Here is a 52,202-nt window from a genome sequence, read left to right as displayed (position 1 = left end):
TCCGCATCAGCCGCAGGCGCGGGAGCCGCCGTCTCGGGCGCGGGCCCGGCAGGCGTTTCCGCCAGCGCGGCATCCAGATCCGCCAGCAGGGCGTCTGCATCAGCCGCAGGTGCGGGAGCTGCCGCCGCTGCTGCCGTCTCGGGCGCGGGCTCGGCAGGCGTTTCGCCCAGCGCGGCGTCCAGATCCGCCAGCATGGCATCCGCATCGGCCGCAGACGCGGGAGCTGCCGCCGTCTTGCTCTTCTTCTCCAGAGCCTCCAGCTCTTCCGTAAACATAGCATCCAGATCCGGCATGCCTTCCGCTTCCGTGGCCGGAGCGCCGGGGACGGCATCAAGCATCGCCGCCGTCTCGTCCACGGTCGGCGGCACGGAAGCCTGTGCCGGAGCGGGAGAGGTCGCCAGCAGGGCGTCAAGATCGACGTCCTCCGCCTGGGGACTCTGCGGAGCGGGAGCGGCCTTTCCGACCGGAGCCGCCGCAGCGTTTTTGGGCGCGGGAGCAGCCGGAGCCGGCTGTGCCGCCGGCTTCGCGACCGAACCGGATGCGGTCGCCTTGGCGACGGGCTTCGAAGCGGGCTTCTGCGCCGGTCTGGGCGCAGCCGTACCGGACGCGGTCTTGGGCATGGCGGGTCTGGCCGGGGCAGCCGGGGCCGGCCTGGCCGCCGCAGGCGGAATATCCGTATCGGTCGCCAGCAGGTCGTCCAGCTCTTCCTCCGCCGTTTTCCGCGGCGAGGACACCGCGGCGTCAGACGGAGGCGACGGCGGCTCGGGGTCGCCCATATCGGCCATCAGCGACGTCAGATCCGCATCCAGCGCCGCCTCGATGTCATCGTCAGGGGAGGGACGCTTCGGCGCGGGACTGGCCGCAGCGCCGCCGCTCACATCGCGCAGCAGGTCGTCCATCTCGTCCCCGGCGGATGCCGACGGGGCCGCGGCCGGTTTGGCCGGAGCAGCCGGAGGGATATTGACGCCGGCGGAAGAGAGGAGATCCTCCACCGCGCTGTCCAGCGCCGCGCCGTCCGCCACAGGTTCCACTCTGGACGTATGCGGCTGGCTGGGGATGTCCAGATGATCCAGCAGGGCATCCACATCGTCTATGCCGGGCATGACGATCTTTTCATTGGGATTTTCGTCCGGCCCCTGCGAGGGGGCATCCGGCCCGGAAAGACTGGGGGAGTTCAGCTCCTGTACGGCATTCGGAGCGGCAGCGCCCTGCCCCATTTCCTGCAACAGGCTGTCGATGGCGTCATCCGACGCGTGCGGGACATCGTTGAGACTCTGCAACTGCTCCTCCAGACTGTCCTTTTCCGCGGACGGACGGGAAGTCGTGGCGGAGGGTTCCCCCTCCTCGATGAGGTCAGTCAGATCAATGATTTCTTCAGTATCAGCCGTCATGGCAGCCTCGCGGGTTGGACCCTGGTAAGAGATGGAATCACTCTCCATTGTAAAACGACAAAAAAGAATAACAGTTTAGAGAGAAAAAGGCAAACAAGGCCTCATTCGGCCCGCCAGAGGCCGGCGAAAAAAAAGCCGCGACGGAGTCGCGGCCGGAAAAAACAGGGAGCACTCCCAGGCCTACGGGTGACACTTGGACTTGGCGCAGCCGGTGAGTTCCTTCTTGAGGTCGGGCTTTTCGGCCACTATCTTGTCATGGCACTGCAAACAGGACTGGAACTTGACGTCCTTCTTGCTGTGCACGACATAGTACAGACTCTTGGTCCCCTTCTTGCCCGCCAGATCGTCATGACAGCCGGCGGTGGCGCACTTGGCGAAGTTTTCCTTGCCGTCCACCGGATGGTGACACACCGAGCACTCGATGGCCTTGTGGCTGCTGTGGTTGAACGTCACGGCCTTCTTGGGGTTGGAGCCCACCATCTTCAGCCCGTCGGCGGGAACGGCAGGGGCGGCGAATGCGGGCGCGGCCAGGGCCAGCGACAGCAGAGCAGCCGGAATCAGGACGAACTTCATACGACATCTCCTCGTTCAGATTGCATCACCAACGGACGCCCGCACGAGGGCGCCCCACCAGGAAACTGGTTCGGACTTACCCTACGCTTCCCGTGGTATCGTGTCAATGCGCGAGAGCGCACGGACACTGAACTTGCCGCCGCGAAAAAAGCGCTCCGCCCTTGCCATAAGGCGGATCCGTGTGCATATTTCCCGCATATCCCCGGGAGGAACACCTCATGCATGTCGCCCTGTTCGCCGCCTCGCGCCCCCATTACCGCATGGCAGCGGCCGTCGCCCGGCTGGCCGAAGCCCACGGCGCGTGGCGCAGCCTGCTCCTTGACGCCCTGCCCCTGACCGTCAGCCGCACCCTCCCCGCGCTGGGATCGTTGCGCACCCTGCGGACTGAGGCGACAGAGGCGGAAATCCGGGAGCTGCTGCGGACGGAGCGTCCCGACGCCCTGCTGGTCTTCGGCGGCGGCGAAGCGGCGCTTGCCGCGGGCAGGGCCGCCCTGCGCGAAGACATCGCCCTGCTCCACCTGGAAGCCGGACAGCGGCCCGATGACGCGGCCCTGCGGGACAGCCACGCCTTTCTGGACAGGGAAGCCCTGCTGCGCTGCTGCCTTGCCGCTCCCCAGGCCCGCACGCTGGAAGCCGAGGGCATGACCGAGGGCGTCTGCGTGACGGGAGACGCCCTGTACGACCTGTTCCAGGAGGCCTGTTCCGGCCTTGACCCCGCCGCTGCCGTGGCCCGCCGGCAGCTGACGGCCTCCGCCTTTGCGCTGGCTTCGCTGGACGGCCTGTGGCGGCACGCCTCCCCCGAGGACAGGGAGACCGGTCTCCGCCAGCTTGCCCAATGGGGCGGCCTGACCGGCATGGACATCCTGCTGCTGTCGGATCTGCCCGCCCCGCCCGCGACCGTTCCCGGCGTGCGCCTGCTGCCCGCGCTGCCGCCGCAGGAGACGCTTTCCCTGCTGTGCGCCTGCCGCTGCCTGCTGACCGACTCGGACAGTCTGCAACGCGAGGCCTTCTACGCGGGCAAACGCGCCCTCGTGCCCGCGCCGTCCCGGCCGGGACAGCTCGCCCTGCCGCTGGAATGCGGCTGGCACAAGCCGGCGTCCCTGCATGATCCGGCGGCGCTGGCCGGCCTGACGGCCGCGCTGGACGAGCCCTGCCCGCATCCCGGCCTTCCCGAGGGCAGCGGCCGCGCCGTGCGGCGCATGGTGGCCGCCGTCATGGCCACCCTGGCCGACAGGGCCGACGGCCTGCTGTGACCCTGACGGCCCCGGCAGGAAAATTTTGCTTTCCGTGGCGGAACAAGTCTGCTACCCATAGCCCAGAAACGCGTTTCCGCCCGGCAGGCCGCGCCGGAAGCTCCCGCCCCCGGCCACCGCGGACCGGCGGATCCCGCCTCATGTCCGGCACGCCGTCAGACGACGCCGGGCGTCAGCCCATTTCCCGGGGAGAGTCGCGACCATGCAGCAGCCTTGTGTTTCCGTCATCATACCGGCGTACAACTACGCCCGCTTTTTGCCCCTTGCCGTCCAGAGCGCCCGGCAGCAGCAGGGGCCGGATGTGGCCGTGGAGATCATCGTGGTGGACGACGGCTCCACCGACGATACCGCTGAAGTGGCCGCGAACCTGCCGGGCATCCGCTACATCCATCAGGAGAACCAGGGGCTCTCCGCCGCGCGCAATACGGGCATGCAGGCGGCGCACGGGGATTTCCTGCTGTTCCTGGATGCCGACGATCTGCTGGCGCCGCAGGTCATCGCCAGCCATCTGGCCGCCTTTGCCCGCCATCCCGACTGGTCGGTGAGCATCAGCCTCTGTCTCCAGCTTTTCGAGGACAGATCCCGGCCCAATGCCGTCTGGCCGCTCTATGCCGACCATATCGACGTGCACATGTGCAACGCCAATGTTTCGCCGGTGCATACCTACATGATCCGCAGCGAGGCGGCCCGGGCCGTGGGGCTCTTCGACACGAGCCTGAAGGCCTGCGAGGATCAGGACTTCTGGCTGCGCTGCCTCTTTGCCGGCCGGCGCTTCGGCGTCAATCCCGACGGACTGGTCATCTACCGGCGGCACGGCGAAAGCATGACCGCCAATGTGGTACGCCAGTACATCCATGACGCGGCCATGCATTTTCGCATTGGCAACGGGCTGGATACGCTGGAACATTTCCCCCCGTCGGGCAAATTTGCCGGCTGGCTGGCCCATGCCATGGGCAGTCTGGCCTGTGCCGCCGTCATCGGACACCTCACGCCGCCCCTGAGCCGCAAACTCTTCCGGGAGTACCTGCGCTCCGTGGAAAAGGTCGTCAGCCTCGAGGCCTCCCGCGGCTGTCAGGCCGACCTGGCCGCCATCCAGCTGTTCTATGCCTCATGGCTCCTCTACAAGCGGCGCGAGGCGCTCGCCGTCGTGCCGTCCGATCTGCGCGAGGACGTCATCCGGGCGGCCGACGAGGTGCACGCCCTCTTCCCCGGCATACAGGACGACGACTCCCTGCTGGCAAGCATTGAAAGCCTGAACAGGCGGCTCATCGTCGATCCCGACGTCATGCTGCGGACGGCGCATCGCTATTTGCGCCGCCGCTGAGCCCGTCCCGCGAACATCCCCACCGCCCCCGGGAGGTCCTATGCGCATCCTCTGCCTGGCCGTTCTCCTGAACACCCTGCCCCAGCTGCTCAAGAAATTCGATGCCGAAGTCCGCCACCTGCGCGAGCTCGAGCCGGACACGCACGGCGTCGTGCTCGGCCCGGGCACGCCGCAGGAGATGCGCGGATACAGTTTCCGCTGCCTGTGCCGGCCCTTTGACCGCGCCACTTACATGAGCGCCGCCCAGGCCCTGGCCGAGAGCCTGCGCCCGGACATCATCTTTTTCCGCTATCCCTGCGCCACGCGCCAGCTGCTGCGCTTCATGCGCGCCGCGCCGCCGGTCATCTTCGAGCACAACACCATCGAGGAAACGGAGCTGCGCCACCAGGAGCTGGTCAATGAACGGCTGTGGGGCAAAGCCTCCCTGGCCCATGCGGCAGGTTTCAGCGGCGTGACGGACGAGATCAACCGCTACGAACTCTCGCGCATCGATCATCCCGTCCCCACCTTCATGCTGGGCAACGGCATCGAACCGGAGTCCGTCCCTCCTCTGGACTTCCATCCGCCGCAGGATGCCGTCCATCTGCTGAGCGCCGCGCACTTTTCCCACTGGCACGGGCTGGAACGTCTGCTGCTCGGCATGGCGCGCTACCGGGGCGGGGAGCGCTTCGTGCTGCATCTTGCCGGTGAGGGGCCGGATCTGGAGAAATACCGGCATCTTGTCCGGCAATGGGAGCTGGGAGATGCCGTGCGCGTCCACGGCCAGCTCGATCAGGACACGCTCTGGCAGCTTGCCGCAACCTGCCATGTGGGCGTGGGCGCCCTGGGCCGCCACCGCACCAACATGTTCCAGTACGCCGCCCTCAAGCATCGTGAATACTGCCTGCAGGGGCTGCCCTTCTTTTTCAGCGGCAGCGATGTGGACTTCATGCCGCTGCCGCCCTTTGCCGCCGCCGTGCCCGCCGATGAAAGCCCCATCGATATGGACATGGTGCTGCGCCTGGCCCGCCTGCCCGAAGAACAGCCGGACATCCGCCGCCAGATGCGGCGGTATGCCGAGGAGCACTGCTCCTGGAAGGGCAAGATGCGGCGTCTGCATGCCTTCATGGGCGAGGTGCTCACCGCCCGCAACGGCTCCCTGCCACCGCCGCGGCCCGTGCTGGAGGTGGAAGGCCCCACCCCCGCCACGGTACGCCCCCTGCTGGCCCCGCCCGTCTCCGCCGCCACGCCGTCCGCCGATACGCTGGCAGCCGGACTGCACAGCCTGTTACGGCAGCAGTACCGCGGCGGCCTTGCCCTCTGCCCGGAGGTGGCCGCGGCCGGGCCGGCGGACTGGCTCGATCTTGTCCGGCGCACCTGGGAGGAAGCCCGTGCCGCCTATGCGGACGCCCCCGCCCTGCTGACCCTGTCGCTGGCGGACGATGCCGGGACCTGCGCCGCCTGGAACGCGGCGGCCGAGGCCCCCGGCGCTGACGGCCGCGCCCCTCAGTGGCTGCTCCCCCTGCTGGCCGGAGACGTGCTGCGCGAGGACATGCTGGAAGCGCCGCGGCAGGCCGTCCGCCATCAGCCCGAGATCAGCTGCATCAGCGCGCGCGCCCAGGGACCGGACGGCCAGCCCTGGAAGCCCCGCGGCTTCCGCACGCTGAAGCTGGGCCGGGAAGAGGCGGAAGCCTGTCTGCTCATCCGCCGCTTTCTCTGGCAGGCCGTGGGCGGCATGCGGGACTGTCAGCCGCTGGGCCTGACGGACTGGCTGTTCTGGCTGGGCTGTCTGGAAGAAGGCGCCATCCGCCGCAGCCTGCCGCGCACGGGGCTCGTGCGCGCCGTCCCGGCGCCGTCGCCGCTGGCCGAGGACGAAGAGATGGAGGCCCTTTCCCAGATGGTCATCCGGCGTACGGGCATCTTTCCGGCGAGTTCTGTGGTCAAGGCGCATGAGATCCTTGCCGGCACGGCCTCTTTCCGCTCGCCCGAGGCTGCCGGTCTGGCGGCCCTTGAGGCCCGCTGGCCGGAGGAGGCGGGCTGGTTCGCCCTTTATCGTGGCCTGCTGCATGAGGGCGCGGGACGCCTGCCCGAAGCCCTGCTGCACTACCGGCTCGCCGCGCAGCATGATGAACTGGACTGGCAGCCCTGGCTACGCATGGCGCATCTGCACGCCCGGCTCGGCCAGCGGGCCCGTGTGGCGGACGATGCCCGCCGGGCGCTGGAACGGCGTGCCGGACTGGAAGAATTCCTGCCGGCGGAGGCTTGCGGCATCCGTTAGGCTCAGGACGTATTACGTTTTGCGAAGGGGGGGATCCCCCCTTCGCTTCGCCGTCGATGCCTGTCAGCTCCCTGTATCGCCCGGGGCATGTCAGCACAAGGTTGAACACTTCCAATAAACACGACGCACACGCCACAAGCACCCCGCTTGCCGTTGGGAGCGGGGTCGCCTCCTGTCCCTGACGCTCCTCCGGCAAAGGCGCGCCGGGGAAGGGGACGTCCTCCTCAACCTCCCCATCTTCTCCACCATCCGCTCCTTGCGGACGGGGAGTGGCGGACGAGACCTCCTTTCAGGGAACAGCGTGCGTTATTTTCCCAAAAGTTATGGAAAACAAACGGTCGGAGCAGATCGTCCGGTAATGGGTCCAGCCCCGGGGAGGACTCCCCGCATTGACTGGGGGACGGTCCCCGCCCCGGGGCGTCGTCGCACAGGACGCGGCGGCATCCCCCGGCCTCCCGGCAGACGACGTAGGCTTTGCGACAAAAACGAAGCGCGGCACGAAGCTCTTTCCCCGTACCGCGCCCTGCCGTCATGTGCGGGAGCCGTCTACTCCCGTCGTTCCCCCACCCGTTCCCAGTTGATGGGCTTGGGCTCGTCATCGTCGGGCAGTTCGCTTTTGGCGGCCTCCAGCCGTGCCTGCCGCTGCTGCAGGGCCGCGGCGGCTTCGGCGGGCAGCTGATCCAGCAGCGCGCCCGTGCGTTCAAAAAGATTGCGCAGGATGGAATTGGACACCAGCATGCCGCTGCGCGTCAGGCGCAGATAGCCGTCGCGCAGGCGCACCAGCCGGTTCTCGTGCAGCGCCTGGATGAGCCGCTGGTGATCGCGCATGAAGTCCCGCCCGGTAAGCTCCTTGTAATCCTTGAGGCGCAGGCCCCGTGCCGTGCGCAGGCGCAGCATGAGCAGCTCGAGGATGCGGATCTTCGGCGTGAGGATCTCCGCCTGAGCGTCCAGCGTGCCGGCGTGGATGCCCGCGTCCCATGCGCGCTGTCCGGCGGGGTTGGTCCAGCGGCGACCGTCGATGGTGGAGGTGGCCGAAGGCCCCAGCCCCAGATAGTCCGCCCCTTCCCAGTAACCGAGGTTGTGGCGGCACTGGAAGCCCATGCGCGCGAAATTGGAGATCTCGTAATGCAGATAGCCGTGGCTTTCCAGAAAGGCCGCTCCCTCGGAGAACATGAGGTTCTGATCCCGCTCCGGCGGCAGGGTCAGCTTGCCCGAGGCGCAGTCCTGTTCCAGGGGCGAGCCCGGCTCCAGCGTCAGCCCGTAGGAGGAGATATGGTCAGGCGCCATGCGGCAGACGTCCTTGAGCGTCTGCAGCCACTGGCGCACGCCCTGTCCCGGCAGCCCCCACATGAGATCGACGCTGATATTGGCGCAGCCCGCCTCACGGGCCATGAACACGGCATGCAGGCTGTCCTGTGCCTTGTGGGGCCGTCCCAGCATGCGCAGCAGGGTGTCGTCCAGCGTCTGCAGGCCGATGGAGAGCCGGTTGATGCCGGCCTGGAGGTACTGGGTGGTGATGTGCCCGCCCCGCAGGGATTCGGGATTGGCCTCCAGCGTCACCTCGGCCTTGGGGGCCCAGGCAAAGGCCTTGTGCAGACGGTCGAGGATGCTTTCGATGATGCGCGGCGGCAGGAGGCTCGGCGTGCCGCCGCCGAAAAAGACCGAATGCACCTCCTTGCCCTTGAGCCGGTCCCCCCAGAGGGCCAGCTCCAGAAAGAGGCTGTCCACATAGTCGCGCACGGCCGGCGACTGGCCGGCCGAGACGCCCCGTCCCAGGGGCATGGAATAAAAGGCGCAGTAGTTGCAGCGAGTCCGGCAAAAAGGAACGTGAATATACACAAGCATGGGGAATGTCCGTGAACAGCGTCGAAAAAATGACGTCCAAAGGTCGATAACGGATCTTGCAAAATACGAGCCGTTCCATGTCCCTTGCGGGGCAAGCTTGGCAAACGGCGTTGTCCAGCGTATATTCCCCTTTCTCAAAAGGCAATCCGCAGCTTACGGAGATGGACTATGGAACTGCGCTTTCAATGCCTCGGGCCGGATCACTGGAAAACCGAGGTTCTGCTCGCCCCCGTCTTCCAGGGGGAAAACCTGCACGAGACCAGCCCCCTGCTGGACAAGGCCGCCCCGTGGCTGGCCATTGCGCCCGCCGCGCGCGACTTTCGCGGCAAAAAGGATGAACTGGCCCTGCTGCACGGCCATCCGCAGCAGAACGTCCCGCGCGTGCTCGCCGTCGGGCTCGGCAAGGCCGAAGACTTCACGCCCGCCGTCCTGCGCGAGGCCCTGGCCGCGGCCGTGCGCCGCTGCCGCGCGCTGGAGGCGGAAAGCCTGCTGCTGCCGGAAGCCCTGCTCTCCCGTCTGCCCGGCGGCCGGGATCGCCTCGTGGAAGAGAGCGCCTATGCCGCGCTGCTGGCGCTCTATGCCTTCCGGGATCTGAAAAAGGAAGATCCCGACGCGCCCCGCGAGCCCCGCTGGCTCACCTTCGCCTTTGACGGCGACTATGTGCCGGACGCCTCCCGCGAGGCGGCGCGCCGCGGCGAGCGGGCGGCCCAGGCCGTCATGCTGGCGCGGGACCTGGCCAACACCCCGCCCAACATGCTGGCCCCGGCCGATCTGGCCGAACGCGCCGAGCGCATCGCCCGCGGCGTGGGCCTTGCCTGCACGGTGCTGGACGAGGAGGCCATGCGCGCCGAAAACATGGGCGCGCTGCTGGCCGTGGGGCAGGGCTCCGCGCGGCCGCCGCGTCTCGTGGTGCTGGAGCACGCGCCTGAAGGACACGAGCGGGACAAGCCGCTGGTGCTGGTGGGCAAGGGCATCACCTTCGATACCGGCGGCATCTGCATCAAGCCCGGGGCCAGGATGCACACCATGAAATGCGACATGACCGGCGCGGCCGACGTACTGGCCGTGCTGGTGGCCCTGGCCGAAGAGGGGACCCCCCGCCGGGTCGTCGGCCTCATGGCCTGCGCCGAGAACATGCCCGACGGCAACGCCTGTCGCCCCGGCGATGTGGTGCGCGCCGCGTCCGGCGACACGGTGGAGATCCAGAATACCGACGCCGAAGGGCGGCTCGTGCTCTGCGACGCCCTGCATTACGCCCAGAAGATGTGGACGCCCGCCGCCGTGGTGGACATCGCCACCCTCACCGGCGCCTGCGCCGTGGCCCTTGGCGGCGAGGTGGCCGGCCTGTTCACCGATGACGACGCCCTTGCCGAGCGCCTGACGGCCGGCGCGGAACTGGGCGGGGAACATCTCTGGCGGCTGCCGCTCTGGAAGGGGTATGAAAAGAATCTCAAAAGCCAGGTGGCCGACATCTGCCACATGGGCCCCCGCGAAGGCGGCGCCATCCATGCCGCGCTCTTCCTCAAGCATTTCCTGCGGGAAGGCGTGCGCTGGGCCCATCTCGACATCGCCGGGGTGGACTGGGCCGACAGCGAACAGCCCCTGGGCGCTGCGGGGGCCACGGGCTTCGGCACGCGTACCCTGCTGGAACTGGCCAGAGGAGGCATCTAGATGAAAGTGTATCTTATCGGTGCGGGGCCGGGCGATCCGGGATTGTTCACCCTGCGGGGACGCGACTGCCTGGCGGCGGCGGATGTGGTGATCTATGACGCGCTGGCCAATGACGCCCTGCTGGCCCATGCCCGCAAGGACGCCGAACTGATCTATGTGGGCAAGGTGGCGGGCGACCATGCCCTGCCCCAGGACGGCATCAACCGGCTGCTGGTGGAAAAGGCCCGCGAGGGCAAGGTGGTGGCCCGCCTCAAGGGCGGCGATCCCTACATTTTCGGCCGTGGCGGCGAAGAGGCCGAGGCCCTGCTGGAAGCGGGCGTCCCCTTCGAGGAAGTGCCCGGCATCAGCAGCACCATCGCGGCCCCGGCCTATGCGGGCATACCGCTGACGCACCGCAATTTCGCCAGCTCCGTCACCATCATCACCGGACACGAGAACCCCGACAAGCCCGGCTCCGTCCACAACTGGCAGGCGCTCGCGCACAGCGCCTCCACCCTGGTCTTCGTCATGGGCATGAAGAACCTGCCGGACATCGCCCGCAACCTGCTTGCCGCCGGTATGGACCCGGCCACCCCGGCCGCGCTGGTCTACCGGGGGACGACACCCCGACAGCGCAGCCTGGTGGTCACGCTCGCGGCGCTGCCCCAGGCCGCCGTGGATCAGGGCTTCAGCAATCCCTCGGTCATCGTGGTAGGCAAGGTCTGCTCCCTGCATGACCAGCTGGGCTGGTTCGAACAGCGCCCCCTCTTCGGGCGCAGCGTGGTGGTGACCCGCGCCCGGGAACAGGCCAGCGGCCTGGCACAGGAACTTGCCCGGCTCGGCGCGGACGTCATCCAGTGCCCCACCATCGAGATCCGCCCCCTGCCCGACTACGCCGAACTGGATGCCGCCATCGAGCGTCTGTCGGAATATGCCTGGCTGATCTTCACCTCGGTCAACGGCGTTCGCTGGTTCTGGTCGCGGCTGGAGGCCGCCGGCAAGGACAGCCGGGCCCTGGGGCTCTGCCGCGTGGCCGCCATCGGGCCGGCCACGGCCGAAGCGCTGGAGGCGCGCGGCATCCGGCCCGACTTCATCCCCGAGCGCTATGTGGCCGAGGGCGTGGTGGAAGGGCTGCTGGCCCGTGGCGGGGTGGACGGCGTCCGCATGCTGCTCCCGCGCGCGGCCAGGGCCCGCGAGGTCCTGCCGGAAGAACTGCGCAAGGCCGGGGCGCAGGTGGACGTCATCTCCGCTTACGAGACCGTGCCCGCCGCCGCCCGCAAGGACGAGGTGCTGGAGCGCATGCGGACCGGCCGTCTGGACTGCGTCACCTTCGGCTCTTCTTCCACGGTGGAGAACTTCCTCTCGCTCATCCCGGCGGAGACGCTGCGTGCCCATCCTGAGGTCCGTCTGGCGGCCATCGGTCCGGTGACGGCAAAAACGCTGGAAGCCCACGGCCTGCCCTGCCACATCATGCCGGAAGAATACACCATCCCCGCCCTTGTCCGGGCGCTGGTCAGCCATTACACGAGGTGAGCATGCCCCTGAAGATCGCCATTCTGGCCTCCGGCAACGGGACCAATGCCCAGGCCTTCATCGACAAGATGCGGGCCGGCCTGCTGGATGTGGACGTCCGCCTCGTGGCGGGCAACCGCCCCGGCGCGGGCGTCTTTGCCCGGGCGCAGGCCGCGGGCATCGCCTGTTGCGCGCTGGATCACACCGCCTTCCCCGACAGGGTGAGCTTCGACCGCGAGCTGGTCGACCGCATCCGGGAGAGCGGCGCGGAGCTGGTGGTGCTTGCCGGGTATATGCGTCTGCTCTCGCAGGAATTCCTTGCGGCCTTTGCCGGGCGGGTCATCAATATCCATCCCGCGTTGCTGCCCAGCTTCCCCGGGGTGCACGGCGGAGCGGACGCGCTGGCCTACGGGGTCAAGCTCAGCGGCTGCACCGTCCATTTCGTGGAGGAAAAGGTGGACAGCGGGCCGGTCATCATCCAGGCCGCCGTTCCCGTCAATGCCGGCGAAGATGAGGAGAGCCTCATGCAGCGCATCCATGTCATGGAGCACCGCATCTATCCGCAGGCCCTGCAATGGCTGGCCGAGGAACGTATCAGCGTGCGCGGGCGGCAGGTACACCTTGCCCCCTCGCAAAAGGCGAAAGTGCGGGCGGACGGCCAGTGGCTCGTCTGGCCGCCGCTGGAAGAAGGATTCTGAGCAGGAGGCTGCCTGCTCTCCTGCTGGGGGGAAGGGGAAGCCCATCCCTTCCCCTGCGCGCTTTTATCAGGGAAAAAGCGGGGACGCGGGGCAAGCCCGCCCCAAAAGGCACGCGGCGCGTGTACAGCTTGCCTGGCCTGTCTCGTGAAATGATGTGTAAAGCTCGTGTGAGCAGGCCCTGGAGCGTTCCGCCACCGAAAAGGTAAACGCGAAAACGCAGGCCGCATGATTTGAAAAAGTGCTCTGAAAAACACGTCGCAAAAGCGTCTTGCAACGAAAAAGCCTGTGCGGCCATCGAGCCGCACAGGCTTTGTTGTTGTGACCGTACCTGTCAGGGCAAGAACGCTCTCCCTTCCCCCAAACAGAAGCGAATAGAGCGGCGTTTTAGCTTTGAAAAAGGTAAAACGCGAGGCGGCGGCACAGCGCCGCCCGGCCCAAAGTGAGCGGAAAAACCGCGTTTTTTCCGCGAAACGACAGGCCGTATGGTTTGAAACGCAACACGTTTCAAACTGAAAATGCTCTCATACTGAGACGGCCTCTAACGCCGCAGCAGGGACGGCAGAGCGAAATAGAGCTTTGCCGCCAGATCGAAGCAGCCGCCCGGCAAAAAGCTCGCCGCATAGAACAGACGGTGCTTGAAAGACGTGAGCCCGAAGGGAGCCAGCAGCTCGCGCGCCTGTTTGCCCTTGCCCTCACGCCAGAGGGCCACGGCATGCTGGAAGGCGGCGCGACGGCTCAGCAGGTCCACCAGATCGGCATGCTCCTCCTCATAGCCGGGATAGATGCGGCAATGCTTTTCCAGGATGCACAGGGTCTCGTCGGCGAACTGCGAGAACTTGCGAAAGGTCGTGTTCATGCCGTGGACGCGCCAGAGCGTGAGCGGAGCATCCACATGAGCCAGCTCCCAGTCATGGGCGATACGGTAGAAGAGGTCCGCCTCCTCGCAGACGTTGAGGCTTTCGTCGAACCAGGGCGGGGCGCTGCCGTCCGACGGCATGGGAGCGAGCGATTCCAGCGCGCCGCGGCGCAGCATGGCCGAGGACATGGAGATCCACTGCCGCCGCATGAGCTCGGCAAAAGCCATGCCGTCCACGGGCCGCGTATGCGCGAAGATGCGCCGGAGCACCCGCCTGCCGTCGAAGATCTCCGTATCCGTGCAGACAAGGCCCACCTGCGGGAAGGCATCAAAAATTTCCACCTGGGCCGCCAGCTTTTCCGGCCGCCACAGGTCGTCACAGTCGAGGAAGGCGATATATTCGCCACGCGCCTCACGCAGGGCCAGATTGCGCGCCGCGCCGAGCGGCACGGTCTCTTCGCCGCGAAAGTAGCGCAGACGCCCGCGCAGGGGGGCAAAGGCCTGGGCGATGAACGGGCTCTGATCGGTGGAGCCGTTGTCCCAGAAAATGACCTCGAAGTCGGTGAAGGTCTGGGCGGCCAGACAGCGCAGGCTCTCTTCCAGCTTGTCGGCACTGTTCAGACAGTTCATAATCACCGATACGCGGGGCGGATCGCCGGGGGGCGTATCGGCAAGGTGCTGCCCGGCATCGGCCGGCGGCAGGAAGCGCGGGTCCGTTGCGGCGACGGCCGGGGCCCCGCAGGAACGAAAGACCCAGAAACGGCACAGCAGATAGAGCGTGACCGGCACAAGGATGCTGACGATCGGCATGGCCAGCCCGTAGGAAAGGCCCAGCAGCCAGGTCAGCAGGCAGATCAGCACCGAGTTCAGCAGCAGCCCCCCCACCTGCACGCCGAGGAAGCGCAAGGCCATCGCCCGGTGCAGACGTCCCACAGGCTGGAACGTCCAGCGACACTGGCCGCAGTAGGACACCAGCAGGCTGAGCACATAGGCCGCCGCATTGCCCAGCAGAAGCGGCCAGCCCCAGGCCTGCACCAGCAGCGCGCCCAGCAGGATGTAGATCAGGGCGGTCAGGCCGGTCACAAGGCAGAAGCGGACCCAGCGCCGGGCCAGCAGGGAGCGGATAAGGCGGCGGTATTCATCCGAAGTCATATCGTCTCCTTGGGCGGCGTCAGATCAGGGCCTCGCGCGCGGCGCGGCAGACGGCATCCACGTCCTCGTGGCTCAGACCGGGATGCAGCGGCAAGGTCACCAGTTCGGCATAGAGCCGCTCGCACACGGGCAGTGATGGCGCGGCAAAAAAGCTGTGCAGATGGTTGGGCTTGTAATGCACGCCGGTGGGGATGCCGCGTGCCGCCAGCGCCTCCTTGAAGGCGTCCTTGCGGCCGTCCAGCACGCGGACGGGCAGGATGTGCGGGACGATGAAGTCGGCGGGGTCGGTCTCGAGGAGGGCCAGATGCGGCACGTCGCCGAGCTGCGCGGCGTAGCGGGCCGCAAGCTCCCTGCGGGCAGGGATGAACTCCGGCTCCAGGCGGGCAAGCTGCACGCGTCCGATGGCGGCCATGATGTTGCTGAGGTGGAAGCGCCAGCCAAGGCGCTTGATGTCCGGCGTCCAGGTGCGCGTGCCGGCGTAGCGGGAGCGGGTGTCTCCCTCCACGGCCAGCAGACGGGCGTCGGCGGCCCGCTGCGCGCTCTCCCGGTCGAAGGCCACAAGGCAGCCGCCCTCGCCGCTGGTGATGTTCTTGATGCCGTCGAAGCTGAAGCAGACGAGGTCGCCGAAACTGCCGATCTTCCGGCCGTGATGGCGGCAGCCCAAGGCATGGGCCGCGTCCTCGATGACGCGCAGACCCTTGTGACGGGCAAAATCGTGGACGTCGTCAAGATGCCAGGGGTTGCTGGCATAGTGTACCGGCATGATGGCCACCACGTCGCCGTCCAGGCGTCTCTCGGCGTCGCGCAGATCCAGCGTGCCGGTCTGCGGCAGCACGTCGCAGGCGACAGGCTGGCAGCCGGCCGCCACGATGGCCTGGAAGGAGGCCACGAAGGTCAGCGAAGGCACGAGTATCTTGGGCAGCGCTCCGCCGCGCTCCGGCAGGCGGCTGTCGGCAAAGAGACTGTCCACGGCCAGCGTCAGGGCCGCCGTCCCCGTATTGGTGGTGATGACCTGCCACGGTTCCACGCCGAGCCAGGCGGCCAGCTCTTCCTCAAAGCGACGGGTCTCGGCCCCCATGCCCAGATAGCCGTCCTCCTCGATGACGCGGCGCACGGCTTCGGCTTCGGAGACGCCCACGATGGAGCGCGATAGACGCAGTTGCATACTGTCCTCCAGACGGATGGAATGGATACCTGCATATCCTCTAAAAGCCCCGGGAGCAAGCCTTGTCTGTTCCCCGTACGACCGCGCGAACGGATATGCGCCCATAAAAAAGGGCGGCCTGCGCCGCCCTGTTCGTTCCGGCAGGCTTGTCCTAGCCGGCCTTCATATCGTTGATGAGCTGCTCCAGCCGCCTGGCCTGCTCGCTCAGATTGTTCACGGCCTGGGCGGCCTGGGCCATAGCCTGCGCCGTTTCCGTGGACATATCGTTGACCTGCACGATGGACTGATTGATCTCTTCGCTGGCGGCGGACTGTTCCTCGCTGGCCGTGGCGATGGCGCGCACTTCGTCGGCGGTGGTCTCCGCATCGGAGACGATATCGGTAAGCGCCTTGCCGGACTTGTTGGCCAGCTCCGTGGCCTGATCGATCTGCTCCACGGCCTTGTCCACGCCGTCCATGCTCTTTGCCGTGCTCTGCTGGATGGCGTTGATGGCATTGCCCACTTCGGAGGTGGAGGCCATGGTCTTTTCGGCCAGCTTGCGCACCTCGTCGGCCACCACGGCAAAGCCGCGGCCGGCCTCGCCCGCGCGTGCCGCCTCGATGGCGGCATTGAGCGCCAGCAGGTTGGTCTGATCCGCGATGTCCGAGATGACGCCCATGATGGCGCTGATGGAACGGGCGTGCTCGTTGAGCTGGTGCATGTCGTCCTTGAGGCGAAGGGTCTGCTGCTGCGTTTCCTGGATGCTCACCAGCGCCTGTTGCACCACGGCGGCACCGTCTTCGGCCTTGTGCCGGGTCTCGGCGGACATTTCCGACGCGGCGGAAGCGTTGCGGGCCACCTCCTGTACGGTGGAGTTCATCTCATTCATGGCGGTGGCCGCTTCGGAAAGGCGCTGCGCCGACTCCGAGGCCGTCACGTCCGAGCGGCTGATGTGGGCCGAGAGCTGGGTGGCCGCCGCGGAGATGACGTCCACCATTTCCGTGAGCTGGTTGGCCGCGCTCTGCATGCCGTCGCGCCGGGCGAGCTCGGCATGCCTGGCCGCCTCTTCGGCGCGTTCCGTGGCGGCCCTGGCCTCTTCGGTCGCCTTGAGAGCCTCCCGGGTCTTGGCCTCGCTCTCGCCGAGCAGACGCCGGATGCCGTCCATCATGTGCCGCACGCCGCGGGCCACGACGCTGATCTCATCGCCGCGCCGCGTCGCCTGATCCAGGGCCGCGCTGGTCTCGGCGGAAAGATCCAGATCGCCGCGCGCCGCCTGCTCCACCACACGGGAGCAGACGCCCAGCGGCCGCGTGATGCCGCGCGCCATGACGAAGATGATGGCCGACACCAGCAGGGCCAGGCCCACGGCCAGCACGATGATGATCGCACGCAGCGTGTGTATCCTGGCCAGTGTTTCCGTTTCGTCGAGCTCGATGCAGCAGTACCAGTTTTCGCTGGGCATGAGGCGGAAATAAAGGATCTTGGCGTCGCCGTCGGCCGTGGTGAATTCGATGCGCCCGGCTTCCTTGCCCTGCATGGCCTTGAACTGTTCGGCAGCGGCATCGTTGCGGCCGAGCTGCGACGTGTCGCTGTGCAGGATGACTTCGCCGGAGGCGCTGTACACATAGGCCCGGCCCTTGTTGCCGGCCTTGATGCGTCCCAGCAGCAGCTGTGACAACTGGGCGTTGTCCAGGCCAGCGAAGAACACGCCCACATAGTCGTTGCCGTCCTTCACGGGAACGCCCACGATGGTGCTCAGCCTGCCCGACTCCTTGCTGCTGTAGGTCCCGATGCTGGCCTTGCCCGCCAGTCCGGCCTTGACGTACTCACGGTCCGCCACATTGCTGTCCCTGAGCTTGTCGGGGGCATCGTCGGCATCATTGCGGCAGCCCAGCATGATCCCGTCGGGCGCCACGAGGCCGCAAATGGCGATGCCCGTCGTCGTCTTGATGTAATGGGCCAGCAGGGAATCCACATCGGCGATGTCCTGCTCGTCCTTGATGCCGTTGGCATAGAAGCGCAGCGTTTCCAGGATGCGGATGTTCTGGGCGGGCATCTCCATGCCCTGCCGCAGCGTCCTGAACAGCATCTCCGTGCCGATCTCCTGCGCCACGAGCAGGGTGGGGATATCGTTCTCGATCTGCTCCATCAGCGCTGAGGAGGCGTTGCGGTAGCTCACGCCGCCCAGGATGATCAGACCGATCAGCGCCGGACAGAGGATGGTAAGCGTCATTTTCGTAAAAAGTTTCATGGAGACATCCTTTTGCGAAAGGGGGGAAAGATGACGACACTCCTCAGCGCGAGTGTCCTCCTCGCAATCAGAGACTGTCGATATCCAGATGCGACATCAGGCGGTCAAGGTCAAGCAGGATGAGCAGGCGCTCGTCCAGTTTGCCGACGCCGCGGATGTACTCGGAGCCGATGCCGGCCACCACCGGTGGCGGATCCTCCACCGTGGACGAGGGGATGCGCAGCACCTCGGAAACGGCATCGACGAGGAAGCCCACGATCTTCTGGTCGAATTCCATGACCACGATACGCGTTTGCGGCGTCGGTTCCTGCACCGGCAGACTGAAGCGCGAACGCATGTTGACAACGGGGATGACCTTGCCGCGCAGATTGATGACGCCGTCGATGTAGACGGGAGCGCGCGGCACCGGGGTTATCTGCATCATGCGGATGATCTCTTGCACGGCCAGAATGTCCACCCCGAACTCTTCCTCGCCGATATGGAAGGTCACCAGTTGCAGGAGACCGTCTTCACGGGAAATTTCCTGGCTCATATATCCTCCAAGCAAGCCGTTATGATCACAGGCATCTGTTGCTTTATCGGCGCGAAAGGGACGAATATTAGGTGTCGCGCCGTCGCTTGCGCCAGTTTCGCCGCCGCGCCGCGCCTGTGCCGCGCGTGCAGGAGCGCCGCGCGACGGCCGCTGCGGGCTGGCACGGGCAATGACGGCGTCACCGCACTCTTGCCTCATTTCGCCTGTGAGCGCAAGCCGGCCCGGGGGATGCCCCGCGCCTCTCCCGGGACAAAAAAAGCCCTCCGCCACCGCACATCCCCGGGATGACCTCCGGCAGGGAGCATGCGGCAGCGGGCGGCCAGGGCCGTGTCAGGTTCCCTCCACGACCGCAAAAAGCAAAAGGCCTCCCGCATGCCCGGCATGCGGGAGGCCTTCGGCTTACTGCCGCTTCATGTCCTCGATGAGCGTCTCCAGATGTTGCGCCTGCGCCGCCAGGGATGATACCGCCTGCGCCGCCTCGCGCATGGCCTGCGCCGTCTTGTCGGACAGGTCGTTGACCTGCACGATGGACTGATTGATTTCCTCGCTGGCGGCGGACTGCTGCTCGCTGGCCGCCGCTATGGCCCGCACCGCGTCGGCTGTGGTCTCGGCATCGGTGACGATCTCGTGCAGGGCCACGCCGGACTGGCTGGAAAGCTCCGTGGCCTGGCCGATCTGGGCCACGGCCTTGTCCACCCCTTCCATGCTCTTGGTGGTGCTGTGCTGGATGGCGCTGATGGCGCTGCCCACCTCGGAAGTGGAGGCCATGGTCTTTTCGGCCAGCTTGCGCACCTCGTCGGCCACCACGGCAAAGCCTCTTCCGGCTTCGCCCGCGCGCGCCGCCTCGATGGCGGCATTGAGCGCCAGCAGGTTGGTCTGATCCGCGATGTCCGAGATGACGCTCATGATGGCGTTGATGGAACGGGCGTGCTCGTTGAGCTGCTGCATGTCCGTCCGCAGCACCTCGGCCACCTCCTGCACCTTTTCGATGCTGTCCACAGCCTGCTGCACCACGACGGCGCCCTGCTCGGCCTTGCTGCGCGTTTCGGCGGACATCTTGGAGGCGTCGGAGGCGTTGCGCGCCACTTCCTGAACGGTCGCGTTCATTTCATTCATGGCCGTGGCCGCTTCGGAAAGGCGCTGCGCCGAATCGGAAGCCGTGCGGTCGGACTGTTCGATCTGGACGGAAAGCTGCGTGGAGGCCGAGGTGATGATGCTCACCACTTCCTCGAGCTCGGTGGCGGCGGCGTACATGCCCTCACGCCTGGCATTTTCGGCGCGCTTGGCGGCCTCTTCGGCGCGGGCCGTGGCGGCCCTGGCTTCTTCCGTCGCCTTGAGGGCTTCGGAAGCCTTGCCCTCGCTTTCCTGGAGCAGGCGCTTGATGTTTTGCACCATTTCGCGGATGCCACGCGCCAGGATGCTGATCTCATCCCCGCGCCGTTCAGCCTTGCCGAGCTCCAGATCTTCCGCCGGCGTGGTCTCCAGGTCGCCCTTGGAGGCATGCTCCACCAGTTCGGAGCAGACGCGCAGCGGACGGGCGATACCCCGCGCGGTGACCAGGATGATGGCGCCGACCACCAGCGCCAGCGCGACCATCAGCGCCAGCACATTGATCAGCAGGTCGTGGGCGGGCTGCATGACTTCGTTCTTGTCCAGCTCCACGCAGATGAGCCAGCCCTCGGTGGGCATGGTCTCATAATAGACGATCTTGGTGAAGCCTTCCTTGTTGACGTACTCCAGCGAACCTTCCTTCTTCGTCAGCATTTCCCGCACATGCGGCAGCGCGCTTTCGTCAGTGCCGATGCGCGCGGGATCGCTGTGCATGATGGCCTCGCCCTGCGGATTATAGACATAGGCCGCGCCGAATTCGCCCATCCTGACAGCGCCGAGGATGTTCCGGCTGAGCCGGATGTTGTTCATACCCGCGTAAAAAACGCCGATGACCGTCTTGTCCAGGCGGATGGGCAGGCTGACGATGGTTGTCGTCTCGCCGGTGGCGCGGCTCTTGTAGGTGCCGAGACTTTCCTTGTTTTGCAGGCCGGACTGGATGTAGGGACGGTCGCCCATGTTCTTGCCGAGCAGATTGCCCGGCTCGTCCCGGCCGGAAACGCGGTGCAGCACCACCGTACCGTCCTTGACCACCACCCCGCAGGTATTGATGGCGCTGGTCACGCCGATGTAATGGCGCAGAGACTCATTGGCGCTGTCAAAATAGGTTTTGAGCTCGCTGCCCTTCACGCCGGCTTCATGCGCTTCCAGAAAATAGGTGATGCGCTGGTTTTCCACCGGCATGTACATGCCCTGGCGCAACGTGGTGAAGAAGTTGTCGATACCGATCTTGAGGGTATCGAGCACCACCGGCGCGTCCTTGCTGATCTGATTGTAGATGGCCCGGGCGGAACTGGAATAGCACATACCGGCAAGGACGCACAGCCCCAGCAGGGCGGGCACCAGAATAAAAAGAATCATCCTGCCTTGCAGTTTCAGTTTCATGGACAGCCTCTCAGGGGATCGTTAAAACATCAAGCGAACCAGTTTCCGCATCGCGCACGAGGGCTGCTGAGAAGCAGGGGGGGCCAGTCAAGCGTACGGAAGAAAAAAATAGGGACTCTGTCCGCCTTATCGACGGCTTTTTGGCAAAGTTGAGCCTTTCGGACAATATTTACCGTATTTTATCGTCCACAAACGGCCCGCCTGCCCGCGGACGCAAAATGGGGAGCAAGCTCCCCATTGCATCGTGCCGATCAAAGCCGGCGCGGGTCACACCGGTTTGTACATGGCGCCGCTGTCGGCGGAACTGACCATGTTGGCATAGCGCCGCAGCACGGGGTACGGGCATTCCTTGCGCGGCGGCGTCAGCTCGCCGCGCCGGCGCGCCAGTTCGGCCTCGTCCACCAGCAGATCCAGACGGCGGTTGGGGATGTCCACAAGGATGCGGTCGCCGTCGCGCACCAGCGCGATGGGTCCGCCGTTGGCGGCTTCCGGCGAGATATGGCCGATGGCCGCGCCATTGGTGCCGCCGGAGAAGCGCCCGTCGGTGAAGAGCGCCACATCCTTGCCGAGCCCCATGCCGGTGATGGCCGCCGTGGGCGACAGCATCTCGCGCATGCCCGGTCCGCCGCGCGGTCCCTCATAGCGCACCACGACCCCGTCGCCGGGCTTGATCTTGCCGTCCAGAATGGCCCGCATGGCGTCCTCCTCGCTGTCGAAGACGCGGGCCGTCACCTCGCGGCACATCATTTCCGGGGCCACGGCGGACTGTTTGACCACCGCGCCGTCAGGGGCCAGCGAACCCCGCAGGATGGCGATGCCGCCTTCCTTCGAGTAGGCCTTTTCCAGCGGACGGATGACCTCGGGATCGAGAATGCGGGCATGACGCTCCGCCAGGTTCTCACCCACGGTTTTCCCGGTCACGGTCAGGCAGTCCTTGTGGATGAGCCCCAGCTTGTCCAGCTCGCTCATCACGGCCGGGATGCCGCCGGCGTTGTCCAGGTCCACCATGTAGTGGCTCCCGGCGGGCGAGAGCTTGCAGAGGTTGGGCGATTTGCGGCTCACCTCGTCAAAGACGGAAAGGTCGATATCCAGCCCCGCCTCATGGAAGACGGCGGGCAGATGCAGGGTCGTATTGGTGGAGCAGCCCAGGGCCATGTCCACGGCGATGGCGTTCTCCACCGCGCCGCGGGTGACGATGTCGCGGGGCAGGATGTGACGCTCCAGCATCTCCATGACCCGCATGCCCGCCTGTTTGGCCAGCCGGATACGGGCGGCGTGCACGGCCGGGATGGTCCCGTTGCCGGGCAGGGCCACGCCGATGGTCTCGGCCAGGCAGTTCATGGAATTGGCCGTGAACATGCCCGCGCAGGAACCGCAGCCGGGGCAGGCGCGCTCTTCCCAGCGGGCGAGCTCCTCTTCGGTCATCCGACCGTTGCGCACGCGCCCCACGCCTTCGAAAACGGTGATGAGGTCGCCCTTGCGCGTCGTGTCCAGCGTGCCGGGCAGCATGGGCCCCCCGGAAACCAGGACGGACGGGATGTTCAGGCGCATCATGGCCATGAGCATGCCGGGCACGCACTTGTCGCAATTGGGGATGAAGACCAGCGCGTCAAAAGCGTGCGCGCGGGCCATGATCTCGATGGAATCGGCAATGAATTCCCGGGACGGCAGAGAGAAACGCATGCCCTCATGGTTCATGGCGATGCCGTCGCAAACGGCGATGGCGGGGAATTCCAGCGGCGTGCCGCCCGCCATGCGGACGCCCGCCTTGACCGCCTCGGCCAGCTTGCCGAGGTGAAGATGCCCGGGAACGACCTCGCTGGCCGCGTTGACCACTCCCACCAGCGGGCGCTCCATTTCCTCGCGGGTCAGACCCAGCGCGTACAGGAGGGAACGATGCGGGGCCTTTTCCAGCCCGGCTTTCATTTTTTTGCTGCGGCTTTCGTCCATGATGCCATCCTTGTGCTGTAAAACGAATTCGTCCGGCGCGTATCCCCGGACAGACTTTTTGTACGGCAAAAGCCCGACCTTGGGAAGAGCCGGCCCGACCTGTCCGCGCCATCCGGCGCCGGACATCCGCAAGCGGCAAATCCGCTTGAAATGGCCGGCAGGAATCGGCTAGTCTGGCGGGCATGCAACGCTCCACCCCCACCCTGGCCCGGCGCTACCTCTACAAACTGCTGGCCAATGTGGCCTCCGTACCGGTCTATCTGGTCATGGAAGCCATCCTGCCACGCGCGCTTGGCCCGCAGATGTACGGCAACTACAGCTTTGCCACCAATCTTTTCCAGCAGCTCTCCGGCTTTCTGGACATGGGCACATCCACCTGTTTTTACAACGCCCTGTCCCGCCGCCAGCATGAGACCGGCCTCATCGCCTTTTATCTGCGCGTCAGCCTGCTCGTGGCCTGCATCAGTCTGGGACTGGCCTGGCTCATGCAGATCCCCGCGGCGGGGAGCCTGCTCATGCCCGACGTGCCGGCCTGGCTGGCGCCGCTGGCCGCCGTCTGGGCCTTCCTCACCTGGTGGGGGCGGGTGCTGCGCTCCATGAACGATGCCGTGGGCGCCACCGTGCCCTCGGAGATGTCCCGCACCGTCATCGCCCTGCTGGCCGTCCTTGCACTGGCAAGCCTCTACTGGCTGGACATCCTCAATGTCTACAGCCTGTTCGGCCAGCAATACGCCATGCTGGCGGCCACGGCGCTGGGCTACTGGGCAGTGAGCAAAAAAACCTGGGAGGAGCGCTTCGGCCGGGAGGGACGCTTCAGCCTGCGGCTGACTGGCGGACAGACCCGTGCCTATGCCCGGGAGTTCTTCCATTACAGCCACCCGCTGTTCGTGCAGGCCCTGCTGACCTTCGCCATGCTCAGCGTGGAACGCTGGCTGCTCCAGTGGTTCGACGGCAGTACCCAGCAGGCCTACTACGCCCTTGCCCAGAAAGTCTGCATCGCCTGCTTCCTGTTCGTCTCCGCCATGACCCCGCTCATCATGCGCGAATTCTCCATTGCCTGGGGCAACAAGGACATGGAAGGCATGGGACGTCTCATGCAGCGCTTCGCCCCCCTGCTCTATGCCGTTGCCGCCTACTTTTCCTGTTTCAGCGCCGTGGAGGCCGGGGCCCTGGTCAACCTCTTCGGCGGCGCGGAATTCGCCCCCGCCGTCCTGCCGGTGCAGATCATGGCCTTTTACCCCCTCCATCAGGCCTATATGCAGCTTGCCAGCTCCGTTTTCCATGCCGCCGGCCGCACCCGCACCACCCGCAACATCACCATGCTGGACGCCGTCTACGGCTTTGCCGCCGTCTGGCTGCTGCTTGCGCCGGAGGAATATCTCGGCCTGCATCTGGGCGCTGTGGGGCTGGCCTGCAAGACCGTGGGCGTGCAGTTCATCACGGTCAACATCCAGCTCTACATGGCCTCGCGGCTCATCCCCTTTTCCTGGCTGCGCAACCTGGCCCATCAGTTCTGGTGTCTTGCCGTGCTGCTGGGGCTGGCCCTGGTCTGCCATGAACTGACGCTGCTGTGCGGCATTGGCGACGCCGTCTCCCTGCCGCGCTTTCTCTGCGCCGGCGTGCTCTACACGCTGTCCGCCCTGCTCGTCCTCTTTCTGCTGCCCGCGCTGGCCGGGCTGCGGCGTGACGAACTGACCGCCTTCCTGCGTCGTGTCCTGCCGCGGCGGACGCCCTCCTGACGCCGTCCCTCCGACGATCTGCCAGACATCCCGCCGACGCCCCGACACGCCAGCAAAGCGCCGCCCTCTTGCGGCACAGGCAAAAAAGCGGTCTTCTCCGCCCAGACGGAGAAGACCGCAACGATCGCGTCCCCATGACGGCAGGCAGCCCCTGCCCTTCCCCGCGGCGACGAACTCGCCGCGACATGCCGCGCCTAGAGCTCGCCCGTCCCCCAGGCGGTCACCACAAGGTCGTACAGCTTTTCCGAAAGCGCCTTGAGGTCGGGCTTGGTGTACTGGGCGTCGGCCCCCACCACGCCGCACTTGCGGGCCAGGCTCTCATTGATCATGGACGAGAAGATGGCCACGGGCAGCGCCTTGAGGATGGAATCCTCCTTGATGCGCTTGCAGAGGGCCAGACCGTCCATGGTCGGCATTTCGATATCCGTGATGATCCCCTGCAGGTAATGGGAGATGGGCACATTGTTCTCTTCACACAGACGGCGCAGGCGGCAGAGCTCGTTCCAGGCTTCCTGCCCGTTGACGCATTGCTGAACCTCGAAGCGTCCTTCCTTGGTCAGCAGGTCGAGCACCAGCACCCTGATGGAGGAGGAGTCGTCCACATGCAGAATCTTGTAGACGCGCCCGTCCACGGGGCGTTTGGCCGTATCCAGATCGAAACGGATGGCCATTGCCGGATGGAGCTCGGCCACGATGGCTTCCAGGTCGAGCAGGAAGATGACCCGCTCTTCCAGGCGCACAACGCCGATGACCGAACTCTGGCTGATGTTCTGCAGGAATTTGCCCGGCGCCTCCACATCCGTCCAGCTCAGGCGGTAGATGCGGTTGACGCCGGAAACCAGAAAGCCCGTGCAGACCGTATTGAACTCCGTCACGATGATCTTGGCGTCTTCGTTGGCAATGGGCGTGCTGCCCAGATATTTCGCCATGTCGATGAGCGGGACGATGCGCCCGTTGCGGTGGGAAAAGGCCCCCAGCACGGCGGGGTGGCGCATCTCCGGCATGGCCGTGACGTTCTGCCGCCGGATGATCTCGACCACCTTGGCCACATTCAGCCCGTAATGACCTTCGTACCCGTCCTGATTGACGTAAAACTCCACGATTTCCAGTTCATTGGTGCCGGTTTCAAGAAGAATGTTTGTCTGCGACATAGGTACTCCGGATGGGGCAATGCAAACGTCATCACACGTTTCCATCAAACCTTTACGGCAGCCCGCCAAAAAAGATTAGCGCCCCCGTCGAAAAGAGAGCGGGGGCGTCGGACGTAACGGTAACGGCGTGCCTACTTTGCAAAGAGTTCCGTGGACATGTAGCGTTCGCCCGTATCGCAGGCAAGGGTCACGATATTTTTGCCGCGCATGGCCGGCCGGGCCGCCACACGCAGCGCAGCCGCCACATTGGCTCCCGTGGAAATGCCCGCACAGACGCCGCAGGTACGCATGAGCAGGCGCGATGTGCGCAGGGCTTCTTCCGTGGAGACGGTCAACACGCCGTCCAGCAGCTCGCGGTCCAGGATGGCGGGCACGAAGTTCGCGCCGATGCCCTGGATGCCGTGCGGGCCGGCCTTGCCGCCGGAAAGCAGCGGGGATTCGGCCGGCTCCACCGCATACACGCTGACGTCCGTCCCGTTCTCCTTGAGGTAGCGCCCTATGCCCGTGATGGAAGACCCGGAGCCGACGGCGGCCACCAGCACCTGCATGGTTCCCACGCTGTCCTGGAAGATCTCCGGCCCGGTGGTGCTGTAGTGCGCTTCCACGGCCCAGGGATTGGTGAACTGCCCGAGGATGATGCCCCCGCGCTCCACCGCCAGCTGTTCCGCTTTCCTGACGGCGCCGCCCATGCCCTCCGCGGCCGGCGTCAGCACCAGCTCGGCCCCGAGGGCTTCCAGCAGCCGCCGGCGTTCGATGCTCATGGTCTCGGGCATGGTCAGAACGCATTTCAGGCCGCGCACGGCCGCCACCAGCGCCAGTCCGATGCCGAGATTGCCGCTGGTCGCCTCCACCAGTGTGCCGCCGGGGAGCACGTCGCCCCTGTCAAGGGCGCGGTCCACCATATGAAAAGCCACACGATCCTTGATGGAGCCGCCGGGATTGCAATTTTCCAGCTTGAGCCAGACCGTACCGGGCAGATCGCCGCACAGGGGGGAAAGTTGTAACAGGGGGGTATTGCCGATACTTTGCAGGACCGTCGTCAGCATGAAGACCTCTCTCCGGTGGATATTTTTCAAATAATAGGCCAAACAGTACCGGTTGGCAACGATGGTCCTTCTTGACAGTGCCGCGGGACAGGACGTAGTCTTTTCAAGAAAAACAGGCAGTGCCCCTGTCTGCGTATGTGCATCATCTGCCATCAAGGAGTTGCCCATGAAGAGCCTTCGAACCTGTCTGCTGATCCTTGCCGCATGCGCCCTCACCCTGCATCTCGGCGTCCGCGCGGCGGCGGCCAGGGCCGATGTGGTCGAAGTTTACGCCAATGCCGTCATCAGCGCCGACACGGAGATGCTGGAAAAGATCCTTGCCCCCAACTACTGGCATATCGCCGCCAACGGCCATATCCAGGACAAGGAACATTTCATTGCGAGCATCAGGAACAAAAAGCTCGTCATCGATCATCTGACCCTGTCCAACCTGCGCCGCAGCATGATCGGCGGCTGTACCCTCCTGACGGGCAACGGCATCCTGCGTGGTACGGCCACGCCCGCCCTGCCCGAAGGCTTGATGCGTTATTCCGTCGTCATCGCCAGGAATGGCGATACGGAACAGGTCGTCCTGTTCCAGGCTACCCCTGTCGTCCCGTCTGCCGACTGCAAGGACGGCAATTGCGCCATCCGCTGATCCGGGAGAGTCCCATGTACAAACCCCGTCTTTGCCTTGCGCCCTTTCGACCCTGACCCTGACGCCTCTTGCTGATGCCCGGGCCGGTTTTCTTGGCCCCAGCAGCAATGCCGCCTCACCCACGACCCGCTTGCGGAATGCGCCCGCGGCGAGGAGATGACCACCTGTTCCCTGACCGGACACCTGACCAGCCACGAGCACCGCAACCGCTATGTGTTCGAGGCCGGGGGCGGTCAGATGATCGTGGACATTCCGCCCCATGTCTTCGGGCAGACCGATGTCCGTCCGGAGCAGACCATCCGCATCACCGGCGAGATCGGCGGCAAGCGCCACCCGGATCGGCAGGACCCGCACCTGCGTGTCCGCTATATTGAAGTTCTGCCCTGAAAACAGTGAAAGCTGCCCCATTGCGGGAGAACTGAACCAGATGCCGCCGGCGACCCTGAAAATGGACAAGCCGGCGGCATAGCTGTATCCTGAGAGATACCATCACCCAGGACATATCCATGACCAGGCTCTGCTTCTTGCTGTTGCTGCTGGCCGCTTTGGGCGGTTTGCCCATGATCTTCAGCCCGTTATCCAACGAGGCCATCCTCGGACATAGCGCGCTGCTCTGTATCCCCCCCATCGTCATGGCCTTGCAGGCGGCCGCCCCCCGCAAAAATCCGGCGCTTTTCCTGATGGCCTTTGGCCTCAACTTCTGGGGGCTCACCAACGGGAACCTCGTCGGCGCGCTTCTGGTTCCGGCCTTTGCCGGTTGCCTGGCGCTGCCGTGCGGCCTGTTGCTCCACGCGGTCGTTCGCGCGTTCAGGCCCGGAGACCGGCGTCTCCTTCTGCTGCTGACCCTTTTTGCCGGCATCTTCGGGATGCATCGCTTCTATGCCGGGCGCCCCTTGTCCGGCCTCTGCATGCTGATGCTGACCCCGCTCGGTCTGATCCTCCTTGTGGCCTTCATTGGCGTGTTCCCGCTCAGCGCGGTGACGATCTGGATGCTGGTGGATCTTGTTTTCGTCGCAAGTGGGCGCTTCAGGGATGGACAGGGCCGCCGCATCACCGGGTGGCAGGATGAAGGAAGGGACGAGAGCAACTCGCGGAGCCGCCGCAGGCTTACGCTGCTGACCATTTTTCTGGGAGTCGTCGGGGCACACCGCTTCCTTGTCCGGCGTCCGTATACCGGGCTCTGCATGCTATGCCTGTTCCTGGTGAACGTGTACTCCCTGCAGTGTATCCCGCTCATGAGGGAGGCCACCGACTTCATGTGGATCCTCCTTACCTTCCCGTTGCAATTGAGCTGGCTGCTCAGCGACATCGCTGCCGTGAGCTGCGGCTGCTTCAGAGACGGCAGAGGACGCCCCGCCACCGCCTGAGAAGCGAAATAACTCAGTCGGCGGGAGAAAGACATCCTCCCCTCCTCTGGGGCGACAGCATGAACGCCGGGAAAGACCTGCTTCACGAGGCAGTGAGGCGAGGAGACGCGAGACGGCGGGGCAAGTCCGCGTCTTCGCGCATTAGGGCATTTTCAGTGTGAAACGCTCCGCGTTTCACACCATACAGCCTGGCGTTTCACGGAAAAACGCGGTCATTCCGCCTGATTTCGACGGGCGGCGCTGTGCCGCCGACCGCGTTCCGCCTTTTTCACAGGCAAAACGCCCTATGCGGGACGGCGCTCGGCCTGCGCGGCCTTGAGCTGACCGCAGGCGGCCTTGATGTCCTGCCCCTTGGACTTGCGGATGATGGCCGTGATGTGACGATCCCAGAGCATCTTCTCAAAGGCCAGCACCCGCTCCGGCGTGGGGGCTTCGTAGGGGGCGTTCTCGGCGGGATTGTAGACGATGAGGTTGAGCTTGCCCTTGATGTCGCTGACGATGCGCGCCAGTTCCCGCGCGTGTTCCGGCCCGTCGTTGACGCCGCCCAGCAGCAGGTATTCAAAGGTGATGCGTTCCCGTGTCTTCAGCGGATAGGACTTAAGGGCGGCCAGCAGCTCCTCCAGCGGCCAGCGTGCCGCCCTGGGCATGATGCGCGCCCGCAGCTCCTGCGTTGGCGCATGCAGCGAAACGGCCAGAAAGGCCAGGCCGCTTTCGCCCAGCTCGCGCAGGCCCTTTTCGATGCCGCAGGTGGAGACGGTGATGCGCCGCGGCGAGAAGTTGAGGCCCCTGTCGTCATTGAGGCTCTGGAGCGCCCGCATGACCTCGCGCAGATTCAGCAGCGGCTCGCCCATGCCCATGAAGACGAGATTACGCAGGATGGGCCAGTCCGGCCGGTTGTCACCCAGATGGGCGCGGGCCACGAGGATCTGACCCAGTATCTCGCCCATACGCATGTTGCGTTCAAAGCCCATCGTCCCCGTGCTGCAGAAGGTGCAGCCCATGGCGCAGCCCACCTGAGAGGACACGCACTGCGTCCAGCGGCGGCTGCCGTCCCGGGACTCCGAGGGGATGAGCACGGTCTCCACTTCCGCCCCGTCGGCAAGGCGCAGGAGGAACTTGGTCGTGCCGTCGCGGCTTTCCTGCACGCGTGTCACTTCCGGCCAGGCGATGGTCGCGCACTGGGCAAGACGGGCCCGGCAGGCTTTGGAGACGTTGGTCATCTCGTCAACGTCGCGGGCCATGCGCTGCCAGAGCCATTGCCAGACCTGCACGGCGCGGAAGCGGGGCTCCCCCAGCTCTTGCTGCATCCAGTCCGTCAGCTCCGGGAGCGTAAGATCGAGCAGATTGACCATATCGCCTAGCTGCCGACACGCCGGGCGTAGGCGCGCACGAAACGCACGGCGGACGCGTTGTCCGTCACTTCGCCGGCGATCTGGGCTTGCAGCAGCGCGTCACGGATGATGCCCACCAGCGGCCCGGGGGCCAGGCGGGTCTCGTTCATAATCTCATTGCCGTTGAGCAGGGGTTCGAGCATCTGTTCCGGCGTCTCGGCCCGCTCAAGGTATTTCATATTATGATTGAAGGCCGTGAAGTTGCCGTCCCGCGCTTCCACATCGGCACGGGCCATGGCGATGAGGCGGGGATATTCGTCCAGCGCCTTGAAGCGGCGGATGCCGCGGTCGGTCATCATGAAGTGGAAGCGCATGTGGTAGCGCACCAGATGGCAGAGCAGGTCGATGTCCTCCGTCGTCAGATGGAGACGGCGCAGGATCTTGCGCGTCACCTTGGCGCCCACCCGATGGTGCTGGTAGAAGGTCAGCTCGCCATCAAAATACTCGCCGGTGAAGAGTTTGCCCACATCATGGAAGAGCATGGCCAGCGTGCCCAGCCAGTCGTAGTGGAAATCCTTTTCAGGATAGTGCCGCATACACTGGAGCGTATGCTCGAACACGGACTGCTCCTCGCCCGTGTTGGTGTTGCGCTCGCGGATGCAGGCCAGCGCGGCCACTTCGGGGATGAGCCCCTGGAGGATCTGCGCGTCATAGAGCAGCCGGACGAAGCGGTGCATGGCCTCGGCCGATACCTGCCGCCATTCGCCCATGATGTCCGGCGCCGGCACATAATCCAGCACGCGGGAGGCGCTGCGCACGATGGCCAGCCAGGTATTGGGCTCGATGGGCACATCGAAATTGGCGGCGAAGCGCAGGGCACGGATGGCCAGCAGGTAATTATGACGCAGGGTCTCGTCCGGCAGGCCGGAAAGCCGGATGGCCCCGCTCTTGACCTCGGAAAAGCCGTCGTAGATGTTGCCGGTATCCTGCGGCGCGGCGCAGCCGCTCAGACGCAGGGTCAGCCGCTCGCGCGGCTCGAGCTGGGCCGCGATGGTCGGCGTGATCCGCATGAGCGAGAGCTCGGGATGGCTCGAGTCCTCCACCACCAGCGGATAAAAGCGGATGGTGACGCCCTCCTCCTCCAGCTGGGCAAGGAGGGGGCCCTCCTCCGCGGGCACAAGCGCGGGAAACAGCTTGCCGAGCACCTCGATATCCGGTTCGCAGGCAATGTCCACCGCCGAAACGTCGCTGGTCTCCAGCAAATGCTGTTGCAGGGGCGCATTGACGATATGGGCATCATATCCGTTGCGCAGCATGGTCGTGCAGATGGTGGTGGCTACCTTGAGCGCTTCGTGCATGGCAATCTCCTGTGACGGCATCAGGCGGGAAGAGACAATGGGGATCCTGCCGGTCGCCCGGCAACCCAAGGACTATACGCCAGAACGGCGCAGGCCGCAACGGTGCGTCCCGCGCATTTCCCCTTGCAGAAAAGGAAAAACCCCGTGCCGGGGCACGGGGTTCGGTAAAGCCAGGGCAGGAGAGACCTAGTCGCCGAAGTGACCCGCTTCCCGCTTCACGCCCAGGGCGATCTTCCAGAGCAGGGAGAGCACCAGGGCGCCGATGGCGTACACGCCGAGCGCAACGGCGATTTCCATGCAGGTGGGCGCGTAGTCGGTGATGCCTTCGAACATGTTGGGCGTAAAGCCGCCGATGAGCAGGCCGAGGCCCTTGTCGATCCAGCTGGCCACCACCAGCATGATCAGGGCAAGGGGCAGCAGGGGCCCGTTGCGCCATGCCGGCGGAATGAGGATGACCAGCGAACCCAGCGCCATGATCACGGCGCACCACATCCAGTTGCTCACCCAGGCCAGATGCCCGGCATGCGCGCCGAACAGGAAGGCGATGGGATGCTGATGCCCGGGGATGCCGGAATAGAAGGCCGTGAAGATCTCCAGCAGGTAGAAGAACACGTTGACGCACATGGCGTAGGTGATGATGGTCGTCAGGGTTTTCACGGCGTCGCGGCCGGGATCAAAGCCGGTGAGGCGGCGCACGATGAAGACCAGCAGCAGCAGGATGGCCGGACCGGAGCAGAACGCCGAGGACAGGAAGCGGGCGGCCATGATGGCGGTGAGCCAGTAATGGCGGCCGGGGATGCCGGCGTAGAGGAAGGCGGTCACGGTGTGGATGGAGAAGGCCCAGATAATGGACAAGTAGATGAGCGGCTTGATCCACTTGGGCGGTTCCACGTCCAGGCGTTCGGCTTCCAGGGTCACCCAGCCGATGATGGCATTGAGGGTCAGGTAGCCGATGAGCACCATCATGTCGTAGAACATGACGGAATTGGGCGTGGGATGCAGCATGACGTTGAGCATGCGCTGGGGCTGGCCGAGGTCCACCAGGATGAAGAGCGAGCACATGCACACGGCGGCGATGGCCATGAATTCGCCGAAGATGATCATGCGCTTGAATTTCTTGTAATGGTGGAAGTAGGCCGGCAGCACCAGCATGACGGCCGAGGCCGCCACACCCACGAAGTAGGTGAATTGCGAGATGTAAAGGCCCCACGAGACATCACGGCTCATGCCGGTGATGCTGAGGCCCTGCTGCAGCTGCTGCAGGTAGACGAGACCGCACCCCGCGATGACGCAGACCAGGAAGAGCAGCCACAGATAAAAGGTCCTGGGACCGGTAAGTACTTTTTCAAGCATAGCCAGTTCTCCCTAGATGAGGTAGTACACGCCGGGCTGCGTGCCGAGGTTCGGCTTGCGGCGAATGCTGTAGTTTTCGGCCAGGGCGTGCCGCACATCGGAGTTGGGATCGTCCAGATCGCCGAAGATGATGCGCCCGTTGGACGCCGCCACGCAGGCGGGCATCTGACCCACGGCCAGACGCTCGGCGCAGAAGGTGCACTTTTCCACCACGCCGATCATGCGGGTGGGGAAGGTCGGGTTGGGCACTTCCTTGGGCAGATGCTTACGCGGATCCATGAAGTTGAAGGAACGCGCGCCGTAGGGACAGCCCGCCATGCAGAAGCGGCAGCCGATGCAGCGGTGGTAGTCCATGGCCACGATGCCGTCGTGCATCTGATAGGTGGCCTGGGTGGGGCAGACGCGCACGCAGGGCGGGTTGGTGCAGTGGTTGCACAGCAGCGGGAACATGCGATCCTTGATGGCGGCCGTCTGGTAGGCGTTGATGTCATCCGGGAAGGCGCTGTCGAACTTGTCCAGCCAGAACCATTTGATGTTCTGGTTGCTGCCTTCGATGGTGGGCACGTTGTGCGCCTTGTGGCACGCATCGATCAGGGGCTGGTAGTCTTCCGGGCCCTTGAAGGCGCGCGTGTCGATGACCATGGCCCAGCGCCTGGCCTTGAGGGCCGCGGCGCCCACCTTGTAGCTGCTGCCGGGCATGGTGGCGGCCGCCTGAGCGGTGGAAGACAGGGCTGCCACACCACTGCTCAGGGCAAAGGCTGAAAGGCCCGCCACTTTGAGAAAGCTTCTTCTGCTCTTGTTCATTACTTCTTCCCCTCGGGAGTGATGTGGCAGGTCCAGCAGTACGGATACACGCTGTTGGCGATGTGGCACTTTTCGCAGAAATTGGCGTAGTCGTTGTGACACTTCAGACAGGTGTTCTGGAGACTGATGGTCCATTCCTTGCCGGTGGAGGAGACATAGACGCGCTTTTCGTTGCGCAGCGCCTGGTCACGCCACTGATTGAGCAGGGCCATGTGTTCGGCGCGCATGTATTCCACAGGCTCGACGCATTCCTTTTCGTTCTTGGGCAGCACCACGTCGGGCCGCTTGTAGTCGGCCTTGCCGACATTGAGCCAGAACGGCGAGCTGAACAGCGCCGCGAAGATGACGGCGCCGACAATAACTGCTTTGGCGTTATACATGGACTACTCCTCCCCCTGCTCCGCATCGTCTTCGGGTTCATCGGGATCCACATTGGGCAGGTCTTCCTGGCGCAGGTCCATGGTGCGCTTCTGTTCGCCCTTCATCACGAGGGCGTTGCCCACCAGCTCGTGCAGGCCGCTCACGGTCACGCCCGGGGCCCAGTAATTGGCCAGGGGGGTGAGGGTCGCACGGTCAATGGCGCAGACGCAGGCCATGTGGTTGACGTCGTACTTCTGCTGCACATAGCGCAGGGCATTACCGCGGGGCATGCCGGCGCGCATGCGCAGTTCCATGATCTCTTCGGTGTTCAGACCGGAACCGGAGCCGCAGCAGAAGGTCTGCTCGCGGATGGTGTTTTCCGGCATTTCCACGAAGTTGTTGCACACCGCCTTGAGGACGTAGCGGGGCTCTTCCAGCAGGCCCATGGCGCGCGCCGGGTTGCAGGAATCATGGAAGGTCGTGATGATGTGATCGTTCCGGCTGGGATCGAGCGTGATCTTGTTGTTTCGGATGAGGTCGGCCGTGAATTCGGCGATATGCACCATCTTGGTGGACGCGGCGTTCTCGAAGCGCGTGCCGGTGATGGGCGAAGTGGGCACGTCCATCATACAGGACGGGGCCGGACCGTTGTAGGTGGCCATATACTGGTTGACGACGCGCCACATGTGGCCGCATTCGCCGCCGAGGATCCATTTCGCGCCCAGGCGCTCGGCCTCGGCGTACATCTTGGCGTTCAGCTTCTTGGCCATGTTGAAGGACACGAAGGAGCCGAAGTTGCCGCCTTCCGAAGCATAGGTGGAGAAGGTGTAGTCGAGATCCAGCTCATGGAAGAGCAGCAGATACCCCATGAAGGTATAGATGCCCGGATCGGCGAACACGTCGCCGGAAGGCGTGATGAAGAGGATCTCGTGGCCTTTCTCGTTGAAAGGCGTCTTGGGGCGGATGCCGGTGATGGTCTCGCAGTCGTCGGCCAGCATCTCCACGATCTCCACGAAGGAGTGCGGCTGGATGCCCAGGTGGTTGCCCGTGAAGGAGCAGTTTTTCACCGGGTCCATGATCCAGTGCGTGCCGAGACCCACTTCATGCAGCAGTTCGCGCACGATGGCCGTGATTTCGGCCGTGTCGATGCCGTAGGGGCAGAAGAGGGAGCAGCGACGGCACTCGGTGCACTGATAGGCGTAGTAGAACAGTTCCTTGACCACGCTCTTGTCCCAGCCGCGCGCGCCCACGCTGACGCCGAGCAGCTTGCCCAGCATGGTGTAGTCGCGCCGGTAGAGGGAGCGCAGCAGTTCCGCGCGCAGCACCGGCATGTTCTTGGGGTCATTGGTCCCCAGGAAGAAATGGCACTTGTCGGCGCAGGCGCCGCAGCGCACGCAGATGTCCATGAAGAGTTTGAGGGAGCGGTGCTTTTCCAGCCGTTCCTCAAAGGCGTCGCAGAGGATCTTTTCCCAGTTGTCGGGCAGATTCCAGTCTTCGGCGGCCGGGTCCCACTCATGCGGGTGCGGCATGTGCAGGCGCTCCATGGTTTCGACCTTGGCCGGATAGCAGAAGCTGCCCGGCGCGAATTCCGGCTTTACGTCAAGCCAGCTGCCAGCGGGAAAGTCCTTGCGGCTGGCCATGAGTTCGTGTGGCGTAGGCAATTTAGCCATGATGTAAACTCCTTACTCGGCGGCCTTTTCGGGTTGCTTTTCCAGCGGCAGGCCAGCTTCGGCCATGAACTCGCGGTACTCATCCTCGTACTCGGCATAGGTGAAGAACTGCTTCGGAGGATTCCAGGGGTTGACGTGGCGCACGCGGCGGGTGTCGTTGGGCACGTTGCGCGTGGGGCTGAAGAAGATGCCCGGCATGTGCATGAGCTTGGAGAAGGGGAAGTACAGCAGCAGCACGCACACGAAGGTCAGATGCACCACGAAGAGCGACGGCAGACCCGCCGTGCTCACGGGCGAGAGATGCACGAGGCCCATGATGAACACCTTGACGGAGGCGATGTCGGCCTTGTCGAAATAGCGCATGCACAGCCCGGTGGCCACGATGCCGATGAGCAGCAGCAGCGGGAAGTAGTCATTGAGCAGCGAGATGTAGCGCACGCGCTCATTGACCAGACGGCGGGTCAGCAGGAAGAGCAGGGCCACCAGCAGCAGACCGCCGCTGACGTAGAAGCGCGGGACGCCCACCTGCATGAGGCCGTCGAAGGTCTCGATCCAGGTGATGCAGGCCGGCACGGGATCCAGGAAGAAGCGGAAATGCCGGATGATCACCACAAGGAAGCAGTAGTGGAACAGCAGGGCGAAGACCCACAGCCATTTGGAGGAATAGTAGACGACACGGGGGCCCTTGTTGACCGGGTCGTTCAGCAGCACTTCGGCATGCGTATTGCGGAAAAGAGACCGGAAGGTCAGCACTTCCAGCAGCATACGCACCACCGTCTGTCCGGTGGTACAGGGGCAGTCCCATTTTTCCTGTTTGATGAAGTCCAGGGACGCTTCCTGGCCGCCCGTCGTGGGGATGCGGAACGGCACGGGCGACTTCGCCCAATACACCATGCGCCTGATGACGCCCACTACAAAGATGATTACCGCCACATAGGGCAGCACCACGCTGAACAGGAAAGCAAGCCCGCCGGCCGCTCCCGCCCAGGCGATGCACCCGATGAGCGCCACCATCGCCAACGCTGCGATCATTCCCTACCTCGCTTGGAAATGTGTTAGCTTTTGCCCGAAACCGGGCTGCCATCCACCGTCTGCGCCCAGCGCACGACCTGCGCGCACTGGGAGCGGATCTCGGTGATGCGCGATTCGGCCAGCGTCTCGCGCGCCTCCGTGTACATATCAAAGGCCAGCAGCACGATGCTGTCCAGCCGTGATTCCGCATTGAGATACGCGGCACGGGCCCTGTCGCCCGTGCACAGCGGCAAGAGCTGCTCGCGCATGATGGGCTTGAGCAGGAAAAACACGCCGATGGCCTGACTGGGCGTCATCTTTTGCACGGCCCGCAGGCGGACAAAGCGGTCAATGGCCTGCCGCACCGTCACCGGGTCGGTGTCCTCCCCGGACACGGCATCGAACAGGCGTCCGGCCGCCTCGTGCGTCATGTCCCCCACCGGATTGGTGAAGGGATCTTTTCGTGTTCTGAGAAAACCTGTTGTTTCCAGCGGATAGGTGGCATAGACCGCTTCTATCCATTTGCTGATCACCGCTTCTTTCTGCGGGCGGAAGATATCATGAATTTTCATGGGCCCAACTTTTCACAAGCTAGAGTCAAAAGGCGTTTAGATATACGAAACAAGCGCACATCGCGTCAAGCCCTGTTCCGCGCGGAACAGGACACGACGCAGGCGTGACAGCAAGGCCGGGCGGACCCGGGCTATTCGGGGCAGGGTGTCTGCCCGCCGCAGCTTCCGGCAACCGGGTCCTCAAAAGGATCCGCGTTCCCGGACACCCCCTGTGCCCCCGTCCCGCCGCGCGGCGTCAGTCCCCCCATCACGGGCTCCAGCGGCAGCGAGGACGCGGAAGGTCGCGCGGCCGGCTCCCGGGCGGGGGCCTCCTCCTGCCGGCGGGCCCCGCCTTGCGGACGGGTTGCCAGCATGGACGGCAGGCCGCGATACTCGATGAAGGGAACGGTCTGCGAGCCGGAAAGGTAGACGTGCGCCTTGTTGCGCAGCAGACGCAGGCGCAGCCAGAGCATATCGGGCGACAGCGCGGCCAGTCCGCCGGGATCTTCCGCCTTTTTGGCCAGCTCAAGAGCTTCTTTCATGTTGTGACCGCGCTCCACGGCCTCACGCATGGCGGCGACCATGTACACATCCTCAGGCGTTTCGGCCACAGGATAGAAGGCCACGCTCACATTGCCGGACAGGGCATCGATGGCCTGGGCACAGGCCGTGCAGGACGGCGAATAGAACACGCGCACCGAGGGCGCGCCGCTGGGGTCGCTGATGCTCCAGACCGACGCGGCAAGGCGAGCCGAAGCGCCGGCATTGATGAGGAAGAGCACGAGCCAGCACAGCACCAGGAGGGATCGCCGGACCGGCGCGCCCTTGCCCTGCGGGTCCATGTCCGCCCGCCGGAAGCAGGCGTACACGCCGGCAAAGAACACGGCCGCCCCGAGGCAGCTGATGCACGGGGCCGTGGCGGCCATGAGCAGCAGCAGCAGGATGTCCCCCGCCAGGGCAAGCCCGGCGATGACGCGGCCCACGCGCGCCGCCCCCACAAGCGCCAGCAGCGCCAGCACGGCGAAGGTGACGGCGCCGATCCACCAGAGGGATACGCCGCCAAGATTGGCGTCCTGATACAGGCTGCACCCCTCGGTCACACAGACATTGACGTCATTGCCGAAAGCTGTCCAGACACAGTAGACGACCGCCACAAGGGCAAGACTGAGTGTGCCGCTTAGCACGCCGTGCGAATTCTTCATGAGCTCCTGCCGGGTCACGCCTGAGGCGCGTTGTGAATTTTTTTATTCATAGGCCATTACGCCGCCTTCGTAAAGCCTTCTCTTCCGGACGGGGTTGTGCTATCGGGAACATGCTCCCGCCGCGGGAGCAGCAGGGAGGTCGGCCATGTCGTTCGGATGGCTTGTCTACGCCTATGTGGCGTGTTCGGTTTTTGTGGCGGGCATCATCCGCGGGGCCACAGGCTTCGGCTTTTCCATGCTGGCGCTGGTGCTGCTGACCTTCGTTTTGCCACCGGCGCAGGTCGTGCCGCTCCTGCTGCTCTGGGAGATCTGGGCCAGCGCGGCGCATGCGCCCCTTGTCTGGCGGCAGTGCCACTGGAAGCTGATGGGCCTGCTCCTGCTGGGGGTCATCCCTCTCACGCCCGTGGGCATGTCCCTGCTCCTGCACATCCCGGCGCAGGCCATGACCGTAGGCGTCAATGCTCTTGTCCTTATCCTGACGCTGGCGCTGCTCTCCGGCATCAGGCCGTCGCGCCCGCTGGGACCGCTCGGGGTCGTGGCCGTGGGCGCGGCCACCGGTTTCGTCAACGGCGCATCATCCAACGGCGGCCCGCCGGTGGTGCTGTTCATGCTGATCACCCTGCCGGCCGCAGCGGCACGGGCCACGCTCATCGTCTTCTTTCTGGCGCTGGATGTGCTGACATCAGCCTTTTTCATCCACTCCGGCCTCATGTCCCGGCAAAGCCTGAATGACGCCCTTGTGGCGCTGCCTTTCATGTGGCTGGGCATGTGGATCGGCACGCGCTGGTTCCACCGCGTGGATGAGGCGCGCTTCAAGCGCTATGTGCTGCTTTTCCTCATATTGATTTCCGTGATCGGCATGGGGCGGGCGCTGTTGCGCTGACGCTCCCGCCCCCCGGTCAACACGCACAGGAGAAATGTTATGAAAGCACTGGTTCCGGCACTTTGCCTGCTTGCCGCGCTGACCGCCGGGTGCGGCGGCGCCAACACCGCCCGCCTGCCTGACGGCACGGAGGGCTATTCCGTCAACTGCAACGGCATGGATAATGACTGGGCCGAATGCTACAACAAGGCCGCCGACATGTGCGACGGCGGCAAATACCAGATCATGTCCCAGAACACGTCCGCCGTGGGGGAAACCCCCATGCGCAACCTGATCATCAAGTGCGAATGACCCCTCGCGCGCAGCCGTCCGGCACGAGCGCATGAGCGCCCTGCCGCCGGCCATCTCTGACGAAAGCCCGCACCCGGCCCGCCAATGACGCGGGATACCGGGTGCGGGCCTTGCTTTCAGCCGGCCGGGGAGATGTCTCCCCCTGGAGCCCGCCAGTATGAATCCGCTTATTGCAGTGGATAAAAATCATCCATACACGATCCGTCCGCCGTTGGGACGGGCTTGCCTCGTCTGCCCGACGCTTCCCCGGCAAACGCGCTCTGGAGAAGGGATGAGAGGGCTTGGGGGGGAAGGGAGCGAGCGAAAGGCGGCCCGCAGGGCCGTGCCCGTCAGGCGACGCAGACGCCTTACGGGTATCGACGGCAGAGCGAGGAGTTTCCCTTCCCCCAAACAGACAGCGACTCGCGTCAACAGACCCGACGCCCCTAAATGACCTTGTTCAGCGCGTACTCGATGATGCCCTCGGCGCCGGCCTGACGCAGGCGCGGGATGAGATCGCGCACCACATCGATATTGACCACCGTTTCCACGGAAAGCCATTTTTCGTTCTGGAGCGGAGACACCGTGGGCGAATTGAGCGAGGGCAGCATGCGCAGGATGTCGTCAAGGCGGTCCGCCGGCGCGTTCATCTTGATGGCCACCAGGTTTTCCGCCCGCAACGCCCCCTGAAGGAGCAGGTCGATCTGTTCGATCTTGGCGCGCTTGCGCGGGTCGGCCCAGGCGTCGCGGTTGGCGATGAGCACGGGGTACGAGCACATCACCTCGTCGATGATGCGCAGCCCGTGGGCCCGGATGGTCGTGCCGGTCTCCGTCACCTCCACGATGCCGTCGGCCAGCCCTTCCACCACCTTGGCCTCGGTGGCGCCCCAGGAATAGAAGATGTCCACGTCGATGCCCAGTCCGGCAAAATATTTGCGCGTCAGCCCCTGCAATTCGGTGGCGATGCGCTTGCCGGCCAGATCCTGCGGCTTCTGGTAGGGCGAATCGCCGGCCACGGCCAGCACCCAGCGGCAAGGGCGGCTCGATGTCTTGGAATAGGTCAGCTCGGAAATGATCTGCACATCCTTGTCGTGCTCCACCTCATGCAGCCAGTCCAGGCCCACGATGCCCACATCCAGGATGCCCGCCGCGATGTAGCCCCCGATCTCCTGCACCCGGCAGAGGGAAGCGCTGATCTCCGGGTCGTTGATCTCGGGGAAATAGTTGCGCGTGTGCTTGCGGATCTTCCAGCCGGCGCGGTCGAAGAGGTTGATGGTGGCTTCTTCCAGCGACCCCTTGGGGACGCCCAGTTTGACGATGGGTTGTGGTTGTGCGTTCATGCATTGGCTCCGGGCGAATGCGCCCTGTTGTGTTAAGCGTGCAGCGCGCCCGGCCTTTCAGCGGCCGTAGACGCTCTGGGTGTCAAACACCACGGGAGAACAGTCGCTGACCGTGCCGTCCTTCCATTCGCGGTAAAAACAGGAGCGGTGTCCGGTGTGGCAGGCCGCGCCGCCGATCTGCTCGATGCGCAGCAGGATGGTGTCGTTGTCGCAGTCCAGACGGATGGAGCGGACTTTCTGCACATGGCCGGACGTCCCGCCCTTGTGCCAGAGTTCGCCACGGCTGCGGCTCCAGTAGTGGGCCTCGCCCGTGGCAAGCGTGCGCTGCCAGGCCTCCTCGTTCATGTAGGCCAGCATGAGCACTTCGCCCGTTGCCGCATCCTGCGCGATGGCAGGCACGAGCCCCTTGCTGAAATCAGGGCAAAACGCCGTGGACATAGCAGTTCTCCTTATGGGATGGATCGCGCGCCTGCCGTCCGAAGCGGATGGCGGCGACCGCGGACAGATGCACGCTAGCCGCAAATGCCCGGAGACGCAAGGGCGATGCGTGCCATCCGTCTCTCGTTTTCGTGAAGCTTGCGTGACGCGTCGCGGCTTCCCCGCCCCTCCGACGCGCGCAGCCGGCCTGCTGTCATGCAGCAGGCCGGCTGTTGTGTGCGGGACATATCCCAGCTTGGCTCACTACGGCCGCGCCGGAGCTATTGCTTATAGACGCTCGGGATGCGTCGAGGCGGCAAACCGCTGAGGCGCTGCCTGGCCGCCGCATCCTCCGCCTCCGCCGCGGGCGCGGCAGCCGCCCGGGGCTGTGACTGTGCCGCGGCGGGGCCGGCAGGACTGACGCCGGGCCGGGCCATCTGCTGCGCCGCGAGGGGCGCGGCGACGGGCGGCTCCGCAGGGGAGGAAGGCTGGGGCGATGCCGCCACGGCGGCGTCCGCGACCGGCTCCTCAAGCCGCATGGCATTCCGTCCGTAAGCCGCCTGCGCCATAGCTCTGGGCATGTGTCCACCGGCCAGACCGGACAGGCCGGACATGGCCTGCGGCACGGCCTTACGCTGCTGCATGGAAGCGGCGGGCTTCATGCGGGCGGAGATCTCGGCGACAGCCTGCTTGGCTTCGGGCTTGTCGATGATCTGGGCATACGCGCTGCGCAGCCCGGACAGTATCTGGGAAACGCTGTCCAGCCGCTCGACGCTCATCTTGAGATTGGCCTCAAGCAGGCGTGCCGTACATAAAAAGTACAAGTTGCTGAGATTGACCGCCAGATCCCCTCCCCGCTCCATGTTCAGCGAGGAGGAGAGCTCATTGACGATATCGATGACTTTGGAAATAAGGATGCCCTTGGCGGCATAATCCTTTTCCAGCATCTTTTCGCGGGCCTGCTGCAGGAATTTCAGCGCCCCGTCATAGAGCATCAGCAAGAGATGCCCCTGATCGGCCGTACCGACGTTGGTCTGCATATAGGCTTGCGTAGCGCGAGTATTCATCCGTTCCGTTCCTTCCTGAAAGCGGCTGTCACTCCGTCTGTTAACTGCCGCTCAACTGACCGATCTGGCTCTCAAGGGCTGTCTGCGTCTTATTATACTGGGCAAGCAGGGTCTCCAGCCGGGCAAATGCCGCCTTCTGTCGCTCTTCCCAAAGCGAGATACGCTCATTTTCCCGGTCGATCTTGTCCTGTATATTCTCCATGATGGTCTTGTAGTTGTCCTGCAGGATCATCAGGGCGCCGTTCTGGGACTTGATGGCCAGCGAATCGTCATCGATGGACGAGCCGGTATCCTGCCAGGTGAGTTCCTGCTTGAGGAAGTTGTCCACCGTGTCCAGCAGGCCGTACTTGATGCGCACCTGGCCTTCGTGCGTGCCCGGCGAAAGGTCGTCGATGATGATGGACAGACCGCGGGCGTCTCCCGATGGGCAGGAATAGTAATTGCTGCCCATGCTGGGGTCATTGCTTGCCTTGACGCCGTTGATGTAAACTTCGAGGATATTGCCGGCGCTGTCAACCTCGTAGCTCACGTCGTAGGTGCCGGCCTGCGTGATGCCCTGCACGCTGCTGGCGTAGCGGAAGGCGTTGGTGGTGGACGTGCCCGGCGTGCTCGGCCCGCAGAAGAAGTCCACCACCGCTTCCATGTTCTCGGTGAGCATGGTGTTGTAATTTTCCTTGTCCAGATCCTGGAGGGAACCGATGCCGGAGGACGGCGCGATGACCAGCTGGCCGTAGGTCTCGCTTTTCTGGTCGGTATCGGTCTTGATGCCCAGGTTGGCCAGGTTGGCCAGCAGGTCGCCGGACAGGATGTCGTCCGCCGAGGTCCGGCCCTGATAACCGGCCGGGGTCCCGCTCAATACGGACTTGAAGCGCGAATTGAAGAGCTGTACGCCGTAGTTGCCCTGCAGAAGGCCGCCCTTCTGCGAGGTCAGCTGGGACATGCTGTAGTTGTCGTCGTCCGGGTCGGTGGACGTGGTTTCCGCGTTCTCGTCGTACGCTGTGAAGGTCTGCACCGTCACCAGCAGGCTGTTCACGGCATCCAGGAACGTCTGGACGCTTTCCTGGAGGGCGTCCACGTCCGTATTGACGTTGATGGTGGCCTCGCCGACGCTCTGAATGTTGAAGGTCACCCCTTCGATGACGTCCGTCACGGAGTTGGACTCGCTCTCCAGCTCCATGGGCCAGTTGTCCACCGTATAGATGGCGTTGGCGGACTGCTTGATGTTCCAGTTGTCCGAATCCGTGATCTGGCCGGTGATGCCGGGGCCGGTCAGAGACACGATATCCTTGACGACCAGCTTGCCTTCGCTGTCAACACTCACGTTGCCGGCCCCGAGCTGCCTCTCGAGCTCGTCCACCACATCCTGCATGGTCGAGCCGCTGGCAAGAGTGACCTTCACTTCCGACCCATCATTCTTCACCACGGTGTATTCAAGCTGCGGCGGCGTCTCCAGCAGGCCGCTGCCGTTGCCCCCACTCCCAGGCTGGGGGGCAACACTATTCGCCTGGATCGTCATTTCCGCATTGACCGTGGCGCTGTAGCCCTGATCGCTCACATAGCCCTGCGTCAGCGTCATGCCGCGCACATCGGCCAGCTTGAGCGTCTTGTCGCCGTTGCTTTCGGTGACGATACTGCCGCCCATAGCCTGATTAATGGCATTGAGCAGCTCCTCATTGGTCTTGTTGCTGTCGATGGTGACGGTCTTCGTCGTGCCATCCTTCATGGTGAAGGTATAGACAAGCTCCTTCGGCGGATCGGCATCGCTCAACTGATTGGTCAGCTTGTCCTTGGTAAAGGTCAGGGTCGTGTCGAAGGTCGTGGTTGTACCGGCGTCAAAATCTTCAGCATTCCCCGTCGCCGCCACCTGTTCCACGGTGATGCCGGAAGGCATGCTGCCGCTGCCGCCGACGGGCGTGATGTTCTCCACGCCGGCAAGACTCATGTACCAGCGACCGTCGTCGTCCATGGACATATTGGCCGTGTTGCCCGTGGCCTGGGCCAGGGTGGCCAGGAATTCCTCGCGGGTCACATTGTCCTTGACCGTCACGGAAATAGTGCTCGTGTAGCCGAGGCCCTTGTCCACCTCCACGTTGAAGGTCAGTTCGGTCGCGCCGGTGCCGCCGGGAACCAGAAGTTCGTCCATGTCGTCCTGCGTCCCGGCATAGACCTTGACGCTGGGGGGCACGTCCGCGTCTTCCGAGCTCTCACGGCGCTTGAAGGACTGCACGCCGTCCAGCTTCAGGTTGCCGCTGGAATCGAGGCTCGCGATCGACCGCCCCGTCTGGGAATTGATGGCGGACACAAGGTCGTTCAGGGTGGACGCCCCGCTGATGGTAATGGACTTCTTCGTGCCGTTGTCGTAGACGAGGTCGAAGACGAAATCACTGGGATCGGTGAGCACCTCGCCAAGATCCACCTCCTTGCTGGTGGACCAGGAGGAGCTCGTCCCCGCCGCGGACATGCCCGTCAGATCGCAGTTGTAGATGACGAGGTTGTTTTCCTCCCCCGTATCCTGACCGGCCACCTGGAAGAGATAGCCGCCGCTCGTCTTCACCGTGCTGACCGTGATGCCCGGATTGTCCTTGGAATTGTTCACCAGACTCACGAAGGAATCCAGCGTGGTGTTGGGCGGGATGGAGATGGACACCGTCTTGCCGCCGTAGGTGAACTTGAAGTCCACCGCATGGTCGGTTCCGTTGATGATGTCGTTTTTGGAGGAAAAGACGTGCTTGTTCGCCCAGACGGAGTTGCTGGCCACCTGCTTCACATTGATGGTGTGCTGCATGTCCTGGGCATTGGAGTTGGCCGTCCCCGTCACCACGCTGTCATCGGAGCTGGTCACCAGCTTTGAGACGAAGTTGTCACGATTCTTGAGCGTCGCGATCTGGCTCTTGGTGCTCTGGGCGGCCTCGATGATCTTGCCGAAGGCCTGGTAGCGCAGGTTCCAGTCGTCCTGCCACGCCTTGAGGCGATTGAGCTGGATGGATTCGATCTGCTTGAGCTGCTCCAGAGTCTGGGTCCAGTCGGTACCCGAACCGCTCAGGCCGGAATAATATATGGAGCCGGAGATGGAACTCGACATGGCGACCTCGCTTGATAGTAAAAGACGGTAGGCGTTCCCCGGGAAAGACTTTCCCGGCAAAGCATTTTTGCAAGATCCGCGCCAAGGACACCACCCAGGACACGCCTCAGGGACGCTCTCGCCGCATGTATCTTTTGTTCCTAACGGCGTATCCCGGCAAATATTTAGGGCCTGCCCGGCCAGACGTCCAGCAGGGCCCGCAGGGCCCTGCCACGGTGGCTGCGGGCCATCTTTTCCTCGCGGGAGAGCTCGGCCGCGCCGCGCCCCAGCCCGGGGTCCCAAAACACCGGATCGTAGCCGAAGCCGTTCTCTCCGCGGGGGGTCGTGAGCAGACGCCCTTCCCATATCCCGCGCACGGTCCATTCCCGTCCGCCCAACGACGGCGGGAAGACCACGGCCATGCAGCAGACGAAACGGCAGCCCCGCGCCGTCTCGGGCACATCGCGCAGGGCATGCAGCAGCTTGCGGATGTTGCGCGCGTCCCGGCTTTCTCCGGCAAGAAATTCCCAGTCGTCGGCATAGCGGGCCGAATGGATGCCCGGCGCGCCGTGCAGGGCGTCCACTTCCAGGCCGGAATCGTCGGCGATACTGACAAGCCCGGTGTGGGCGGCCACGGCCCGCGCCTTGATAAGGGCATTGGCCTCGAAGCTGTCTCCATCCTCCACGATGTCGCCCAGCCCGGGGAAGCCGTCCAGCCCGAGCACCCTCACCCCCAGGGCGCCCAGCGGTCCGGCCAGTTCCCGCACTTTGCCGGCATTGCTGGTGGCAAGGACCACCTGTTCGCACGTCGTCATGTTCTCCTCCTCATAAGATCAGGATGGCGTCCTGTGCGTCTGCAGGGTGGCCGTCACGATGCCGCCCACGATGAGCAGCCCGCCCACCGCCTGCGCGGCGGTCACCGCCTCCCCCAGCACCAGCCAGGCGGCCAGCGCCGCATAGAGCGGCAGGGAATAATACACGATGCCGGCCCGTACCGGCCCGATGCCGGCAATGGCCCGCGTCCAGAGACTGAAAGACACGAAGGAACAGCCCACGCCCGCGTAGAGGATGCCGATCACGACCTCCCGGCTCCAGTCCACGGGCGGCAGAAAAGCCATCTCGGCCAGGACGGCGGGCAGACAGAACAGGCTCCCCAGCCCGAAGGTCGTCGCGCAGAACCCCAGCGTGGACAGCCCGGCCGGCCGCGAGCGCATGAACAGCGAATACAGCCCGAAGCTCAGCGCCCCGCCCAGCGACCAGAGATCGCCGCCGGCAAAGCGCAGGCCCGCCAGCCGCTGCCAGTCGCCCCGGCTGACCAGCACCACGATGCCCGCCATGACCACGCACATGCCCGCCAGACGGCGGGGGCTGATGGGTTCGCCGTAGATGATGCGGGACAGGAGCAGGATGATGACCGGCGCCGTGGGCGCGATGAGGGCCATGTTCAGACTGGGCGTGGTCTGTCCGGCCTTGTAGAAAAAGGTATTCATAAGCGACACGCCCAGCAGCGCCATGAGCGAGACGTAACGCCAGTGGCGGCGCAACAGGGGCGCATCCCGCCGGATATGCCGCCAGGCGAAGGGCAGACAGACCACGAAGGCCACGGCCCAGCGCCAGAAATTGCACTGCCAGGGCGGGATCATGTCCGCCACGGCCCGCGCCACCACGAAATTGCCCGACCAGATGACGGTGGCCAGCAGGGCCATGCCGTATCCGGCTGCCGCTTCCCGCATGTTCTCCCTCCCCCGCAAGGCGCTTTCCCGGGGCGGAAGGCCCCGCCGGCGGTCTGCCGCCGGTCAGGCGACCCTAGCCGCAGGGGACGCCGGCGTCAATGCGTCCGTCAGCCCTGCGGGGGAACCGGCCGCGCCGGCTCTTCCCTTTTGACGATGAAGCGGCTAGGCTCGGCAAGGGCCGGTCCTTGCCGTGCGGCCGCCCTCTTCCCTGACGGCACGGCCTTTCGGAGCATACATGAACATGACCTCGTCCCTTTCCGCGCGTCTTGCGCGGTGTTTCTTCCTGAGTCTGACGCTGGCCCTGCCGCCCGCCGTCCCACAGGCCGCCCCGGCCAAAGCGCCCGCCGCTCCGGCGGCCGCCACGGCGTCACAGGACACGGCCGGCGAAAACGCCCCCTCGCCCGAGGCGCAAAAACTGGCCGCCGAACAGGGCAAGGCCCTGCAGGCCGTGCAAAAGGCGCTGGACGCCGGCGAGTTCTCCCGGGCCGCGGATCTGGCGGAACCGCTGGCCAGGGCCGAGAACCCGGAAGCCCTCTATGTGCTGGGCGAACTGACCATGCAGGGCAAGGGCGTCAAGCGGAATGCCAGGCAAGGGGCCATCCTCCTGAAGAAGGCGGCCGACAAGGGCGAGATGCGCGCCCAGACCGCCTTTGCCACGGCCCTTTGCACCGGCAGCGGCGTCAAACGCAACTTCAAGGAGGCCGCACGCTGGTACCGCAAGGCCGCCGAACAGGGGCTGGCCGAAGCCCAGTTCGCGCTGGGCTACCTCTACGCGCACGGGCGCGGCGTCCCCAAGCGGGAAAACGACGCCATCGACTGGTACGGCCGGGCCGCCAGCCAGGGCCTGGCCGACGCCCAGTACACTCTCGGCTGGACCTACCTCAACGCCAAGGGCAGCAATCAGAGCGACACCAAGGCCGCGCACTGGTTCGAGCGGGCCGCGCAGCAGGATCACGTCAAGGCCATGAACAACCTGGCCTTCATGTACGCCGAGGGCCGGGGCTTCGCGCAGGACAACGCCCGCGCCGTGGAATGGTACACCCGCGCCGCCGAGGCCGGCTATGCCGAGGCCCAGTATAATCTGGGCTACATGTACGAACAGGGGCGCGGCGTGCCGCAGGATTACGCCAAGGCCGTGGAATGGTACCGCAAGGCGGCGGACAACGGCGAGGCGGCCGCCATGTACAGCATGGGGCTCATGTACGATCAGGGCACGGGCGTACAGGCCAACCTCAGCGAGGCCCAGCGCTGGTACGAGCTGGCCGCCAAAAACGGCGATCCCGACGCCAAAGCCCACCTGCGGGCGCAGCAGCGGGACAGCCGGAAATAAGGTCGCCAACCGCGGCCATCCCTGTGAAAAAAGACGCCGGACGCGGGGCGGACGGCCTGCCGCCCCTTGTCTTCCCTTTGCATTTCTGCTATGGTCGCTCACCCTCAAAAATATGAGGGAAATATTTGTTTGGAGGCATGGCAGATGGCTGACAAGGAAACCGGGCACGAAAACGAAATGAATTTCGAAAGCGCCCTTGAAAACTACCTCAACACCGACTTCGGCGAACTCGAAGAAGGCTCCATCGTCAAGGGCGAGATCGTTCGCGTTGACGACGACAATGTGCTGGTGGACGTGAATTTCAAGTCCGAAGGTCAGATCCCGGCGAGCGAATTCCGTGATTCCGCCGGCAACATGACCGTGAAGGTGGGCGATACGGTGGATGTGTACGTCGTTCGCAAGAACGAAGGCGAAGGCACCATCACCCTCTCCTTTGAAAAAGCCAAGCGCATGCAGGTCTTCGACAAGCTTGAGGACGTGCAGGAGACCAATCAGGTCATCAAGGGTCACATCGTGCGCCGCATCAAGGGCGGCTACACCGTGGACATCGGCGGTGTGGAAGCCTTCCTGCCCGGCTCCCATGTAGATTTGCGCCCCGTGCCGGACATGGACGCGCTGGTCAATCAGGAATTCGAATTCCGCGTGCTCAAGATCAACCGCCGCCGCAGCAACGTCATCGTGTCCCGCCGCGTCCTGCTGGAAGAGGAGCGCGATTCCAAGCGACAGGATCTGCTCCGCACGCTGGAAGAAGGCCAGATCGTGCACGGCAAGGCCAAGAACATCACCGAATACGGCGTGTTCGTGGATCTGGGCGGCCTCGACGGCCTGCTGCACATCACGGACATGAGCTGGAAGCGCATCCGCCATCCCAAGGAAATGATCACCATGGGTCAGGACCTGACCCTCAAGGTGCTCTCCTTCGACCGCGAGAACAACAAGGTCTCCCTCGGCCTCAAGCAGCTCGTGCCCGATCCGTGGCAGGACATCTCCGCCCGCTTCCCCGAAGGGGCCAAGTGCACCGGCAAGGTCACCAACCTTGTGGACTACGGCGCCTTCGTGGAGCTGGAACCCGGCGTGGAAGGCCTCGTGCACATCTCCGAAATGTCCTGGACCCGCAAGCTGCGTCATCCTTCCCAGATGGTGCACACCGGCGATGAAGTGGAAGTGGTCATCCTCGGCGTGGACGGCGAAAAGAAGCGCATCAGCCTCGGCATGAAGCAGGTGCGTCCCAACCCCTGGGAACTGGTGGCCGAAAAGTATCCTGAAGGCACCATCCTGGAAGGCGTCATCAAGAACATCACCGAATTCGGCATGTTCATCGGCATCGAGGACGGCATCGACGGCCTCATCCACGTCTCCGACATCAGCTGGACCAAGAAGGTGCGCCACCCCAACGAACTCTACAAGGTGGGCGACACCGTGCAGGCCAAGGTCCTCACCGTGGACCAGGAAAACGAAAAGTTCACCCTCGGCATCAAGCAGCTGGTGGACGATCCGTGGGGCCATGTGCCCAGCACCTACCCCGTGGGCTGCACCGTCAAGGGCGTGATCACCAACATCACGGACTTCGGCCTCTTCGTGGAAGTGGAAGAAGGCATCGAGGGCCTCGTGCATGTGTCCGAACTGTCGGGCAAGAAGGTCAAGACCCCGGCCGAAATGTACAAGGAAGGCCAGGAAATCGAAGCCAAGGTCATCCATGTCAGCGCCGAAGAACGCCGCCTCGGTCTGTCCATCAAGCAGATCCGCGACGAGGAAGAACGCCGCAAGCCCAAGGAATTCCATGCCGGCCCGCAGGAATCCGGCCAGAGCCTGGGCGAACTGCTCAAGGCCGCGCAGGAAAACAGCGAAAACTGATCTTCCGGCGGATAACAGCGTATATGGCAAGGGGAGGCTTCGGCCTCCCCTTTTTTGTCGCGGCGACGCGCTCCGTCCGCTGTCCGACGCAACAGGCCTGTCACCACTATTCACACCCTTCCCCCAAGCCCCCATCCCTTCCCCAGCGCGCTTTTTCCGGGAGGAGAATCGGGAACACGAGGCATGCCCGCCCCAAAAAGCGCGGGACATGCACAAACTATTCTGCATATCCATTGAAATTATTTATAAAATTTGTGGTGGCAGCCCCTGGGACATTTTCCGTGTGAGACGCTTGGCGTTTCATCCCCTACGGCCTGTCGTTTCGAGGAAAAAACGCGATCCTTCCGCTTGGTTTGGGCCGGGCGGCGCTGTGCCGCCACCTCGCGTTTTCCCTTTCTAAAGGAAAACGCTCCAGACCTACGCCTTGCAGGGCCGCCCTATCCACGCTATCAACGAGGATGCCCCGCCCGAATACAAGGAGAACACCATGCCTGCTGACGACGCCTCCAGTAAGGAAAACGTATCTATCCGGCCGCTCGACGAGGACGGATATGCCTGGCTACTTCCGGAGCAACTGCCCGATGCCGTCCGGCGGCAGCTTTTCTGGGTCATCAAGCGTCACAGCTCCTACACGGCCTGGGCGCGCGCCTTTGCCGCCTTTGACGCGGTCATCAACAAAATGGAGAGCCTGCTCCCCGAACTCGCCACCAAACCTTTCGGCACCTACGGTGTCGGGCTGCCCCCTGACACCAAACCGTTCACCATCTGGCCAGGCTGGGAGTACAAGCTCAAATGGCGCTGTGAGTACCGCGCCGCCCTGGCCCGCTTGCGCAGGGGGGACAAGCGCGCCCTCGGCATCGTACCGCCAGCTCCCCTTCTCGCTTCGCAGGCCAAACGCTGCCTGTTTAATCTGGCCTGGTTTTTCCAGGGAATACACCCCAGAGAAGGCTACCACTCCATGTATGATCCCATCATCCCGGAAAAAGCCGCACTGACCATGCTGGCCTGGCAAGCCTTCCGTCTCGCCGCTGAAAACGTCACACTCACGGGAACGCCAGAAGGAATAGCCCCCTATTGCGTGGACATCTCGCAAATGTATTCCTCGGAACACTCCATGCTGAAAGATTATTTACCTCAACGATCTGATATGCCGGACTTTGCGTTCGAATCAGAATTCTATGAAGCTCTCAGCCGCTACCCCATCCCGGCGGACCTGCCGCCCGTGCCCGAGCCCGTCATCCTGCCAAACCAGAACGCCCCCTGGTGGGCTCCCGCAGGACAACGCGGCGGCCCGCTGGTCTGCCGAAGCAATGATATAGTCTTCGTGCCCGGCATCTATCTCTCCGCTCCCTACGGAGACATCCGTTACCTGCACGTCGATATGCCCGCCCCTTTTATTACTTTAGTCACGCTGGAAGACGATCTGCCCTGCACCTGGACACTCATCTGGCGGGACGACCGCTACGAGAACGGCGCGGACATCCCGGAGGAGGAAGCCCGCTACTTCCCCGAGGACTGAAGCGGCCCGCCTTGCAGGGCCGACAGGACACGCCCGCCGCGGACTGCGCGCACCGCCCGCGACCTTACAGAAAAACAACGGCGGATTTTCCGACCGGCGGCACATGCCGTACAAAAGGGAGGCTTCGGCCTCCCTTTTTTTTTCGCGCCCGTGCCGGGGCGCACCGCTCTCCGCCCCGCGCTTCCGCGCTCCTAGGGCCTGTTAACGCTATTGATGTTTTTATGGTCATGGGGTAAGCTTGACCCCATGACCATAACTAAAGAACAC

At 64.6% G+C, this 52,202-nt stretch carries 40 protein-coding genes and 1 pseudogene; 15 read left to right on the top strand and 26 right to left on the bottom strand.

Annotated elements, in window-relative coordinates; translation table 11 throughout:
- A pseudogene (locus Q0J54_RS05905) lies at positions 1 to 1,391 on the bottom strand (hypothetical protein); the annotation flags it as partial.
- A 180-nt stretch (positions 1,392 to 1,571) separates the two neighbouring features.
- Positions 1,572 to 1,964, bottom strand: coding sequence for a cytochrome c3 family protein (locus Q0J54_RS05900; protein ID WP_296304536.1), 393 nt, complete (start codon positions 1,962 to 1,964; stop codon positions 1,572 to 1,574).
- A 218-nt stretch (positions 1,965 to 2,182) separates the two neighbouring features.
- Between Q0J54_RS05900 and Q0J54_RS05895 the strand changes: the two genes are divergently transcribed.
- From Q0J54_RS05895 to Q0J54_RS05885, 3 genes are all read left to right on the top strand, one after another.
- Positions 2,183 to 3,217, top strand: coding sequence for a UDP-N-acetylglucosamine 2-epimerase (locus Q0J54_RS05895; RefSeq protein WP_296304535.1), 1,035 nt, complete (start codon positions 2,183 to 2,185; stop codon positions 3,215 to 3,217).
- Between the two features lie 202 nt (positions 3,218 to 3,419).
- Entirely contained in the window at positions 3,420 to 4,541 is a 1,122-nt protein-coding gene (locus Q0J54_RS05890) for a glycosyltransferase family A protein (RefSeq protein ID WP_296304534.1), read from the top strand.
- 40 nt (positions 4,542 to 4,581) lie between these two features.
- The gene (locus tag Q0J54_RS05885) at positions 4,582 to 6,798 is read left to right on the top strand and encodes a glycosyltransferase (protein ID WP_296304533.1); all 2,217 of its coding nucleotides are present in this window, start codon (positions 4,582 to 4,584) and stop codon (positions 6,796 to 6,798) included.
- A gap of 546 nt (positions 6,799 to 7,344) precedes the next feature.
- On the opposite strand, the gene hemW is transcribed toward Q0J54_RS05885, so the two are convergent.
- The gene (gene hemW, locus Q0J54_RS05880) at positions 7,345 to 8,643 is read right to left on the bottom strand and encodes a radical SAM family heme chaperone HemW (RefSeq protein ID WP_296304532.1); all 1,299 of its coding nucleotides are present in this window, start codon (positions 8,641 to 8,643) and stop codon (positions 7,345 to 7,347) included.
- Positions 8,644 to 8,811: 168 nt separating this feature from the next.
- Here hemW and Q0J54_RS05875 point away from each other — a divergent pair, with 168 nt between their 5' ends.
- From Q0J54_RS05875 to purN, 3 genes are read left to right on the top strand one after another with little or no spacing between them, the layout of a single operon-like run.
- The gene (locus Q0J54_RS05875) at positions 8,812 to 10,314 is read left to right on the top strand and encodes a leucyl aminopeptidase (RefSeq protein ID WP_296304531.1); all 1,503 of its coding nucleotides are present in this window, start codon (positions 8,812 to 8,814) and stop codon (positions 10,312 to 10,314) included.
- Positions 10,315 to 11,826, top strand: coding sequence for a uroporphyrinogen-III C-methyltransferase (gene cobA / locus Q0J54_RS05870; protein ID WP_296304530.1), 1,512 nt, complete (start codon positions 10,315 to 10,317; stop codon positions 11,824 to 11,826). It abuts the gene before it with no gap.
- 2 nt (positions 11,827 to 11,828) lie between these two features.
- Entirely contained in the window at positions 11,829 to 12,503 is a 675-nt protein-coding gene (gene purN, locus Q0J54_RS05865; RefSeq protein WP_296304529.1) for a phosphoribosylglycinamide formyltransferase, read from the top strand.
- 538 nt (positions 12,504 to 13,041) lie between these two features.
- Here the strand turns inward: purN and Q0J54_RS05860 are convergent.
- The 6 genes from Q0J54_RS05860 to ilvD form a co-directional block, all read right to left on the bottom strand.
- Positions 13,042 to 14,511, bottom strand: coding sequence for a glycosyltransferase (locus tag Q0J54_RS05860; RefSeq protein WP_296304528.1), 1,470 nt, complete (start codon positions 14,509 to 14,511; stop codon positions 13,042 to 13,044).
- Between the two features lie 19 nt (positions 14,512 to 14,530).
- Positions 14,531 to 15,676, bottom strand: coding sequence for a DegT/DnrJ/EryC1/StrS aminotransferase family protein (locus Q0J54_RS05855; RefSeq protein ID WP_296304527.1), 1,146 nt, complete (start codon positions 15,674 to 15,676; stop codon positions 14,531 to 14,533).
- Between the two features lie 151 nt (positions 15,677 to 15,827).
- Positions 15,828 to 17,906: a methyl-accepting chemotaxis protein gene (locus tag Q0J54_RS05850; protein WP_296304526.1), complete on the bottom strand. Its 2,079-nt coding sequence runs from the start codon at positions 17,904 to 17,906 to the stop codon at positions 15,828 to 15,830.
- Positions 17,907 to 17,973: 67 nt separating this feature from the next.
- Positions 17,974 to 18,438, bottom strand: coding sequence for a chemotaxis protein CheW (locus Q0J54_RS05845; protein ID WP_296304525.1), 465 nt, complete (start codon positions 18,436 to 18,438; stop codon positions 17,974 to 17,976).
- Positions 18,439 to 18,837: 399 nt separating this feature from the next.
- Complete coding sequence (locus Q0J54_RS05840) at positions 18,838 to 20,931, bottom strand: methyl-accepting chemotaxis protein (protein ID WP_296304524.1); 2,094 nt, start codon at positions 20,929 to 20,931, stop codon at positions 18,838 to 18,840.
- A 267-nt stretch (positions 20,932 to 21,198) separates the two neighbouring features.
- Positions 21,199 to 22,881 (bottom strand): dihydroxy-acid dehydratase, encoded by a 1,683-nt coding sequence (gene ilvD, locus Q0J54_RS05835; protein ID WP_296304523.1) that lies wholly within the window; start codon positions 22,879 to 22,881, stop codon positions 21,199 to 21,201.
- 182 nt (positions 22,882 to 23,063) lie between these two features.
- On the opposite strand from ilvD, the gene Q0J54_RS05830 reads away from it, so the two are divergent.
- Complete coding sequence (locus Q0J54_RS05830; protein ID WP_296304522.1) at positions 23,064 to 24,620, top strand: lipopolysaccharide biosynthesis protein; 1,557 nt, start codon at positions 23,064 to 23,066, stop codon at positions 24,618 to 24,620.
- 194 nt (positions 24,621 to 24,814) lie between these two features.
- Here Q0J54_RS05830 and Q0J54_RS05825 read toward each other — a convergent pair whose 3' ends face one another.
- Positions 24,815 to 25,771, bottom strand: coding sequence for a chemotaxis protein (locus Q0J54_RS05825; protein ID WP_296304521.1), 957 nt, complete (start codon positions 25,769 to 25,771; stop codon positions 24,815 to 24,817).
- Between the two features lie 131 nt (positions 25,772 to 25,902).
- On the bottom strand, positions 25,903 to 26,817 hold the full coding sequence (gene cysK, locus Q0J54_RS05820) for a cysteine synthase A (protein ID WP_296304520.1): 915 nt from the start codon (positions 26,815 to 26,817) through the stop codon (positions 25,903 to 25,905).
- A 166-nt stretch (positions 26,818 to 26,983) separates the two neighbouring features.
- Between cysK and Q0J54_RS05815 the strand changes: the two genes are divergently transcribed.
- The 3 genes from Q0J54_RS05815 to Q0J54_RS05805 all read left to right on the top strand — a co-directional run bounded on the left by Q0J54_RS05815 (position 26,984) and on the right by Q0J54_RS05805 (position 28,821).
- Positions 26,984 to 27,454: a nuclear transport factor 2 family protein gene (locus Q0J54_RS05815; RefSeq protein WP_296304519.1), complete on the top strand. Its 471-nt coding sequence runs from the start codon at positions 26,984 to 26,986 to the stop codon at positions 27,452 to 27,454.
- A 156-nt stretch (positions 27,455 to 27,610) separates the two neighbouring features.
- Positions 27,611 to 27,841 (top strand): NirD/YgiW/YdeI family stress tolerance protein, encoded by a 231-nt coding sequence (locus tag Q0J54_RS05810; protein WP_296304518.1) that lies wholly within the window; start codon positions 27,611 to 27,613, stop codon positions 27,839 to 27,841.
- 119 nt (positions 27,842 to 27,960) lie between these two features.
- Positions 27,961 to 28,821 carry a TM2 domain-containing protein gene (locus Q0J54_RS05805; protein ID WP_296304517.1) on the top strand — a complete coding sequence of 287 codons (861 nt, stop codon included), beginning with the start codon at positions 27,961 to 27,963 and terminating at the stop codon, positions 28,819 to 28,821.
- 284 nt (positions 28,822 to 29,105) lie between these two features.
- On the opposite strand, the gene rlmN is transcribed toward Q0J54_RS05805, so the two are convergent.
- The 9 genes from rlmN to Q0J54_RS05760 all read right to left on the bottom strand — a co-directional run bounded on the left by rlmN (position 29,106) and on the right by Q0J54_RS05760 (position 38,461).
- Positions 29,106 to 30,173, bottom strand: a complete 1,068-nt coding sequence (rlmN, locus tag Q0J54_RS05800; RefSeq protein WP_296304516.1) for a 23S rRNA (adenine(2503)-C(2))-methyltransferase RlmN — start codon at positions 30,171 to 30,173, stop codon at positions 29,106 to 29,108.
- Between the two features lie 5 nt (positions 30,174 to 30,178).
- A complete protein-coding gene (locus Q0J54_RS05795; protein ID WP_296304515.1) occupies positions 30,179 to 31,510 on the bottom strand; it encodes an HD domain-containing protein in 1,332 nt (443 codons plus the stop codon).
- Positions 31,511 to 31,696: 186 nt separating this feature from the next.
- Positions 31,697 to 32,863 carry a sulfate reduction electron transfer complex DsrMKJOP subunit DsrP gene (gene dsrP / locus Q0J54_RS05790; protein ID WP_296304514.1) on the bottom strand — a complete coding sequence of 389 codons (1,167 nt, stop codon included), beginning with the start codon at positions 32,861 to 32,863 and terminating at the stop codon, positions 31,697 to 31,699.
- 12 nt (positions 32,864 to 32,875) lie between these two features.
- Positions 32,876 to 33,667 carry a sulfate reduction electron transfer complex DsrMKJOP subunit DsrO gene (gene dsrO, locus Q0J54_RS05785; RefSeq protein ID WP_296304513.1) on the bottom strand — a complete coding sequence of 264 codons (792 nt, stop codon included), beginning with the start codon at positions 33,665 to 33,667 and terminating at the stop codon, positions 32,876 to 32,878.
- The gene (gene dsrJ, locus Q0J54_RS05780; RefSeq protein WP_296304512.1) at positions 33,667 to 34,047 is read right to left on the bottom strand and encodes a sulfate reduction electron transfer complex DsrMKJOP subunit DsrJ; all 381 of its coding nucleotides are present in this window, start codon (positions 34,045 to 34,047) and stop codon (positions 33,667 to 33,669) included. Before dsrJ ends, dsrO begins: the two co-directional genes overlap by 1 nt.
- A gap of 3 nt (positions 34,048 to 34,050) precedes the next feature.
- On the bottom strand, positions 34,051 to 35,697 hold the full coding sequence (dsrK, locus tag Q0J54_RS05775) for a sulfate reduction electron transfer complex DsrMKJOP subunit DsrK (protein ID WP_296304511.1): 1,647 nt from the start codon (positions 35,695 to 35,697) through the stop codon (positions 34,051 to 34,053).
- Positions 35,698 to 35,709: 12 nt separating this feature from the next.
- Positions 35,710 to 36,729: a sulfate reduction electron transfer complex DsrMKJOP subunit DsrM gene (gene dsrM, locus Q0J54_RS05770; RefSeq protein WP_296304510.1), complete on the bottom strand. Its 1,020-nt coding sequence runs from the start codon at positions 36,727 to 36,729 to the stop codon at positions 35,710 to 35,712.
- A gap of 23 nt (positions 36,730 to 36,752) precedes the next feature.
- A complete protein-coding gene (locus Q0J54_RS05765; RefSeq protein ID WP_296304509.1) occupies positions 36,753 to 37,280 on the bottom strand; it encodes an RsbRD N-terminal domain-containing protein in 528 nt (175 codons plus the stop codon).
- A 131-nt stretch (positions 37,281 to 37,411) separates the two neighbouring features.
- Positions 37,412 to 38,461 (bottom strand): hypothetical protein, encoded by a 1,050-nt coding sequence (locus Q0J54_RS05760; RefSeq protein WP_296304508.1) that lies wholly within the window; start codon positions 38,459 to 38,461, stop codon positions 37,412 to 37,414.
- Between the two features lie 145 nt (positions 38,462 to 38,606).
- On the opposite strand from Q0J54_RS05760, the gene Q0J54_RS05755 reads away from it, so the two are divergent.
- A complete protein-coding gene (locus Q0J54_RS05755) occupies positions 38,607 to 39,344 on the top strand; it encodes a sulfite exporter TauE/SafE family protein (RefSeq protein WP_296304507.1) in 738 nt (245 codons plus the stop codon).
- Between the two features lie 39 nt (positions 39,345 to 39,383).
- Entirely contained in the window at positions 39,384 to 39,635 is a 252-nt protein-coding gene (locus Q0J54_RS05750; RefSeq protein ID WP_296304506.1) for a hypothetical protein, read from the top strand.
- A gap of 425 nt (positions 39,636 to 40,060) precedes the next feature.
- Here Q0J54_RS05750 and hisG read toward each other — a convergent pair whose 3' ends face one another.
- The 6 genes from hisG to Q0J54_RS05720 all read right to left on the bottom strand — a co-directional run bounded on the left by hisG (position 40,061) and on the right by Q0J54_RS05720 (position 47,232).
- Positions 40,061 to 40,954, bottom strand: a complete 894-nt coding sequence (gene hisG, locus Q0J54_RS05745) for an ATP phosphoribosyltransferase (RefSeq protein WP_296304505.1) — start codon at positions 40,952 to 40,954, stop codon at positions 40,061 to 40,063.
- 57 nt (positions 40,955 to 41,011) lie between these two features.
- On the bottom strand, positions 41,012 to 41,392 hold the full coding sequence (hisI, locus tag Q0J54_RS05740) for a phosphoribosyl-AMP cyclohydrolase (RefSeq protein ID WP_296304504.1): 381 nt from the start codon (positions 41,390 to 41,392) through the stop codon (positions 41,012 to 41,014).
- A 260-nt stretch (positions 41,393 to 41,652) separates the two neighbouring features.
- Positions 41,653 to 42,438: a flagellar export chaperone FliS gene (fliS, locus tag Q0J54_RS05735; protein ID WP_296304503.1), complete on the bottom strand. Its 786-nt coding sequence runs from the start codon at positions 42,436 to 42,438 to the stop codon at positions 41,653 to 41,655.
- 40 nt (positions 42,439 to 42,478) lie between these two features.
- Positions 42,479 to 45,520 (bottom strand): flagellar filament capping protein FliD, encoded by a 3,042-nt coding sequence (fliD, locus tag Q0J54_RS05730; RefSeq protein WP_296304502.1) that lies wholly within the window; start codon positions 45,518 to 45,520, stop codon positions 42,479 to 42,481.
- A gap of 164 nt (positions 45,521 to 45,684) precedes the next feature.
- Complete coding sequence (gene rdgB, locus Q0J54_RS05725) at positions 45,685 to 46,314, bottom strand: RdgB/HAM1 family non-canonical purine NTP pyrophosphatase (protein ID WP_296304501.1); 630 nt, start codon at positions 46,312 to 46,314, stop codon at positions 45,685 to 45,687.
- Between the two features lie 18 nt (positions 46,315 to 46,332).
- Complete coding sequence (locus tag Q0J54_RS05720) at positions 46,333 to 47,232, bottom strand: DMT family transporter (protein WP_296304500.1); 900 nt, start codon at positions 47,230 to 47,232, stop codon at positions 46,333 to 46,335.
- A 235-nt stretch (positions 47,233 to 47,467) separates the two neighbouring features.
- Here Q0J54_RS05720 and Q0J54_RS05715 point away from each other — a divergent pair, with 235 nt between their 5' ends.
- The 3 genes from Q0J54_RS05715 (at position 47,468) to Q0J54_RS05705 (ending at position 51,935) form a co-directional block, all read left to right on the top strand.
- On the top strand, positions 47,468 to 48,562 hold the full coding sequence (locus Q0J54_RS05715; protein ID WP_296304499.1) for a tetratricopeptide repeat protein: 1,095 nt from the start codon (positions 47,468 to 47,470) through the stop codon (positions 48,560 to 48,562).
- 144 nt (positions 48,563 to 48,706) lie between these two features.
- Positions 48,707 to 50,416, top strand: coding sequence for a 30S ribosomal protein S1 (locus tag Q0J54_RS05710; protein WP_296304498.1), 1,710 nt, complete (start codon positions 48,707 to 48,709; stop codon positions 50,414 to 50,416).
- Between the two features lie 487 nt (positions 50,417 to 50,903).
- Positions 50,904 to 51,935, top strand: coding sequence for a hypothetical protein (locus Q0J54_RS05705; protein WP_296304497.1), 1,032 nt, complete (start codon positions 50,904 to 50,906; stop codon positions 51,933 to 51,935).
- Positions 51,936 to 52,202: the final 267 nt, after the last annotated feature.

This window comes from uncultured Desulfovibrio sp., from assembly GCF_944324935.1.
Taxonomy (GTDB): domain Bacteria; phylum Desulfobacterota; class Desulfovibrionia; order Desulfovibrionales; family Desulfovibrionaceae; genus Desulfovibrio.
The sequence above is the reverse complement of the archived record's forward strand: the minus strand, read 5'-3'. Positions and strand labels throughout refer to the sequence as shown.

Excerpts from the sequence above, each read along its gene's own strand:
- Q0J54_RS05900 (WP_296304536.1), bottom strand. The coding sequence starts at position 1,964 with ATGAAGTTCGTCCTGATTCCGGCTGCTCTGCTGTCGCTGGCCCTGGCC.
- Q0J54_RS05895 (WP_296304535.1), top strand. The coding sequence starts at position 2,183 with ATGCATGTCGCCCTGTTCGCCGCCTCGCGCCCCCATTACCGCATGGCA.
- Q0J54_RS05890 (WP_296304534.1), top strand. The coding sequence starts at position 3,420 with ATGCAGCAGCCTTGTGTTTCCGTCATCATACCGGCGTACAACTACGCC.
- Q0J54_RS05885 (WP_296304533.1), top strand. The coding sequence starts at position 4,582 with ATGCGCATCCTCTGCCTGGCCGTTCTCCTGAACACCCTGCCCCAGCTG.
- hemW (WP_296304532.1), bottom strand. The coding sequence starts at position 8,643 with ATGCTTGTGTATATTCACGTTCCTTTTTGCCGGACTCGCTGCAACTAC.
- Q0J54_RS05875 (WP_296304531.1), top strand. The coding sequence starts at position 8,812 with ATGGAACTGCGCTTTCAATGCCTCGGGCCGGATCACTGGAAAACCGAG.
- cobA (WP_296304530.1), top strand. The coding sequence starts at position 10,315 with ATGAAAGTGTATCTTATCGGTGCGGGGCCGGGCGATCCGGGATTGTTC.
- purN (WP_296304529.1), top strand. The coding sequence starts at position 11,829 with ATGCCCCTGAAGATCGCCATTCTGGCCTCCGGCAACGGGACCAATGCC.
- Q0J54_RS05860 (WP_296304528.1), bottom strand. The coding sequence starts at position 14,511 with ATGACTTCGGATGAATACCGCCGCCTTATCCGCTCCCTGCTGGCCCGG.
- Q0J54_RS05855 (WP_296304527.1), bottom strand. The coding sequence starts at position 15,676 with ATGCAACTGCGTCTATCGCGCTCCATCGTGGGCGTCTCCGAAGCCGAA.
- Q0J54_RS05850 (WP_296304526.1), bottom strand. The coding sequence starts at position 17,906 with ATGAAACTTTTTACGAAAATGACGCTTACCATCCTCTGTCCGGCGCTG.
- Q0J54_RS05845 (WP_296304525.1), bottom strand. The coding sequence starts at position 18,438 with ATGAGCCAGGAAATTTCCCGTGAAGACGGTCTCCTGCAACTGGTGACC.
- Q0J54_RS05840 (WP_296304524.1), bottom strand. The coding sequence starts at position 20,931 with ATGAAACTGAAACTGCAAGGCAGGATGATTCTTTTTATTCTGGTGCCC.
- ilvD (WP_296304523.1), bottom strand. The coding sequence starts at position 22,881 with ATGGACGAAAGCCGCAGCAAAAAAATGAAAGCCGGGCTGGAAAAGGCC.
- Q0J54_RS05830 (WP_296304522.1), top strand. The coding sequence starts at position 23,064 with ATGCAACGCTCCACCCCCACCCTGGCCCGGCGCTACCTCTACAAACTG.
- Q0J54_RS05825 (WP_296304521.1), bottom strand. The coding sequence starts at position 25,771 with ATGTCGCAGACAAACATTCTTCTTGAAACCGGCACCAATGAACTGGAA.
- cysK (WP_296304520.1), bottom strand. The coding sequence starts at position 26,817 with ATGCTGACGACGGTCCTGCAAAGTATCGGCAATACCCCCCTGTTACAA.
- Q0J54_RS05815 (WP_296304519.1), top strand. The coding sequence starts at position 26,984 with ATGAAGAGCCTTCGAACCTGTCTGCTGATCCTTGCCGCATGCGCCCTC.
- Q0J54_RS05810 (WP_296304518.1), top strand. The coding sequence starts at position 27,611 with ATGACCACCTGTTCCCTGACCGGACACCTGACCAGCCACGAGCACCGC.
- Q0J54_RS05805 (WP_296304517.1), top strand. The coding sequence starts at position 27,961 with ATGACCAGGCTCTGCTTCTTGCTGTTGCTGCTGGCCGCTTTGGGCGGT.
- rlmN (WP_296304516.1), bottom strand. The coding sequence starts at position 30,173 with ATGGTCAATCTGCTCGATCTTACGCTCCCGGAGCTGACGGACTGGATG.
- Q0J54_RS05795 (WP_296304515.1), bottom strand. The coding sequence starts at position 31,510 with ATGCACGAAGCGCTCAAGGTAGCCACCACCATCTGCACGACCATGCTG.
- dsrP (WP_296304514.1), bottom strand. The coding sequence starts at position 32,863 with ATGCTTGAAAAAGTACTTACCGGTCCCAGGACCTTTTATCTGTGGCTG.
- dsrO (WP_296304513.1), bottom strand. The coding sequence starts at position 33,667 with ATGAACAAGAGCAGAAGAAGCTTTCTCAAAGTGGCGGGCCTTTCAGCC.
- dsrJ (WP_296304512.1), bottom strand. The coding sequence starts at position 34,047 with ATGTATAACGCCAAAGCAGTTATTGTCGGCGCCGTCATCTTCGCGGCG.
- dsrK (WP_296304511.1), bottom strand. The coding sequence starts at position 35,697 with ATGGCTAAATTGCCTACGCCACACGAACTCATGGCCAGCCGCAAGGAC.
- dsrM (WP_296304510.1), bottom strand. The coding sequence starts at position 36,729 with ATGATCGCAGCGTTGGCGATGGTGGCGCTCATCGGGTGCATCGCCTGG.
- Q0J54_RS05765 (WP_296304509.1), bottom strand. The coding sequence starts at position 37,280 with ATGAAAATTCATGATATCTTCCGCCCGCAGAAAGAAGCGGTGATCAGC.
- Q0J54_RS05760 (WP_296304508.1), bottom strand. The coding sequence starts at position 38,461 with ATGAAGAATTCGCACGGCGTGCTAAGCGGCACACTCAGTCTTGCCCTT.
- Q0J54_RS05755 (WP_296304507.1), top strand. The coding sequence starts at position 38,607 with ATGTCGTTCGGATGGCTTGTCTACGCCTATGTGGCGTGTTCGGTTTTT.
- Q0J54_RS05750 (WP_296304506.1), top strand. The coding sequence starts at position 39,384 with ATGAAAGCACTGGTTCCGGCACTTTGCCTGCTTGCCGCGCTGACCGCC.
- hisG (WP_296304505.1), bottom strand. The coding sequence starts at position 40,954 with ATGAACGCACAACCACAACCCATCGTCAAACTGGGCGTCCCCAAGGGG.
- hisI (WP_296304504.1), bottom strand. The coding sequence starts at position 41,392 with ATGTCCACGGCGTTTTGCCCTGATTTCAGCAAGGGGCTCGTGCCTGCC.
- fliS (WP_296304503.1), bottom strand. The coding sequence starts at position 42,438 with ATGAATACTCGCGCTACGCAAGCCTATATGCAGACCAACGTCGGTACG.
- fliD (WP_296304502.1), bottom strand. The coding sequence starts at position 45,520 with ATGTCGAGTTCCATCTCCGGCTCCATATATTATTCCGGCCTGAGCGGT.
- rdgB (WP_296304501.1), bottom strand. The coding sequence starts at position 46,314 with ATGACGACGTGCGAACAGGTGGTCCTTGCCACCAGCAATGCCGGCAAA.
- Q0J54_RS05720 (WP_296304500.1), bottom strand. The coding sequence starts at position 47,232 with ATGCGGGAAGCGGCAGCCGGATACGGCATGGCCCTGCTGGCCACCGTC.
- Q0J54_RS05715 (WP_296304499.1), top strand. The coding sequence starts at position 47,468 with ATGAACATGACCTCGTCCCTTTCCGCGCGTCTTGCGCGGTGTTTCTTC.
- Q0J54_RS05710 (WP_296304498.1), top strand. The coding sequence starts at position 48,707 with ATGGCTGACAAGGAAACCGGGCACGAAAACGAAATGAATTTCGAAAGC.
- Q0J54_RS05705 (WP_296304497.1), top strand. The coding sequence starts at position 50,904 with ATGCCTGCTGACGACGCCTCCAGTAAGGAAAACGTATCTATCCGGCCG.